The organism is Pseudomonas sp. VMV1 (assembly GCF_056790235.1).
This window is the reverse complement of the sequence record NZ_JBXGSE010000005.1, coordinates 170,274-226,690: the sequence shown is the minus strand read 5'-3', so window position 1 is coordinate 226,690 and position 56,417 is coordinate 170,274. Positions and strand designations below refer to the sequence as shown.

The window sequence follows — 56,417 nt, the reverse complement described above, 5'->3', positions numbered from 1 at the left end:
GGCGAGTTGCTCAAGCGAGCCCGTGCCGGCCAGACCCTGCCAGTGGAGGCGTGGGACCGCGGCGGTGCACGCAAGGTCGCGGACGGTACCCTGCAGAGCTTCGACAACCAGATCGATACTGCCACCGGTACGCTCAAGTTCCGGGCCCGTTTCGCCAATGGCGACGAGGCACTGTTCCCCAATCAGTTCGTGACCGTCCGGGTGCGCGAGCAGGTGCTGGACCAGGCGCTGGTGGTGCCTTCGGCAGCCATCCAGTTCGGCTCCAATGGCACCTTCGCCTATGTGGTGGGGCCCGACAACAAGATCCAGGTCCGTAGCCTCAAGCTGGGTCCGGATGACGGTAGCCTCACCGTGGTCACCGAAGGCCTGGCCGCCGGCGACCGCGTGGTGACCGAAGGCACCGACCGGTTGCGCGAGGGCAACGAGGTGGAAGTGGTCACCGGGGCTTCGGCGGCGCCCAGCGAACCGGCCAAGCCGGCGGTACGCAAGCCCGGCAAGACCCAGGGCTGATCGGCCGCGATGGATATCTCGCGCCCCTTCATCCTGCGCCCGGTCGCCACCACCCTGTTGATGGTGGCACTGCTCATCGCCGGTCTGCTGGCCTATCGCCTGCTGCCGGTCGCGGCCTTGCCGCAGGTGGACTATCCCACTATCCGGGTGCTCACCCTCTATCCCGGCGCCAGTCCCGATGTCATGACCAGTGCCGTCACCGCGCCGCTGGAGCGTCAGTTCGGGCAGATGCCAGGCCTGTCGCAGATGGCCTCGACCAGCTCCGGCGGCGCCTCGGTCATCACCCTCAGGTTCAACCTGGAACTGGACCTGTCGGTCGCCGAGCAGGAAGTCCAGGCCGCGATCAACGCGGCCAACAACCTGCTGCCCAACGATCTGCCGGCGCCACCGGTGTACAACAAGGTCAATCCGGCCGATACGCCCATCGTCACCCTGGCGATCAGCTCCAGGACGCTGCCGCTGCCCACGCTCTATGACCTGGTCGACACCCGCATGGCGCAGAAGCTCGCCCAGGTGACCGGGGTCGGCATGGTCAGCCTCGCCGGTGGCCAGCGCCCGGCGGTGCGCATCCAGGTCGATCCGGACAAGCTCGCGGCCCATAACCTGACCCTGGCCGATGTGCGCAGCCTAGTCACCAGCGAGAACACCAACCAGCCCAAGGGCAGCTTCGACGGCCCCACCCGGGTGGCTACCCTGGACGCCAACGACCAGTTGCGCGATCCCAAGGCCTATGGCGATCTGATCCTCAACTACGCCGACAACGGCGCCCTGCGTCTCGGGGATGTGGCCACCATCGCCCAGGGCGCGGAAAACGACCGCCTGGCCGCCTGGGCCAATCGCAGCGGTGCCATCCTGGTCAACGTCCAGCGTCAGCCTGGCGCCAATGTCATCCAGACCGTCGACCGCATCCAGGCGCTGCTGCCGAGCCTCAAGGAAAGCCTGCCGGCCGGCCTCGACATCGCCGTGCTCAGTGACCGTACCGAGACCATTCGCGCCGCTGTCACCGACGTCCAGCACGAGATGCTGCTGGCGGTAGGGCTGGTGGTGATGGTCACCTTCGTTTTCCTGCGCCGGTTCAGCGCCACCCTGATTCCCTCGGTCACGGTGCCGCTGTCGCTGATCGGCACCTTCGGCGCCATGTACCTGGCCGGCTTCTCGCTGAACAACCTGTCGCTGATGGCCCTGACCATCGCCACCGGCTTCGTCGTCGACGACGCCATCGTCATGCTGGAAAACATCTCCCGGCATCTGGAAGAGGGCGCCACGCCAATGGAGGCGGCGCTCAAGGGCGCCCGGCAGATCGGCTTTACCCTGGTGTCCCTGACCGTTTCGCTGATCGCCGTTCTCATCCCGCTGCTGTTCATGCAGGACGTGGTGGGCCGACTGTTCCGCGAATTTGCCATCACCCTGGCGGTGGCCATCCTTATCTCCCTGGTGATCTCCCTGACGCTCACGCCGATGATGTGCGCGCGGCTGCTCAAGCGCGAGGAAGCCGCCGAGCACCAGCTGGTCTGGCTGGAGCGGCTGATTGCCGGCTACGGCCGCGCGCTGCGCTGGTCGCTGGCGCACCGGGCACTGATGCTGCTGCTGGCCGTGGCGACCTTCGTACTGACAGCCGTGCTCTACCTGCTGGTGCCTAAGGGGTTCTTTCCGGCCCAGGATACCGGCTCGATCCAGGGCATCACCGAGGCGCCCCAGTCCATTTCCTTCCGCGGCATGAGCGAACGCCAGCAGGCCCTGGCCGCGGTGGTGCTCCAGGATCCGGCGGTGGCGAGCCTGTCTTCCTATATCGGCGTCGATGGTGACAACGTCACTCTCAACAGCGGTCGCATGCAGATCAACCTCAAGCCGCAGAGCGAGCGCGACGTCACCGCCCAGGAGGTGATCGACCGCCTGCGGCCCGAGGTCGCCAAGGTAGTGGGTATCACCCTCTACATGCAGCCGGTGCAGGACCTCAGCGTCGAGGACCGGGTCAGCCGCACCCAGTACCAGCTGAGCCTGGACTCGCCGGATGCCAACCTGCTCGACACCTGGGTGCCGCGCCTGACCGAGGCCCTGCGGGAGCGTCCGGAACTCACCGATGTCACCAGCGACTTGCAGAACAAGGGGCTGCAGCTGTACCTGACCATTGATCGCGACGCTGCGGCGCGTCTGGGTGTGCAGGTCTCGGCCATCACCGACGCCCTCTACGACGCCCTGGGTCAGCGGCAGATCTCGACCATCTACACCCAGGCCAACCAGTACCGGGTGGTGCTGGCCAGTGCCGCTGCCGACAGCCTCGGACTGGATGCCCTGAGCCAGGTCTGGGTAAAGGCGGGCAGTGGTACCTCTTCCAGCGGCAGCAGTGGTACCGGCACGGCCAGCACTACCGAAACCACCACGGACACCAGTCGCGCCCCGGTGCGGCTGTCCAGCCTGGTGAAGATGGAGCAGCGACCGACCCGCCTGGTGATCAATCACCTGAGCCAGTTCCCGGCGGTGACCCTGTCCTTCAACTTGGCGAACGGTGTTTCCCTGGGTGCCGCGGTGGCGGCCATCGACGCGGCCAAGCAGGAGATCGGCCTGCCGGTGGGCATCAACACCCACTATCAGGGCGCGGCAGCGGCCTTCCAGGCTTCGCTGTCCAGCACCCTGCTGCTGATCCTGGCGGCGGTGGTGGTCATGTACATCGTGCTGGGGGTGCTCTACGAGAGCTTCATCCACCCCCTGACCATCCTCTCGACGCTGCCGTCGGCGGCCATCGGCGCCTTGCTGGCACTGTTGCTGACCGGCAACGACCTCGGCCTGATCGCGGTGATTGGCATCATCCTGCTGATCGGTATCGTCAAGAAGAACGCCATCATGATGATCGACTTCGCCCTCGACGCCGAACGGCACCAGGGCCTGAAACCGGAGGAGGCCATCTATCAGGCCGCGCTGCTGAGATTCCGGCCGATTCTCATGACCACCCTGGCCGCGCTGTTCGGCGCGGTGCCGCTGATGCTGGCGACTGGCGCTGGCGCCGAACTGCGCCAGCCGCTCGGCCTGGTGATGGTGGGTGGCCTGCTGGTCAGCCAGGTACTGACGCTGTTCACCACCCCGGTGATCTACCTGGCTTTCGACCGCCTGGGCGAGCGCCTGGGTCGGCGCAGGGCGGCCTGACGTGAATCTTTCGGCGCCTTTCATCGCCCGGCCGGTGGCGACCCTGCTGCTGAGCCTGGCCTTGCTGCTGCTCGGTGCCATCGCCTTCCGGCTACTGCCGGTCGCGCCCCTGCCGCAAATGGATTTCCCGACCATCACGGTGTCGGCGACGCTGTCTGGTGCCAGTCCTCAGGTGATGGCTTCCAGCGTGGCGACGCCCCTGGAGCGCTCGCTGGGCACCATAGCCGGCATCAGCTCCATGACCAGCCGGAGCAGCCAGGGCTCGACCCAGATCATCATCCAGTTCGATCTGGACAAGAACGTCAACACCGCTGCCCGCGAGGTGCAGGCGGCCATCAATGCCTCGCGCAACCTGCTGCCCAGCGGCATGCGCCAGATGCCGCGCTATCGCAAGGTCAATCCGTCCCAGGCACCCATCATGGTGTTCTCCCTGACCTCCAAGACCCTGAGCAAGGGCGAGCTCTATGACCTTGCTTCGACGGTCCTGGCCCAGAGCCTGTCCCAGGTCAACGGGGTCGGCGAGGTACAGATCGGCGGTAGCTCCCTGCCGGCGGTACGCATCGAGCTGGAGCCGCGACAGCTGGAGCACTATGGGCTGGCGCTGGACGACGTCCGTACCGCGATCAACAGCGCCAACCAGCGTCGGCCCAAGGGGGCGGTGGCCAATGACGAGCACAACTGGCAGATCCAGGCCAACGATCAGCTGTTCAAGGCTGCCGACTATGCGCCGCTGATCATCCGCTACCAGGATGGCGCGGCGCTGCGCCTGCGCGATGTCGCCAAGGTCAGCGACGCTGTGGAGGACCGCTACAACGCCGGCTTCTACAACGACCAGAGCGCGGTATTGCTGGTGGTCAACCGGCAGGCCAACGCCAACATCATCGAGACCATCGCTGCGCTCAAGGCGCGCCTGCCGGCGCTGGAGGCCATCGTCCCGGCCAGTGCCCGGATGGAAGTGGCCATGGACAGGTCGGGGGTGATCAAGGCCACCCTGCACGAAGCCGAGCTGACCCTGGTCATCGCCGTCTTCCTGGTGATCGGCGTGGTCTGGCTGTTTCTCGGTCGCCTGCGCAGCGCGGTGATCCCGGCCCTGGCGGTGCCCATCTCGCTGGTAGGCACCTTCGCCGTCATGTACGTCCTCGGCTTCTCGCTCAACACCCTGTCGCTGATGGCGCTGATCCTGGCGGCGGGGCTGGTGGTGGACGATGCCATCGTGGTGCTGGAAAACATCGCCCGGCACATCGACAACGGCATGGCGCCGCTTAAGGCCGCCTACCAGGGCACCCGCGAGGTGGGCTTCACCCTGTTGTCGATGAACGTTTCCCTGGTGGCCGTCTTCGTCGCCATTCTCTTCATCGGCGGCATCGTCGAGAAGCTGTTCCGTGAATTCTCCCTGACCCTGGCCGCCGCCATCCTGGTCTCCCTGGTGGTGTCCCTGACGCTGACGCCCATGCTGTGCGCCCGTTGGCTCAGGCCCCATGATCCCGCGAACGAGAGCCGGCTGCAGCGCTTCAGCGAGCGTGCCCATCGGCGCCTGGTGGCCGGCTACGACCGGACCCTCGGCTGGGCATTGCGCCATCGCCGGCTGACCCTGCTGAGCCTGATCGCCACCATAGCGCTCAACGTGGTGCTCTATGTGGTGGTGCCCAAGACCTTCATGCCGCAGCAGGACACCGGGCAACTGATCGGTTTCATCCGTGGCGACAACGCCCTGTCGTTCCAGGTCATGCAGCCCAAGATCGAGATCCTGCGCAAGTCGCTGCTGGCTGATCCGGCGGTGGACAGCGCCTCCGGCTTCGTCGGCAGCTCCGGTTCCGGCAGCGGGGTGAACAACGCGGTGATGCTGATCCGCCTCAAGCCCATCGCCGAGCGCAAGCTAGATGCGCAAAAGGTCATCGAGCGCATCCGCGCCAATGCGCCCAAGGTGCCGGGCGCCCAACTCTTCCTCATGGCCGACCAGGACCTCAGGTTTGGCGGTCGCCAGCAGAGCACCTCGTCCTACGAGTACAACCTGCTCTCCGGCGATGTCCAGCTGCTGCAGGTCTGGCAACCCAAGGTGCTGGCCGCGCTCAAGGCACTGCCGGAGCTGACCGCGGTGGATGGACGCGAGGGCAGTACCCAGCAGATCACCCTGCAGATCGACCGGGAGAAGGCCAAGCGGCTGGGCGTGGACATGGAGACCGTCGCCGCGGTGCTCAACAACTCCTTTGCCCAGCGGCAGATCTCGACCATCTACGAGCCGCTCAACCAGTACAAGGTGGTGATGGAGATCAACCCGCGCTATGCCCAGGACCCGACCGTCCTGGACCAGATCCGCGTCATCACCAGTCGCGGCGCCCAGGTGCCGCTGTCGGCTTTCGCCCATTACACCAACAGCCTAGCCGAGGACCGCGTCACCCACGACGGCCAGTTCGCCTCGGAAAGCATCAACTTCGATCTGGCGCCGAACGTCAGCCTGGAGCAAGCGACCCGCGCGGTGCAGCGCGCGGTGGCCGCCATCGGATTGCCAACCGATGTCCAGGGTCGCCTGGGCGGATCCGCCAACATCTTCGCCAGTACCGTCTCCGGGCAGCCGCTGATGATCCTCGGCGCCCTGGTGCTGGTCTACATCGTGCTCGGTGTGCTCTACGAGAGCTACGTGCATCCGCTGACCATTCTTTCGACGCTGCCGTCGGCAGGGGTAGGGGCCTTGCTGGCTATCCAGGTCACGGGTGGCCAGTTCAGCCTGATTTCCATGCTTGGCCTGTTCCTGTTGATCGGGGTGGTGAAGAAGAACGCCATCATGATGGTGGACCTGGCGCTACAGTTGGAGCGCCAGCAGGGGCTGACGCCCGAGGAGGGCATCCGCCAGGCCTGCCTGCTGCGTCTGAGGCCGATCCTGATGACCACCATGGCCGCCATCCTGGGCGCCGTGCCGCTGCTGATCGGCAATACCGAAGGCGCCGAGATGCGCCAGCCACTGGGCCTGGTGATCGTCGGGGGCCTGGTCTTGAGCCAGATCCTCACGCTCTACACCACTCCGGTGGTCTATCTCTATTTCGAACGCCTGCGCCGCCGCGTCAATCGCTGGCGCGGCATCCGTACCGACGCTGCCCTGGATACGCCGCTATGACCCCACTCCTGCGCCTGCCGACGCTGACCCTGGCACTGTTGCTGGCCGGCTGTACCCTGGGCCCGGACTACCAGCGACCAACCACCACGGTGCCGGTCGCGTATCGGCATGCCGAGGGCTGGCAGGCTGCCGCGCCCAAGGACCTGGACATCCGCGGGGATTGGTGGCGCCGCTATGATGATCCGACCCTGGATCGCCTGATGGTCCAGCTCAACCAGCGCAACCAGAGTCTGGCCCAGGCCGAAGCCACCTATCGGCAATCCCTCGCGCTGGTGCGCCAGGCACGGGCCTCGCTGTTTCCCACCCTGTCCAGCAGCCTGGGCGCGACCCGCTCCGGTCGCGGCGGCGGTTCGGGCAGCAACACCGTCATCCGCAACTCCAGTGGCACCAGCAGCACCTTCAGCAGTGGAGGCGTCAGTACCATCAACAACTCCTACGACGCCAGCCTCGGCGTGAGCTGGGAAGTCGATCTCTGGGGGCGCGTGCGCCGCCAGGTGGAATCGGATCGGGCCACTGCCCAGGCCAGCGCCGCGGAGCTGGCGGCTACCCGCCTGAGTCTGCAGACGCAATTGGCCACCAACTACCTCCAGCTGCGGGTGCTGGACGCCCAGCAGCGGCTGCTCGACGCCACCGTGGCGGCCTACGAGCGTTCCCTGCGGCTGACCCAGAACCAGTATCGCGCCGGCATCGTCACCCCGGCCGACGTCGCCCAGGCCACTACCCAGCTCAAGAGCACCCAGGCCGACGCCATCGACCTCCGGTACCAGCGCGCCCAACTGGAAAATGCCATCGCGGTGCTGGTGGGTGAGGTACCCGCCAACTTCCAGCTGGCTGCGGTGAAGGCCATTCCCCAACTGCCACCGCTGCCGAGCGCCGTGCCCTCGGCGCTGCTGGAACGGCGGCCGGACATCGCCCAGGCCGAGCGCCAGGTCATGGCCGCCAATGCCGCCATCGGCGTGGCGGAAGCCGCCTACTATCCCGACCTGACCCTGAGCGCCAGCGGCGGCTACAGTGCCAGCCAATGGGGCAGCCTGGTGAGCACACCGAATCGCTTCTGGTCGATCGGGCCGTCCTTTGCCCTGGCGCTGTTCGATGGGGGGCTGCGCCGGGCCCAGGTGGAGTCCGCCGAGGCCAGTTACGATGCCCGCGTGGCCGGCTATCGCCAGACCGTGCTCGACGGTTTCCGCGAGGTGGAAGACTACCTGGTGCAGCTGCGGACCTATGACGACGAGGCCGGCGTGCGCCAGGAGGCCCTGGACGCCGCGCGCCGCGCCCTGCAGCTGGCGGAGAACCAGTACCAGGCCGGGCTGATCGACTACCTCAATGTGGTCACCCTGCAGACCACCGCGCTTAGCAACGAACGCACCAACCTGACCCTGCTGGGCAGTCGCCTCAGCACCAGCGTCCAGCTGATCGCGGCGCTCGGTGGCGGCTGGGACGGCAACCTCACGCCGCCCGAGCCGCCGCGGCGGCCCTGATCCCAGGCACGAAAAAGCCGGGCGATTGCCCGGCTTTTTCTCGACTGACGCTTAGTTGGGGAAAAGTTCGCCCAGCTTCATGCTCAGCATCATGTTGCCTTCGACGCGCAGCTTGCCCGACATGAAGGCCTGCATGCCGTCGGTCTCGCCGCTGACGATGCCGGCCAGGGTGGCCTGGTCCATGATCAGGGTGCAGTCCGGGTCGGTCGCATCGCCCTGCTGGACGTCGCAAGTACCGTCCTTGATGACCACGTAGTAGTTGTCGCCGCCCTCGACGTCGAACTGATAGGTGAGATCCAGGCCGGCCGCGGCGGAGGGATCGAACTTGCTCTTCAGGGTGGCGATGGCATCGGCTGCGCTCATGGCGAGGGTCCTTGTGGTCTTTATCGGTAAGGCCAGGTCATGGCGATCTGGCAGGGGCACGCGACCGAGGGTAGGGGGCGGCAGGAGCCCTGTCAACGGATATTCATACGCTTGTTTGAAAGCCCGGAGGCCGAGCACGTCCTGATCCGGGCGGTCGAGGGTGCGGCCTGGAGAACAGGTTGAAGGTAGCCGAGTTTCTATCGGTCCGACGACTCGGTATGCTGGGCAGGGCACTGCTGCCGCCATCCTAGGAGAGTCCGTGGAGTTTCTTGCCGACTATGCCAGTTTCCTGGCCAAAACCGTCACCGTGGTGGTCGCCATCATCGCCGTGCTGCTGTTCACCGCCGCCGTCCGTGGCCGCAATCGGCGCAGCTCTGCCGGCCAGCTTCAGGTCCAGAAGCTCAACGACTTCTATCGCGATCTACGCCTGAGATTGCAGCAGAGCGTGCTGGGCAAGGAAGCCTTCAAGGCGCTGCGCAAACGTGAGACCAAGGCCGAAAAGACCAAGCGCAAGAGCGAGTCCGGCAAGTCGCGGGTCTATGTGCTCGATTTCCATGGCGACATCAAGGCCACGGCCAACGAACACCTGCGCAACGAGATCACCGCGGTGTTGACCCTCGCCACACCCAAGGATGAGGTGGTGGTACGCCTGGAAAGCGGCGGTGGCCTGGTCCACAGCTATGGCCTGGCTGCCTCGCAGCTGGCGCGCATCCGCCAGGCGGGAATCCCGCTGACCATCTGCGTCGACAAGGTGGCGGCCAGCGGCGGCTACATGATGGCCTGCATCGGCGACCGTATCCTCAGCGCGCCTTTCGCCATCCTCGGCTCCATTGGCGTGGTCGCCCAGCTGCCCAACGTCCATCGCCTGCTGAAGAAGCATGATGTGGACTTCGAGGTATTCACCGCCGGCGAATACAAGCGCACCGTCACCGTGTTCGGCGAGAACGACGAGAAGGGCAAGGAAAAATTCCAGCACGACCTGGACACCACCCATGTCCTGTTCAAGAACTTCGTCGCCCACTATCGGCCGCAACTCAATATCGACGAGGTCGCTACCGGCGAGGTCTGGCTGGGCCAGGCCGCACTCGGCAAGCAACTGGTGGACGAGTTGCGCACCAGCGACGAATACCTGGCCGAGCGGGCCCAGGTGGTCGAGGTCTTCTCCCTGCGTTTCGTCGAGAAGAAGTCGCTGCCCGAACGCCTGGGCATGGCCGCAAGCCTCGGCGTCGATCGCCTGGTGACCACCTGGTGGGAGCGCCTGGCCGAGTCGACCCGCTGGCGCTGAGGTCGATAACTCCATAACAAGATTTCGAGGGAGGATCTGCGATGAGCAATTTTCAGGCGCTCTGGGTGACCGAAGGGGCCCATGGCGCTTTCCGGCAAGAGGTGGTGACGCGCACCCTGGACGACCTGCCCGAGGGCGAGGTGCTGATCCGGGTGCGCTACTCATCCCTCAACTACAAGGATGCGCTGTCGGCCATCGGCAACCGCGGCGTGACCCGGCGTTATCCCCATACCCCCGGCATCGACGCCGCCGGCGTGGTGGAAGCCTCCAGCGCCGCCGAATTCGCCGTGGGCGATGAGGTCATCGTCACCGGCTATGACTTGGGCATGAATACCGCGGGTGGTTTCGGCCAGTACGTCCGCGTTCCGGCGGCCTGGGTGATTCGCCGTCCGCACAACCTCGGCCTGCGGGAAGCCATGGTGCTGGGCACTGCCGGTCTCACTGCGGCCCTGTGCGTCGAGAAGCTCGAACAGATGGGCCTGACTCCCGAGGCGGGCACCGTACTGGTGACCGGTGCCAGCGGTGGCGTCGGCAGCCTGGCGGTCAAGCTGTTGGCCCGGCTCGGCTACCACGTCGCCGCATCGACCGCCAAGCTGGAGCGGGCGGAGTGGCTGCATCGGCTGGGCGCCCGCCAGATCCTCGATCGCGCGACCCTGGCCGACGGCGTCGGCAAGCCGCTGCTGGATCAGCAGTGGGCCGGGGCGGTGGATACCGTGGGTGGTGACATCCTCTTCAACGTCATCAAGTCGCTGGAGTACGGCGGCAGCGTGGCCTGCTGTGGCATGACCGCTGGCACCACATTCGAAGCGGGGGTCTTTCCCTTCATCCTGCGCGGAGTGAATCTGCTGGGCGTCGATTCCGTCGAGTTGCCACTGATGGCCAAGGCCGCGCTCTGGGACAAGCTTTCGGTGCAATGGAAGCTGGACGACCTGGACAGCCTGACCCGGGAGATCGGCCTCGAAGAACTGCCCGATACCATCAGCCAGATCCTGGCGGGAAAGATGGTGGGTCGCGTGGTCGTCGATCTCGGTTGAGCGATTCCAGGCAAAAGAAAACCCGCCGCGGCGGGTTTTGTTTTGCGTCCGAGGCGGTCAGGCCTGACGACGGCGGAACAGCGGTTCTGGCTGATCCACTGCGCTCTGGTAGGTCACGCTGAAGTCGCGCAGACCGGCCAGGGCCGCTTCCGGATCACGATCGGCACGGATCACGTAGGCGTCGAAGCCACAGCGCTTGAGAAAGAACAGCTGGTCCTGCAGGACATCACCAATAGCGCGCAGCTCGCCGGTCCAGCCGAAGCGTTCGCGCAGCAGGCGGGCATAGGAATAGCCGCGCCCATCGACGAACGCCGGGAAGTTGATGGCGATCAGGGCGAAGTGCTCCAGATCGCCAGCGATGCTCTCCGGCTCTTCGTCGCTGTCCAGCCAGATACCCAGGCGGCCGTCGCGGCAGGTGAGGGCATGGCCGTGTTCCAGCCACAGCGCGGCCGGAATGATCACGTCGTCGCTGTTAGGGACGTCTTCGAAGGCGACGTCCTTGGGCAACAGGTGCCAGTTGTCGGTGACCAGCTGGTCGCCCTTAATGATTCTTTGCATAGACGCGCTCCTTGAAGGGGTCGATACCGATACGACGGTAGGTGTCGATGAAGCGCTCGTCTTCGGTGCGTTGCTCGACGTAGACGTTGATGAGCTTGCCGATCACCTCGGGCATCTGGTCCTGGGCGAAGGAGGGGCCGAGGATCTTGGCCAGGGTGGCGTCACGGCCGGCGTCGCCGCCCAGGGATACCTGGTAGAACTCCTCGCCCTTCTTGTCCACGCCGAGGATGCCGATGTGGCCGACGTGGTGGTGGCCGCAGGCGTTCATGCAGCCGGAGATGTTGAGGTCCAGCTCGCCGATGTCGAACAGATAGTCCAGGTCGTCGAAACGGCGCTGGATAGCTTCGGCGATGGGAATCGACTTGGCGTTGGCCAGGGAGCAGAAATCGCCACCGGGGCAGCAGATGATGTCGGTCAAGAGGCCGATATTGGGCGTGGCGAAGCCATGCTCGCGCAACTCGTGCCAGAGCTCCAGCAGCTGGTCCTGACGGACGTCGGCGAAGATGACGTTCTGCTGGTGGGAGGTACGCAGCTCGCCGAAGCTGTAGCGATCGGCAAGGTCGGCCATGGCATCCAGCTGGCGGTCGGTGACGTCACCCGGGGCTACGCCGGTGGGCTTGAGCGACAGGGTCACGGCGACATAGCCCGGACGCTTGTGGCGGAAGGTGTTGCGCTGCCGCCAGCGGGCGAAGCCGGGGTGCTCGGCGCCCAGGCGGGCGAGGGCCTCGTCCTGGTCCTGCAGGTCGGCATAGGCCGGGTCGACGAAGAAGGCCGAGACCCGTGCGACCTCGGCGTCGGTCAGGGTGATGGGGCCGTCCTTGAGGTGGGCCCATTCGGCCTCGACCTTCTCGGCGAAGACCTCGGCGCCCAGTGCCTTGACCAGGATCTTGATGCGCGCCTTGAACTTGTTGTCCCGGCGACCGTAGCGGTTGTAGACCCGCAGGGTGGCTTCCAGGTAGCTGAGCAAGTGCTGCCAGGGCAGGAATTCGCGAATGAACGCACCGGTATGGGGGGTACGGCCCTGACCGCCACCGACCAGGACGCGGAAGCCCAGCTCGCCGGCGTCGTTGCGCACCGCTTCCAGGCCGATGTCGTGCACCTCGATGGCGGCGCGGTCAAGGGCAGCGCCATTGACGGCGATCTTGAACTTGCGCGGCAGGAAGGCGAATTCGGGGTGGAAGGTCGACCACTGGCGGATGATCTCGCACCAGGGGCGCGGATCGACCAGCTCGTCATGGGCGACACCAGCGAATTGGTCGGTGGTGGTGTTGCGGATGCAGTTGCCGCTGGTCTGGATGGCATGCATCTGCACGGTGGCCAGCTCGGCAAGGATCTCGGGGACGTCTTCCAGCTCCGGCCAGTTGAACTGGAAGTTCTGGCGGGTACTGATGTGGGCGTAGCCCTTGTCGTAGTCGCGAGCGATCTGCGCCAGCTTGCGCACCTGTTTGGTGTTCAGCAGGCCATAGGGTACGGCGACGCGCAGCATGGGCGCATAGCGCTGGATATAGAGACCGTTCTGCAGGCGCAAGGGGCGGTATTCTTCACCGCCGAGCTCTCCGGCCAGGAAGCGGCGGGTCTGGTCGCGAAACTGGGCGACACGTTCTTCGACGATCCGCTGATCGTACTGATCGTAAACGTACATGGTCATCCTGCTGTCAGGCGGCGCGCACGGCTGCGCGTGATCGAAGTCTTGGGCACCCGAAGGGTGCTCCGGCGACTTTTCTAGGTCGTGCACGATAGCAACAGGTCTATATGCTTAAAAGCGATGTTTCTTTATATATAAATCTATTCCGGCGATAAGCGAAGATGAGGCGGGCGGCGCCGGATGCCGCCCACCTGGGGCCTTAATTTAGGCCCAGCTTGCCGCGTAGGGTCGAGAGGTCTTCGGCCAGGGTATTGACCGGGCCGACCAGGGCCTTGCGATCACGCTCGCTGACCTTGTCGTAGGTCTCGAAGCCGCCATCCTTGGTCTTGTACTTGGCCAGGATCTTGTCGACGGTGGCGAAGTTCTTGTCGACCTTGGCCACGAAGGCCTTGTCCTGCTTCTCTATCTGCGGGCGGAACAGGTCGACGATCTTCTTGGCGCCGTCGACATTGGCCTGGAAATCGTACAGATCGGTATGGCTGTAGCGTTCTTCCTCGCCCGACACCTTGGTCGCCGCCACTTCCTCCATCAGCGCCGCGGCGCCACCCACGACCTTTTCCGGCGGGAAGGTCAGGCCGTCGACGCGGCTCTGCAGGTCCTTGACGTCCTCCAGCAGCTTGTCGGCGATGGGCCCCTGGCCCTCGGTGGTGTTCTGGGTAAAGAGGGCGTGTTCCAGGCGGTGGAAGCCGGTGAAGTCCTCGGATTTGACGCCTTGTTCATGGTCGTCTTCACGGGAGTCGATGGCGGCGTCCAGATCGCTGAAGAGTTCGGCGATGGGCTCGACCTGCTCGTAGGAGACCCGCGTCGGCGCGTAGAGCTTGCGCGCGGTAGCCAGGTCGCCGCGTTTGACCGCTGCGGTGAAGGCCTGGGTCTGCTCGGTGAGCTTGGCCAGGTTGTCGGTGACATAGATCTTGTAGTCGGATATGGGGCCGACCAGATCCAGCGGCGAGTTGGCGGCGAAGGCCGGCGTGGCCAGGGCCATACCGAGGGCAACGGCGAGGAACGAGCGTTTCATTCGACTTCTCCTGTCGAGGGTTTAAAGCGGTGCGGCTGCCAGCAGGCTGCGGCCGAGATAGTCCTTTGGATCGGTGATGCCTGGCAGCACGAAGAAGTAACCGCCGCCGATGGGCTTGATGTATTCCTCCAGGGGCTCGCCATCCAGGCGTTTCTGCACGGCGATGAAGCCCTGTTCCAGGTCCGCCTGGTAGGCGATGAACAGCAGGCCCATGTCGAGCTGGCCGTTCTTGCGCACACCATTGGAGTAGTTGAAGGGGCGGCGCAGGATCAGGTTGCGCTGGCTCTCCGGGGTGCGGGGATTAGCCAGGCGGATGTGGGCGTCCAGCGGGGTGACCTTGCCCTTGGGGTCGCTCGCGTAGTCCGGCACGTCGGTCTCGTGACCGCCGGCCATGGGGGCGCCACTGGCCTTGCGCCGGCCGAAGATGGCTTCCTGCTCCTGCAGCGGCGTGCGATCCCAGCGCTCGACAAAATTGCGGATGATGCGTACCGCCTGGTAGCTGCCCTGGGCAGCCCAGGCAGGCTCACCGCTGTCGGGCTGGACCCAGACGAGGCGATCCATCGCCTGTCGGTCGGTGGAGTCTGGATTGGCGGAACCGTCGCGAAAGCCCAGGAAGTTGCGCGCGCTTTCCGCCGGTTGTCCGGGCGGCGGATCCTGCACCGGCACGCTGCCTTCCTGCTTCCAGCGGATCACCAGGAGGTCGGGCAGGTTCTTCAGGATGTCGCGCAGGGCGTGGATGTTGGTGTCCGGGGTGTTGGCGCAGAACTGCAGGCAGAGATCGCCATGGCAGCAGTCCGCTTCCAGGGCGTCGTTGGGAAAGCCGGTCATGCGCTGCAGCTGCCGCGGCTTGACCTCGCTCAGGCCGAAACGATCATCGAACAGCGACTCGCCCACCGAGACGGTAACGGTGAGATTGTCCGGCGTCACCACCGGGCCGAGGATGCCCGAATCCAACGGCGGCAGCTTGGGATCCACCTCGGGGACAGGGCCGCCCTGCATCAGGAAGCGAATGCGCTCGTCGAGGGTACGCAGCAGCCGTTCCAGGTCTTCACGGTCATTGGCCAGCACATCGAAGGCCACGATCATTCCGGCGGCCGGGCGCGGGGTGACGATGCCGCTCTGATGCCGGCCGAAGAAGTCCTGGTGTTGATGGGTATTGGCGCTGCCAGGGGCGCGGGTCACCTCGGCGGTGCTGGCCGCCCGGGCATGCATCGGGCAGAGGCCGGCGCCGGCCAGGGCCAGGCCGGTGGCGCCGAGGCCACCCAGCAGGCGGCGACGGTCGATGTTGGGCTGATCGGGGGCGGACTTCTTCATGGCGTGGTCTTGGTCGCGGCAAGGCCCAGGGCCGGGGCGACCTGGTCGAGGGAGTCGGCCAGGGCCTGGGCCGCCGTAGCGATGCGGTGGCGGTCGTCGGTGGACAGGGCGGTGTAGGGGCGCTGGACATCGCCCAGGGCGTCGGCGAAAGCCTGGGCCTGGGTGTCGAGGCGCTGTTGCAGATCCGCATGACCCTTGCTCAGCAGCGGACGCAACAGGTCGATCACCTTGCGCGTACCTTCCAGGTTGGCGGCGAAGCCTGGCAGGACGAGTTGGCTGTAGCGCTCTTCCTCACCCGAAATCCGGGTGCTGGCCAGGTTGTGCAGCAGGCGAGCGGCATTGCCGCTGAGCTGCTCGGGTGGCAGCGACTGGCCGAGGAGCGCATCGCGCAGTGCGGCGGCGTCCTGGTGCAAACGGTCGGCGACCGGCTCTAAGTCCTGGGTGCTGTTGCCAGCGAACAGGCCTTGTTCGAGGCGATGGAAGCCGCCGAAGGCCGGATCCTGTTCACGTTTTTCGTAGTAGTCGGCGCGGGCATTGAGGCGATTGTCCAGCTCGGCGAAGCGCTGCGCGGTCGCCGCCAGGCGCTGATAGGGCAGGCGGGCAGCGGCATAGGCGGCGCGCGCCTGGTTCAGGTCACCCGCGGCCACCGCCTGCTGCAGGGTGGCGATGCCCTGCAGCAACAGCCGGCTCTGCTGATTCAGGTAGACGCGGTATTCCGACAAGGGACCAACGAATTGGGTCAGGGTCGGGCCCGCCTTGCTGGCGGCTTCCGATGCGGCCGTGGGAAGCACCTTCAGCGTCCCGCGCGGATTGCTCAGGAGGCCGCAGGTGATGGCGTAGTCCCCGGGCGCCAGGGTGGCATTGATGACCTGGCTGAGGCCGGGAGCGATGTTCTCGCGCTCCTCGACCACGAGGACGCCATCGAGGATCTCCCACTCCACCGCTCGATCCGAACGGTTGACGATGCGGAAGCGTGCTGGTCCGGCGGGTACTTCGAGTGCATTGGGTTCGCAGCGGTTGGCCAGGATCTCGACCCTGACTTCGCCATCGCCCACCTCGGCATGGCGCTGGCCAGCCGAGCGCGAGGCATAGTAGAAGGCAGCGGCCGCCACGATCAGCAGGGTCGCGGAGCCAATCACGGCCAGGCGCATCGCCAGTGAGCTGCTCTTCGGCGGATGAGGGGTGGGGTTACTCACGACGGGCGCTCCAGCGAGGCGTTGGAAGTAGCGGTGATCGGGCGCTGGGGCGGCGCCGGGGTGCGGAAGAACAGCGGCAGGGTCACGGCCAGGAACAGCAGATAGGCGCCGAGGGTGCTGACGGTGGGAGTGTCCTGGTAGCCGAACATGCCGGACAGCACGGTGCCGATCGGGCCGTCCGCGGGCAGCAGGTGGCTCCAGTCGAAGACCACCTGCTGCAGCGCATTCCACAGCCCGGCCTCATGCAGGGCCTTGATCGAATTGGTGAACAGGCCGGCGGCGACGAAGAGAATGAACAGGCCGGTGAAGCGAAAGAACTTGCCCAGGTTCAGCCTTACACCGCCGGTATAGAGGCCATAGCCCACCGCGATGGCGATGATCAGCCCCAGCAGGGCGCCCAGGGGCGCACCGGGGCCAGCGCTCTGCTGAAAGATGGCGAGCAGGAAGAACACGGTTTCCAGGCCCTCGCGCGCGACGGCCAGGAACACCATGCCGATCAGGGCATAGACCTGGTTGCGTGAGGCGGACAGGGCATTTTCCAGGGAGTCGTGCAGCTCGGTCTTGATCGAGCGCGCCGCCTTGCGCATCCAGAACACCATGGAGGTGAGGATGGCGGTGGCGGCCAGGCCGACGATCGCCTCGAACAGCTCCTGCTGGCGTTGCGGAAATTCGGCACTGGCCAGCTGCAGGCCGGCGCCGACGAACAGCGACAGGGCAGCAGCCAGCATCACGCCGATCCAGACCGCGGGCATCCAGTGTCCGCGACCGGTACGTTGCAGGTAGCTGGCGATGATGCCAACGATAAGCGCCGCTTCGATGCCTTCGCGGAGCATGATCAAAAAGGGAACGAGCATGAAAGCTATCACCGACATAAGCGAAGGGGCGCGAAGGCGCCCGGAGGTCGGTGATTTGTATCACAATGATTCGGATTGTTAAATGAGGATGATTCTCGTGCCGCTAGAATCCGCTTAGTTGCTTGCAGCGGATCACGGTGCTGGCAGGATTCAGGCTTGGAAGACCACCGCGGTATCCGGCGCCTTGCCGGTGGCGAAGCGGCGAATCTCGCGCCAGTTGCGCAGGTCGACCACTGCCAGCTGGTTGTCTTCCAGCGCGGCGAACAGACGTTCACCCCGGGCGTCGAGATTGAGCCCCGGCACGGCGCTACCCATGGGCAGATAGGCGACTTCGGCGAGGGTATCGGGCCGGAGCAGCGAAAGACTCTTGTCCGCCAGATTGGAGACCAGCAGGCGACCATCTGGCAGCGCAGCCACGCGCACGGCTTCGCCACGCAGCTTGATCTGGTGGATGGGGGTCAAGTCGCGGGCGTCCAGCGCATGGAGGATGCCGGCGAACCGATCCAGCACATAGAAGATGCGCTCGTCGGGACTCAGGCAGCAGCCTTCCGGCGCCTGGCCGAGATATTTCTTCACCGGTAGCACGGCCGGATTATGCGCATCCACCAGGATCACCAGGCCGCTGAGGGTATCGGCGACATAGGCGCGACGCCCATCGCGGGTCAGCACGAAGTAGTGGCTGCGGGTACCGCCCACCGGGACGATCTGACTGGGTGATTCGGCGGTGGCGGGCTGGTCGAAGCGAATGAGCAGCGAATCGGTCTCGCTGAGCACATAGAGGCGACCCTGGTCATCCAGGCGCATGCCGTGCAGGCGGTGATAGGGCGACAGGTCGATGGACCGTACCAGTCGGCGCTCGGCCAGATCGATCACGCTGACCTGATGCCCCCCTTCGCCGGGTGCCTGCCAGCTCTTGACGCCATATTGGCCGACATAGGCATAGCGGCCTTGGCGATCGGCGACGATCTCATGGGGCTGCTCGGGTAGCTCAAGGCTGCCGATGCGCTTGCCATCGGCCAGACGATAGAAGCCAAGGCCGGGGGCTTCCTTCTCGACCAGGGCGAGGTATTCATCGCTCGCCGCGAATGCGTGGAGCGGATAGCCGCCCAGCAGGGGCAGGGCGGCGCTGGCAGCCAGCAGGCCGAGGGTCTGACGGCGATTCAGATGGGGCATAGGAAGTCTCCCGATGGGCAAGCCTCCCTGCCAGGGTCAAGCGAATCCGTGCTACTCGAATAGACCCTTGAACCAGGTCCAAACTCCGAAGGAGTAGTCGGGAAAGATGTCGATGCCCAGCGCGGACTTCAGCAGATAGAGCAGCACCAGACCCACGAGACCGCAGGCCAGCAGGATCGCCGCCAGCACCGTGGCCTTGCCGAGCAGGGACAATTCCTGCTCCAGGCGCGAGAGCTGACGGTAGTTGCGACCGGCGAGGAAGACGAAGTAGTAACGCCGGTGCCAGAACTTGACGGTGCCGCGCAGATCGACGCTGTGCTTGCCCCAGCTGCGGGTGCCGAAGGCCAGCTTGAGGGCTTCCAGCTGCTCCTCGGTAAAGGATTCGCGCAGCTCTTCGGGCAGGCGTTCCTTCAGACCGGCGATGAAGGGGTCGTGGCGTTTGATGCGATCCTGCATGGAAAAACTTCCCTCTGAATGGTGCGAGTGCACTCTGAGGGGCCGCCCGGCCTGGCGTTCCGCCACACCTGATGGGCGGGGCCAGTCGCAGGACGATCGGTCAGGCGCTGACGCGTCTTGGCCGCAGCACCTCGGCCCGGGCCCGTAACTGGCCGCAACCGCCATCGACATCCTGGCCGGCGGAATTGCGCACCTTGGTGAGGAGGCCGCGGCTGTGCAGGTAGCGCACGATCTGCACGATGCGCTCGCCAGCGGGGCGCTGGTAGTCATCCACCTCCAGGCTGTTGTAGGGGATCAGATTGAGCACGCCGTATTTGCCCTTCATCAGGCGCAGCAGTTCGTCCATCTCTTCCTGACTGTCGTTGATGCCGGCGAGGAGCGTCCACTGGTACTGGATCGGATAGCCGATCAGTCGGGCATAGGCTTCACCCTGTTCGATCAGCTCGCCCGGTTCGTAGCGCGGCGCCTTGGGCAGCAGGTGGGCCCGGCGCTCGGCATTGGTACTGTGCAGCGACAGCGCCAGTGCCGGCCTGACCGCCTGCTGGGGCAGTCGCTCGAATACCCGTGGATCGCCGACAGTGGAAAACACCAGGTTGCGATGGCCGATACCGCCGGCGGTGCCCAGCAGGTCGATGGCTTCCAGCACGTTGTCCAGGTTGTGCGCAGGCTCGCCCATGCCCATGAAGACGACCTTCTTGACCGCCCTGATCCGTCGCGCCAGGGCGACCTGGGCGACGATCTCGGCACTGCCCACCTGGCGCAGCAGGCCGCTCTTGCCGGTCATGCAGAAGACGCAGCCCACTGCGCAGCCAACCTGGGACGACACACAGAGCCCGTCACGGGGCAACAGCACACTTTCCACCGCCTGACCGTCGCCCAGGGTCACCAGCATCCGTGCCGAACCGTCAGCGCCGGGATGTTCCGACGTGACCCGCGCCAGTCCTTCCAGGCGCTCGGTCAGCGCCGGGATGGCATGGCGCACCTCCAGCGGCAGGAAGTTTTCCGCCTGCTGGCGGCGAGTGCCGGTATCCAGTGGCAGGCCCTGGCACCAGGCGCGCAGGATTCTGGCGCTGTGTTTGGGCTTGGCGCCGGCATCGGCGAGCAACTGGACGACATCGGAAATACGCATGGGAAAAGGGCAGGTCGAGGGCGGGCGGGGATAATAGGACAGGGCAGGGATGCTATCCTAGTCCTTTGCAAGACGAGGACCCGTCATGAAGTTCATCCACCAGCGCGAGCATCTCAACGAGGGCGACCTGGTCGTCATCCAGAGTTCGGGGGTGTGCAACATCCGCCTGATGAACGATGCGAATTTCCGCAGCTTCAAGAACGGCGGCCGCCACACCTATCATGGCGGCGCCTTCGATACCTTTCCGGCGCGCATCACCGTACCCAGCACCGGCTTCTGGAACATCACCCTGGATACCGTCACCAAGCGGCCTATCAGCGTGACCCGCAAGCCCGACATCAAGCACTCGATCAAGATCGTCCGCCGCTCGCCCTCCGAGCTGCGCTGAGGCAGCGGTCACCCTAACCTGGGTGACCCTGACCGTCACTTCGGCTGCAGCTCCAGCAGCCGGGCATTGGCGCCGTCTTCCAGTACCCAGAGACTGCCGTTGGGCCCTTCCTCGACGTCACGGATGCGCGTGCCCATGGCATAGCGCTCTACTTCCCGCGCCTCCTCACCCTTGAGCTCGACCCGCACCAGCGCCTTGGACGACAACCCGCCGATGAAGGCATTGCCCTGCCAGGCCGGGAAGCGTTCGCCGCCATAGATCATCAACCCGGCAGGGGAGATCACCGGTGTCCAGGTCACCTTTGGCGGGATGAATTCCGGGCGGGTGGAATGATCCGGAATCGGCTTGCCGCCATAGTGGTCGCCGTTGGAGACCTCAGGGTAGCCGTAGTTGCCGCCGCGCTGGATCAGGTTGAGTTCGTCGCCACCCTGGGGGCCCATCTCCTGTTCCCACAGCCGACCCTGGGCATCGAAGGCGATACCCAGCGGATTGCGATGACCCAGCGACCAGACCTGGGCCGCCACGCCGCCTTGCTTGGCGAAGGGGTTGTCCGCGGGGACACTGCCATCGTCATTGAGGCGGATGAGCTTGCCCAGGTTGCCGGTCATGTCCTGGGCCGGCGTGAATTTCTGCCGTTCACCCGAAGTGATCCACAGCTTGCCGTCCGGGCCGAATCTCATGCGATGGCCGTAGTGACCGTTACCACTGACCTTGGGCGTCTGCCGCCAGATCACCTCGAGATCGCCGAGCGACCCGCTGCCGTCTTCTTTCAAGGTCAGCTTGGCACGGGCTACGGCAGCACCCTGGGTACCGTCTTTACCGGCTTCGGCATAACTCAGGTAGATCAGCCCGTTGCTGGCGTATTGCGGATGCAGGATGACATCGCCCAGTCCGCCCTGGCCGGCGGCGACCACCTTGGGCACGCCGCTGATGTCCTGGGCCTTGCCGGTCTGCACATTCAGGTGCTTGAGCACACCGCCTTTCTCGGTGACCAGGGCCGTACCATCCGGCAGGAAGGCAATGGCCCAGGGCGCGTCCAGGGTGGCCCTGGGCGTGGCGGTGAAGGGCCACTGCTCCTTCGTCAAAGCCTGGGGCGCGGCCGTGGCTTGCAGGGTGGCGAGACCGAGCAGGAGACTGCCGGCAGCTAGGGTGAGACCTTTCATGGGCACGCTGTCCTCGTCGGTGGAAGTCCCTACACCCTAGTAGGGACGCCAGCGAAAAGGGCCGCGTTTTTGTTACCTGAGGCGTCTGCCAGACTAGTTGTCGTAGCCCAGGTTCGGCGCCAACCACCGCTCCGTTACCGCCAGCTCCTGGCCCTTGCGCTCGGTGTAGCTGCCGACCTGATCCTTGTCGATCTTGCCCACGGCGAAGTACTGGGCTTCGGGATGGGCGAAGTACCAGCCGCTGACCGCTGCTGCCGGGAACATGGCGTAGTGCTCGGTGAGGAAGACGCCGCTACGACCGGCCTCGTTGAAGCTCGCCTCGGGATCCAGCAGCTTGAAGAGGGTGGCCTTCTCGGTGTGATCGGGGCAGGCCGGGTAGCCAGGGGCAGGGCGGATGCCCTTGTACTGCTCGCGGATCAAGGCCTCGTTGTCCAGGGTCTCGTCCGCGGCATAGCCCCAGTGTTCCTTGCGCACCTGCTCGTGCAGCCACTCGGCGCAGGCCTCGGCGAGGCGGTCGGCCAGGGCTTTCACCATGATCGAGTTGTAGTCGTCGCCCTTCCGCTCGTAATCCTTGGCCAGCTCTTCGGCGCCGATGCCCGCGGTGACGATGAAGCCACCCATGTAGTCGGTGACGCCGCTCTCCCTGGGCGCGACGAAGTCGGCCAGGGACAGGTTGGGCTTGCCCTGGGGCTTGATGGTCTGCTGGCGCAGGTGGTGCAGGGTGGCCAGGGGTTGGCCGTCTTCACCATAGACTTCCAGATCGTCGTCGCGCACCTGGTTGGCCGGCCAGAAGCCGAACACGGCGCGCGCCTTGATCAGCCTCTCGTCGATCAGCTTGCTGAGCATGGCCTGGGCGTCGTGGAACAGCGCGGTCGCTGCTTCGCCGACCACTTCATCGGTGAGGATGCGTGGGTACTTGCCGGCCAGGTCCCAGGAGATGAAGAAGGGGGTCCAGTCGATGTACTCGGCCAATACCGCCAGGTCGATGTCTTCCAGCACCCGGGCACCGGTAAAGGTCGGTTTGGGCGCCTTATAGCCGAGCCAGTTGAAGGCCGGCTTGTTGGCCACGGCCTTTTCGTAGGAGAGGCGTTCGGTGCGGGCGCTACGGTTGGCGGTGCGCTCGCGGACCTCGACGTAGTCGGCGCGAGTGCGCTCGACGAAGCCGGCCTTGAGTTCCTTGGACAGCAGCTGGGTAGCCACGCCCACCGCACGGGAAGCGTCGGTGACATAGACCACGGCATCGTTCTTGTACTGCGGCTCGATCTTGACCGCGGTATGGGCCTTGGAGGTGGTGGCGCCGCCGATCATCAGCGGCAGGGTGAAGCCCTGGCGCTGCATTTCCTTGGCGACGTGGACCATCTCGTCCAGCGAGGGGGTGATCAGGCCGGAGAGGCCGATGATGTCGCACTTCTCGGCGATGGCGGTCTGCAGGATCTTTTCCGCCGGGACCATGACACCCAGATCGACGATGTCGTAGCCGTTGCAGCCCAGCACCACGCCGACGATGTTCTTACCGATGTCGTGGACGTCGCCCTTGACCGTGGCCATGAGGATCTTGCCCTTGGCCTCGGGCTTGTCGCCTTTCTCCGCCTCGATGAAGGGGATCAGGTGGGCTACCGCCTGTTTCATCACCCGGGCGGACTTGACTACCTGGGGCAGGAACATCTTGCCCGAACCGAACAGGTCGCCGACCACGTTCATGCCGCTCATCAGCGGGCCTTCGATGACCTCGATAGGGCGCGCGCATTGCTGGCGGCACTCCTCGGTGTCCTCGACGATATGGGTGGTGATGCCCTTGACCAGCGCATGCTCCAGTCGCTTGCCCACCGGCAGGCCGCGCCATTCCTCGGTCTCGGCTTCCTTGACCGCGCCTCCGCCCCGGTAGTCGTCGGCGATGGCCAGCAGGGCGTCGGTGCCTGCCGGGGTGCGGTTGAGCACCACGTCCTCGACCCGCTCGCGCAGGGCGGCCGGAATCTCGTCATAGATCTCCAGCTGGCCGGCGTTGACGATGCCCATGGTCAGGCCGTTCTGGATGGCGTGGTAGAGGAAGACCGAGTGGATGGCCTCGCGCACCGGGTTGTTGCCGCGGAAGGAGAAGGAGACGTTGGACACGCCGCCGGAGGTGAGCGCGTAGGGCAGGTTGTCGCGGATATAGGCGCAGGCGTTGATGAAGTCGACGGCGTAGTTGTTGTGCTCCTCGATCCCGGTCGCCACCGCGAAGATGTTGGGGTCGAAGATGATGTCTTCCGGCGGGAAGCCTACCTGGTTGACCAGGATGTCGTAGGAGCGGGCGCAGATCTCGTTCTTGCGCGCCTCGGTGTCGGCCTGGCCGTCTTCGTCGAAGGCCATGACCACCACCGCAGCGCCATAGCGCTTGCATAGCTTGGCGTGGTGGATGAAGGCCTCGACGCCTTCCTTCATGGAGATGGAGTTGACGATACCCTTGCCCTGGATGCACTTGAGGCCAGCCTCGATCACCTCCCACTTGGAGGAGTCGATCATGATCGGCACGCGGGAGATGTCCGGCTCGGAGGCGATCAGGTTGAGGAAGGTGACCATGGCCGCCTTCGAATCCAGCATGCCCTCGTCCATGTTGATGTCGATGACCTGGGCGCCGGCCTCCACTTGTTGCTGGGCCACTTCCAAGGCCTCGGCATAGTTCTCTTCGCGGATCAGCCGGGCAAACTTGGCCGAGCCGGTGATGTTGGTGCGCTCGCCGACGTTGACGAACAGCGACTCGCGGCTGATGGTGAAGGGTTCCAGGCCCGAGAGGCGGCAGGCCTTGGGAATGTCCGGCAACTGGCGCGACGCATGCCTGCCGACCGCCTCGGCGATGGCCTGGATATGCGCCGGGGTGGTGCCGCAGCAGCCGCCGACGATGTTGAGCAGGCCGCTGGCGGCGAATTCCTCGACCACTGCGGCCATCTGCTCGGGGCTTTCGTCGTATTCACCGAAGGCGTTGGGCAGGCCGGCGTTGGGGTGGGCCGAGACGAAGGTATCGGCCTTGGTTGCCAGTTCCTCGACGTAGGGCCGCAGTTCCTTGGCGCCCAGGGCGCAATTGAGGCCGACCGAAATCGGCTGGGCGTGGCGCACCGAGTTCCAGAAGGCTTCGGTGGTCTGGCCGGACAGGGTGCGGCCGGAGGCATCGGTGATGGTGCCGGAGATCATGATCGGCAGCTCGATGCCGACCTCCTCGAACACGCCCTGGACGGCAAAGATCGCCGCCTTGGCATTCAGGGTATCGAAGATGGTCTCGATCAGGATGAGATCGGCGCCGCCTTCGATCAGGCCGCGGGTGGCCTCGGTGTAGTTCTCCACCAGTTCGTCGAAGGTGACGTTGCGATAGCCGGGGTTGTTGACGTCCGGGGAAATGGAGCAGGTACGACTGGTGGGGCCGAGCACGCCGGCGACGAAGCGCGGACGCTCCGGTGTCTCCAGGGTCTTGGCATCAGCTACCTCACGGGCGACCCGGGCACCGGCCAGGTTCAGCTCATAGGTGATCTCTTCCATACCGTAATCGGCCTGGGAGACCCGAGTGGCATTGAAGGTGTTGGTTTCCAGGATGTCCGCACCGGCATCCAGGTAGGCCTTTTCGATCTCGGCGATGATCTTCGGCTGGGTCAGCAGCAGCAGGTCATTGTTGCCCTTGACGTCGCTCGGCCAGTCGGCGAAGCGTTCGCCCCGGTAGTCCGCTTCCTCCAGCCGATAGCTCTGGATCATGGTACCCATGCCGCCGTCGAGGATGAGAATGCGCTGCGCGAGGGCTTGGCGAAGGGCGGCGAGGCGAGCGGTGCGATCGGTCATGGGCATTCCACACAGATGAAGAGGCAAAGGACAAAGGCCGGCAGCATAGCAAAAGCCAAGGGTGCTCCCGGCATTGGAAGGTCTCTAGGATGAGCAATGCTCATACAGGGTCAGCGGCTCTTTCATGGTCAGCGCCGTCGCGATCCGGCGTGGGCGCCGTGCAAACCGCTGAAGCGCTGCTTTACTGTCTGATGACCGACGTTTACTGTGCGTCAAAACTGCGTCATGGAAGGTGGCCGTGATTCCTCTGGTGATATGCGATGACTCGAACATGGCGCGCAAGCAGCTGGTTCGCTCCTTGCCGGAAGGCTGGGGAGTAGCCATCACCCAGGCCACCAATGGCGAAGAAGCCCTGGCGGCGCTGCGTCAGGGGCTGGGCCAGGTCATGCTGCTGGACCTGACCATGCCGATCCTGGATGGCTATGGCACGTTGGCGGCCATCCGCAACGAAGGCCTGGCCGTCAAGGTGATCGTGGTCTCCGGCGACGTCCAGGAGCAGGCGCTGGCGCGGGTTCGCGAACTGGGTGCCCTGGACTTCATTCGCAAGCCCGCGGATCCCGGTGAACTGGCCGCGGTGCTCCAGCGGCATGGTCTCTACACCCCCAATCCCACGGTTCCAGCGGAGCCGGTCGAGCGCCCTGAACTGCAGGTCAGTTTCCGCGATGCCTTCCGCGAGGTCGTCAACGTCTCCATGGGGCGCGCGGGTGCCCTGCTGGCCAAGGCGCTGGATGTCTTCGTCCAGCTGCCCATTCCGAACGTCAACATCCTGGAAGTCAGCGAGCTGCATATGACGCTGGTGGATGCGCAGCGCGAGGACCGACTCAGTGCGGTGTGCCAGGGCTACATCGGCGAGGGTATCGCCGGCGAGGCGCTGCTGATCTTCCACGACTCCGAGTTCGATGACATGGCGCGCCTGGTGCGCTGGCGCGAGGCGGGCGAGTCCGGCGACATCGAGATGCTGCTGGATCTGTCGAGCATCATCATCGGTGCCTGCCTGGCCGGCATCGCCGAACAGTTCGACATCCGCTTCTCCCAAGGGCACCCCACCATCCTCGGTCATCACGCGTCCATCGACGAACTCATCGTCATCAACAAGACGCGCTGGAAGAAGACCCTGGCCGTCGAGCTCAGCTACAGCCTGGAAGGCCATAACGTCCACTTCGATCTGCTGCTGCTGTTCACCGAGGACTCGGTGAAGCGCATCACGCGCAAGATCGGCTACCTGATGAATTGAACATGGCCGCACAGATCGATATAAACGAACTCCATTGGCTGCTGGACATCGTGCAGAACATCGATGTCGGCGTCGTGGTGCTGGACCTCGACTACCGCATCGAGGTCTGGAACAGCTTCATGGAAAACCATTCCGGTCGGATTCTCAGCGAGGTCAGCCAGCAATCGCTGTTCGCGGTCTTCGCCGAAATCGACGAGGCCTGGTTTCGCGCCAAGGCTGAAAGCGTGGTCCTGCTCGGCACTCGGGCTTTCTCCATCTGGGAGCAGCGGCCTTACCTGGTGCACTTCAAGAGCTACCAGCCGATCACCGGCGTGGAGGCCTTCATGTACCAGAACGTGACGCTGCTGCCATTGCGTGACTCCACCGGCGCCATCGCCCATATCTGTGTGGTGATCTACGACGTCACCGATGTCGCCATCAACAAGCGGCAACTGGAGTTCTCCAACGACAAGCTGCAGGAGCTGTCGCGCACCGACCGTCTCACCGGCCTGGCCAATCGGGGCTATTGGGAAGAACGCCTTACGGAGGAGTTCGCCCGTCACCAGCGCTATGGCGGCCGTCTGGCGCTCATGATGCTCGACATCGATCACTTCAAGCGTATCAACGACACCTATGGCCATGCCGTCGGTGACCAGGCGATCAAGGCCCTGGCCGGGGTGATCAAGACCCACGTGCGCAACGCCGACATCGCCGGGCGCTACGGTGGTGAGGAATTCGGCGTGGTGCTGCTCGATACGGCGGTGGAGGGCGCCCGGCTGCTCGCCGAACGCCTGCGCGAGGCTGTGGAGGCCATGCGTCTCGACGTGCTGGGCACGCCCGTCGCCTTCACCATCAGCATCGGCGTCACGGACCTGTCCGTGCCGTTGGGTAATCATGAACAGATGATCCAGCAGGCGGACAAGGCACTCTATGAATCCAAGCATGGCGGGCGCAATCGGGTGAGCAGCTTCGTTCAGCGGCTGGACTGAGACGATTATCCGACTGTTTCACTAGGGCTTTCGTCGAGGGGTGGGGTGGCGTAAACTTGTGGTACCTGTTGAGGAGTTACCATGAGCGCCATCACCATTACCGACGCGGCTCAGGATTACCTGGCTGATCTGTTGGAAAAGCAGAACACCCCTGGGATCGGTATCCGCATCTTCATTACCCAGCCTGGCACCCAGTACGCCGAGACCTGTATCGCCTACTGCAAGCCTGGTGAAGAGAAGCCCGATGACCAGCCCGTCGGGCTGAAGAGCTTTACCGCCTATATCGACGCCATCAGCCAGCCCTTCCTCGAAGACGCCCTGGTGGATTACGCCTCCGATCGCATGGGCGGCCAGCTGACCATCAAGGCGCCCAACGCCAAGGTGCCCATGGTCAACGAGGACAGCCCGCTCAACGAGCGTGTCGACTACTACCTGCAGACCGAGATCAATCCGGGGCTCGCCAGCCACGGCGGCATGGTCAGCCTGGTCGACATCGTCGACGACAATGTGGCCGTGCTGCGTTTCGGCGGTGGCTGCCAGGGTTGTGGCCAGGTCGACCTCACCCTCAAGGACGGCGTCGAACGCACCTTGCTGGAGCGTATCCCCGAGCTCACCGCCGTACGTGACGTTACCGACCATACCAACCGCGAAAACGCCTACTACTAAGTAGCCTGGCGCCCTTGCAGTCGTGAAGGGCTATCGAGCCGATCGATAGCCCTTCGACATTTCAGTGACGCGCTGCGTCTTCCGGCAGGGCCAGCAGGCGCTGTTCCTGCTCCCAGTCGAAGGCTTCGCCGCGGGATTCCGCCTCGTGGCGACGCTCGTCGAGCCGCTGGTAGAGCGCCAGCTCTTCATCCGGCATGAAGTGCAGGCAATCGCCGCCAAAGAACCACAGCAGGTCGCGCGGTACCCGGTGGGCGATCTGCGGATAGCGGCTGAAGATCTGGCTGAGCAGATCCTGGCCGAGATAGGCGTACTCTTCGGGCGCCTGGGGCAGTCCGGCGACCAGCTCATCGAAGCGGTCGAGGAACAGCGCGTGGTTCTCCGAGGGCACCTGCTCGGCCGCGCCGACGTCGGCCAAGACCGCACGCAGCTGGGCGAGAAGGGCGACGTGGTGGGCGAGATAGGAAGTGGCCATGGGTGTCTCCTGAAAAAGCGGCTGCGCAGTATAGGGGCACTGTCCGACGTTGTCTGGTTCGACTAGGATCGAACCTTTGCCCTTCGCCGGGGTTATAGGAAGTAGCACTTTTCTTTGCGAATCAGTTCTTGCCGGGAGGCACATGAGTCTAGCTCTCTCCATTCGTGGTCTGACCAAGACCTACAACAACGGCTTCACCGCCCTCAAGGGAATCGACCTGGATGTGGTCGAAGGTGATTTCTTCGCGCTGCTCGGTCCGAACGGGGCGGGCAAGTCGACCACCATCGGCATCCTCTCGACCCTGGTCAACAAGTCGGGTGGTGAGGTGTCCGTGTTCGGCAACGACCTGGACAAGGATCCCGCAGGCCTCAAGCGCTGCCTGGGCGTGGTGCCCCAGGAATTCAACTTCAATCAGTTCGAGAAGGCCTTCGACATTGTCGTCACCCAGGCCGGCTACTACGGCATTCCCGCGCGGATCGCCGGTGAACGCGCCGAGGAGTACCTCACCCAGCTCGGGCTGTGGGACAAGCGCGATACGCCCTCGCGCATGCTCTCCGGCGGTATGAAGCGTCGCCTGATGATCGCTCGCGCCCTGATCCACAAACCACGTCTGCTGATCCTCGACGAACCCACCGCCGGGGTCGACATCGAGCTGCGCCGCTCCATGTGGAGTTTCCTCACCGAGCTGAACAGGCAGGGGACCAGCATCATCCTCACCACTCACTACCTCGAAGAAGCCGAGCACCTCTGTCGCAACATCGCCATCATCGACCATGGCGAGCTGGTCGAGCACACCAGCATGCGCAAGCTCCTGCAGAAGCTCAACGTCGAGACGTTCATCGTCGATGTGGTCCAGCCGCTGACAGTGGCGCCGCAGCTGGAAGGCTATCCGGCCAAGCTGTTGGGCGATCACTCCTTCGAGGTGCAGATCGACAAGGCCAGCGGGGTCAATGCCCTGTTCCGTCAGCTGGACGCTGCCGGCATTCAGGTCCAGAGCCTGAGAAACAAAGCCAATCGCCTGGAGGAGCTGTTCGTCTCCCTGGTGGAAAAGAATCTAGCCAAGGTCGCCCGATGAGTACCGAATTCCAAGCCAACATGGTGGCGCTGCGGACCATCGTCCATCGCGAAGTGCGCCGCTTCACCCGCATCTGGGCACAGACGCTGCTGCCTCCGGCGATCACCATGGTCCTGTACTTCGTGATCTTCGGGAACCTGATCGGCAACCGCATTGGTGGCATGGGTGGCTTCACCTACATGCAGTACATCGTGCCGGGCCTGATCATGATGTCGGTGATCACCAACGCCTACAGCAACGTGGTCTCCAGCTTCTTCAGCAGCAAGTTCCAGCGCTCCGTGGAAGAACTGCTGGTCTCGCCGGTGTCGCCCCACGTCATCCTCATCGGCTATGCCATGGGCGGCATCCTGCGCGGCCTTGCCGTGGCGGCCATCGTCAGCCTGCTGTCGCTGTTCTTCACCAACATGCAGGTGCACCACCTGGGTATCATGCTGCTGGTGATTGTCCTTACCGCGGCGATCTTTGCCCTGGGCGGCTTCATCAACGCTGTCTACGCGCGCAACTTCGACGACATCTCCATCGTGCCGACCTTCGTGCTGACGCCCCTGACCTATCTGGGTGGGGTGTTCTACTCCATCGACCTGTTGCCGGCCTTCTGGCAGAAGGTGTCGCTGGTCAATCCGATCCTGCACATGGTCAACGCCTTCCGCTACGGCATCCTCGGGGTGTCCGATATCCGCATCGGGGTGGCGATCGCCTTCATGCTGTTCGCCGTAGTCGTGCTTTATCTGGTCAGCATCCGTCTGCTCGTGAGCGGGCGCGGCATGCGTCACTGAGTGTTTGAGCGTCATGCATAGCGTAGAACAATCGCCCCTGGGCAAAAGCACCGAGTACGTCAGCCAGTACGCGCCGACGCTGCTCTATCCGATTCCGCGCGCGCCCAAGTGGGCGGAGCTGGGCCTGGACGGGGGGAGCCTGCCGTTTCGCGGTGTGGATGTCTGGACCTGTTACGAGCTGTCCTGGCTGCTACCTTCCGGCAAGCCAGTAGTGGCCATCGGCGAATTCGCCATTCCGGCCAATTCGCCGAACATCATTGAATCCAAGTCGTTCAAGCTGTACCTCAACTCCCTGAACCAGTCGGTGTTCGCCAGCATGGCCGAACTGGAAGCCGTACTGGTCAGGGACCTGAGCGCAGCAGCCGGCGGTGCTGTGGGTGTCAGTGTGGTATCGCTGGATGCCTGGACGACCCGGGGTGTGCAGCTCCCGGACGGCCAGTGCGTCGATGATCTGGATGTCAGCGTGGATCGCTACGCCCACCCGCAGGCGGAACTGCTGAGCGTGGGTGAAGCGCGCGATAGTCAGAGGTTCTACAGCCATCTGCTCAAGTCGAATTGCCCGGTTACCGGACAGCCTGACTGGGGCACCGTAGTGGTGGAGTACGCAGAGGGACTGGCGCTGGACCCGGCCAGCTTGCTGCGCTACCTGGTCGCCTTCCGCCAGCATGCGGACTTTCACGAACAGTGCGTCGAGCGCATCTACCTGGACCTGTGGCGGCTACTTAAGCCAGCGAAGCTGACGGTGTTCGCCCGCTATGTGCGGCGCGGCGGGCTGGACATCAATCCCTACCGAAGCAGTGACGCCATCCAGCCCGCTGCCGAGCGCTACGTACGGCAGTGATCAGATGCCCATGCTGCTCAGGCTGTTCATGATCGAGCGCAGCGTCCCGGCCATGGTGGGGTGACTGACCTCGAAACGCTCCACGGCCAGATTGACGCCTTCTACCAGACTGCCATCCCGGGTATGGGTGGCATCTTCGTTGGCCAGCTGGAATTCGATGTCCCGGATCAGCAGTTCCAGTTCTTCCCGATCCTCGGGCGAGGCGGGCGGATCCTGGTCCAGCTGGTGGCGGAGGTGGTCGAGCTGTTCCTGCAGATGAGAGGTGGTCATGGGGCGTTTCTCCTGTGTTCGGATTCTTTGACCGCAACGGCGGGTCAAAGATCGAGTGACAGCGCCTGGCCCTAAGCCAAAGTGGCAAAGCTATGACTATAATCGGCGCCTTTCAGGCGTCTGAGTGTAACGAGGAGAGAAGCGATGATGATCGAGCGACGTGGTTCCAGGGTCTGGGGAGCGCTCCTTGTAACGGCTTTGACGTTTGCCGGTCAGGCGATGGCGGCTGAAACCGAGAATCCCGATCCTTGGGAAGGTTTCAACCGCAAGATCTTCGTGTTCAACGATACCCTGGACACCTATGCCCTCAAGCCGGTCGCCCAGGGCTATCAGCGCTTCACTCCCGGCTTCGTGCAGACCGGTGTAAGCAACTTCTTCAACAACCTGGGTGACGTGCGCAACCTGGCCAACGACCTGCTGCAGGGCAAGGTCGAGCACGCCGGGGTCGATACGGCGCGCCTGCTGATGAATACCACCCTGGGTGGTCTTGGCCTGGTAGACGTGGCGACCAAGGCCGGCCTGCAGCGCAACGACGAAGACTTCGGCCAGACCCTGGGCAAGTGGGGCGCCGGTAGCGGTCCTTACTTGGTCCTGCCGTTCTTTGGCCCCAGCAGCATACGTGATGGCCTGGCCCGGGTACCGGACAGCTACACCAGTGCCTATCCCTATGTCGATGATGTGGCCGTGCGTAACAGCGCCTTCGCCCTCAGCACCGTCGATACCCGTGCCGGTCTGCTGCAGGCCGAGCGCCTGATCACTGGCGACAAGTACGTGTTCATTCGCAACGCCTATCTGCAGACCCGCGAATTCAAGGTCAAGGATGGTCACGTGGTCGACGACTTCTAGTCCCGGACCATAAAAAAAGGCAGCCCGTGGGCTGCCTTTTTTATGGTCTTTGCGCCTAGCGCATGTCGAGCACGGACAGGCCAAGCAGCTGCTTGCCCGAATCGCTAGCCTGGATGCGCAGGACCTCGGCATCCGCTTCCAGTCCGGGGAGTTCGGCATGGCTGGAGGGAATCACGACAGTCACCTTGTCACCGACCTGCAGGCTGGTGGCGGCCTCGATCTGGAAACCGGTGCTGGACAAATCGACGCAGCGCGCCTCGAAGGAGGCATCGCCCACCTTCAGTACGGCCTTGGAGTCGATGTGCATGCGAATGAAATCGCGCTTTTCACTGTAAGAGCGGTCAATGGTACTCATGGCAATCCTACTGCTTGGGAGGATGGATGGCGGTGTGCTGGAGGTATAAACTCATGAACGGCACCCTGTAAAGAAATTCCATCCGGTTGGCAAGCTTGAACGCCCCGGTGGATGGGAGTAGTGTCTCCGCCGTGTCGTAATCACCGTGGCCCGTGTCGGATCGTGTCCGCCGGTTTGCCGTTCGGGTGCATGCCTGGATCCTCTATGTCTAATTCGCCTGCCACGCTCTTGATCATTGACGATGACGAGGTGGTTCGCCTCAGTCTCGCCGACTATCTCGAAGACAGTGGCTTCAATGTCCTGCAAGCCAGCAATGGTCAGCAGGGCCTAGAGATGTTCGAGCGCGAACAGCCTGACCTCATTATCTGCGACCTGCGCATGCCGCAGGTCGACGGGCTGACGCTGCTGCGCCGCATCAGTGAGCTGTCCATCGATACGCCCGTGCTGGTGCTGTCCGGCGCCGGCGTCATGAGCGACGTCGTGGAAGCCCTGCGGCTAGGCGCGGCCGATTACCTGATCAAGCCACTTGAAGACCTGATGGTGCTCGAGCACTCGGTCAATCGGGCCCTGGATCGCGCCCGCCTGCGCCTGGAAAACGATCGCTATCGGGTCAAGCTGGAAAACACCAATCGCGAGCTGCAGGCCAGCCTGAGCCTGTTGCAGGAAGACCAGAACGCCGGGCGCCACGTGCAGATGAACATGCTGCCAGTGACGCCTTGGGAGACCGAGGGGCTGAACTTCGCCCACGAAATCATCCCCTCGCTCTATCTGTCCGGCGATTTCGTCGACTACTTTCGCATCGACGAACACCGGGTCGCTTTCTACCTGGCCGACGTCTCCGGTCATGGCGCCTCGTCGGCCTTCGTGACCGTGTTGCTCAAGTTCATGACCACGCGCCTGCTCTATGAGTCCAAGCGCAACGGCACGCTGCCCGAATTCAAGCCGTCGGATGTGCTCGGTCACATCAACAGGGGTCTACTGGATTGCAAATTGGGCAAGCACGTGACCATGCTGGGTGGCGTCATCGACGAAACCACGGGTACCCTGGCGTACAGCATCGGTGGCCATCTGCCTTTGCCTGTCCTGCACACGCCGGAAGAAACCCGCTTCCTGCTGGGCAAGGGGCTGCCGGTCGGCCTGTTCCAGGAGGCCACCTACAATGACCACCAGATGGCCTTGCCCGAGCGTTTCAGCCTGACCCTCTTTTCGGATGGCATCTTCGATCTGCTGCCGGGAGACAATTTGAAAGAGAAAGAACACAGCTTGCCCGACTACGTCCGCCGTGCTGGCGGTACACTGGCAGGCCTTAGCGAAGCCCTGGATCTGGCATCCGTTACCGAGATGCCTGACGATATCGCTTTGCTGGTGTTGAGCAGGAACCTGGCATGAGCACCGGAAAAATCCAATTTGCCGAGCAGGACGGTACCTTCGTCCTGAAGTTTACCGGCGAGGTGCGTCTGACCCTCTGCTCGGCGTTGGACGCGACCATCGAGCACATCTTCTCGTCGTTGAATTTCTCGTCCATCGTCATCGACCTGACGGAGACGCAGAGCATCGACAGCACCACCCTGGGCCTGCTGGCCAAGCTGTCGATCCTGTCACGGCAGCGCATCGGGCTATTGCCCATGCTGACCACGAACAACCCGGACATCCTGCGGCTGCTGGATTCCATGGGCTTCGATCAGGTGTTCAATATCGTCGAAACCGTGGTGCCTTGCCCGGACTGCCTGACCGATCTGCCACCGCAGGATCAGTCAGAAGCCGAGGTACGCAGTCGTGTGCTTGAAGCCCACCGGGTGTTGATGGGCCTCAATGAATCCAACCGCAACGCCTTTCGCGATCTGGTCAGTGCCCTCGAAAGGCACTGACCGCGCTATCACTCAGCGCTTGCCGGGCAGCAACACTTCCAGCTTTTCCTGATCCCGCGCGAACTGGCGAATGCCTTCGGCCAGCTTTTCGGTGGCCATGGCGTCTTCGTTGTGTGCCCAGCGGAAGGCAGGTTCGTTCAGCTGCTGCTTGGGCTCACCACCACTGGTGTCGGTGGTTAGCAGGCGGGGCAGGTCGCCCTGGGCGTCCGACAGCTGCTGCAGCAGTTCGGGGCTGATGGTCAGGCGGTCGCAGCCGGCCAGCTGTTCGATCTGGTTCAGGTTGCGGAAGCTGGCACCCATCACCACGGTGTCGTAGCCATTGGCCTTGTAGTATTGGTAGATGCGAGTCACGGACTTCACGCCCGGGTCTTCGGCGCCTTCGTAGTCACGGCCTTCGGCCTTCTTGTACCAGTCGTAGATGCGACCGACGAAGGGCGAGATCAGGAACACGCCGGCATCGGCGCAGGCCGCAGCCTGGGCGAAGGAGAACAGCAGGGTCAGGTTGGTCTGGATGCCTTCCTTCTCCAGTTGCTCGGCGGCGCGGATGCCTTCCCAGGTGGAGGCGATCTTGATCAGTACGCGGTCCTTGCCGATGCCGGCCTTCTCGTACAGCTCGATCAGACGATGGGCACGGTCCAGGGTGGCGCCGGTGTCGAACGACAGGCGTGCGTCCACCTCGGTGGAGATGCGCCCGGGGATCAGCTTGAGGATCTCGCCACCGACGGCCACGGCGAATCGATCGCAGGCGAGGCCGATGTCGCCACCCGCGCCACTGAAGGCAGCCTGCAGATGTTCTTCATAGCGGGGCAGGGCAGCAGCCTTGAGCAGCAGCGAGGGGTTGGTCGTGGCGTCGTAGGGCTTGAGACGGGCGATGGCGTCCAGATCGCCGGTATCGGCGACGACCGTGGTGTATTGCTTGAGTTGTTCCAGCTTGCTCATGGCAGGTCTTTCCTTCGGTTAGCGAATGGACATCGTGGAGACGTGACTCAGTGACCTCTGAGAAGTTCAGTGGCCTCGTCATACAGGCGCAGCGGTTCAGGGCTGCGATGCAGATCGGTTGACAGCAATTGGCGGAAGCGCCGCGCGCCGGGAAACCCCTGCGCCAGACCCAGGACGTGGCGAGTGACGTGATGAATGACGCCCCCCTGTTGCAGGTGCGCCTCGACATAGGGCCGCAGTTGCAGCATCACTTCATGACGGGTGAGTTGCGGACGATCGCAGCCGTAGAGCGCCACATCCACTTCGGCCAACAGATAGGGGTTCTGATAGGCCTCGCGACCCAGCATCACCCCATCGAAGACCTCCAACTGCTCCCGGCAGGTATCCAGGGTCTTGATGCCGCCATTGAGAATGAACTCGAGATCCGGAAAATCCTGCACCAGCTGTGCTGCCACGTCGTAGCGCAGCGGCGGAATCTCGCGATTCTGCTTGGGCGACAGGCCCTCCAGGATGGCGATGCGCGCATGCACGGTAAAGCTGCGGCAACCGGCCTCCGCGACCTGGCCGACGAAGTCCCGCAGGGCCTCGTAGCTGTCTCGCCCGGAGATGCCGATGCGGTGCTTGACCGTCACCGGAATGGCCACGGCATCGCGCATCGCCTTGACGCTGTCAGCCACTCGCTCGGGATAGGCCATCAGGCAGGCGCCGATCATGTTGTTCTGCACGCGATCACTGGGGCAGCCAACGTTCAGGTTGATCTCGTCATAACCCACCTGCTCACCCAGCCGCGCTGCGGCGGCCAGTTCAGCCGGCACGCTGCCACCCAGCTGTAGCGCCAGGGGATGCTCGGTCTCGTCATGGCGCAGAAACCGCTGGGCATCGCCATGCAGCAAGGCACCGGTAGTGACCATTTCGGTATAGAGCAGGGCGTGCTGGGACAGCAGGCGATGGAAATAACGGCAGTGACGGTCCGTCCAGTCCATCATGGGCGCCACGGAAAAGCGGCGGGACGGCTCAGGGCGCGTGGTTGCTGGGTTTGAGGCGGTTTCGGCAAGCATTGGGAGACTTCGTTTGTAGCAATGTGCTGCACCTGTGGGCGTGTCTTCCTGGCTCAGTGCTAAATCTAAGCACTCGGAAAAAACGTCTAGCACTCGGCAGCAGAAGAAAGGATGACACGGCGAGAAAGAGATAAGGGCGTGAATGACTATGCCCAGATCAGGCTGCGCCGCAAGAGGGCTACAGTCTATCAAGATTCCCCGGTCTCTGAGCGGACCCTGTGTGTTCAGGCCTGAGCGGGACGCAGGCGGAGCAAGGGATGCGGCGGGCTTAGCGCTGCAAGTCTGTACGCCGCCTTGGCGGTTCGTGGGATAGGCCGATGCCAGCAACGACCGCGCCCTCGATGACGGCTACCTCACCAGTGACACGCTAGTTGCCTGTCAGGACGGCGCCTAGCTGTAGTACGCCATCTTCAGCACATGAACGTACCGGCCTTTCTTCCTGCACGGGCCTACATCAGTGAATCGTCCAGGGCTACCAGAGCGCAAGTCCGCTGCTATTAGGCGACGACAGCCAGATCTCCATCGCGTGATTTTAGCTAGCTGTTTCAAGATGTTGCCATCAAGGGATGTCTTTGGATTCCCGTGAAAACGTTATGATATAACGTGCGCCTTCATTGGCTTGGCCGATGCTCTGGCGTCAGCGGTGGGTATCGGCGTTTTCGCTTTGCTAAGGACTGTCATGCTTTTATCCCGCACCTTCCGTACAGCCCTGACGGCTTCGGCCTTGGCGACCCTGGTCGCTTTCGTGCCCACGCTTTCCAATGCCCAGGACCGCGTCTTCGACGTGGTCGGCCCCTTCGAGATTGGCGGGCTGGATCCGTCCATCTCGGGCTTTGTCTTCCAGCGCATGCAGATCACCGAAACGCTGCTGGAAGCCGACGCCAAAGGCAAGCCGCTTCCCGGATTGGCAGAGCGTTGGACGGAGTCGGCAGACGGCCTGACCTGGCGCCTGGCCATTCGGCAGGGCGTGAAATTCCATGACGGCAGCGATCTCACGGCTGGGGCTGCGGCGGCCGCGCTGAACGCGGCACGGGGCAAGCCTGGGGTGCTCAAGCAGGCCGGCATGGAGTCGGTCACCGCGGAAGGCAATGAGGTAGTGATCCGCCTGGCGAAGCCCTTCAAACCGCTGCTGGCACTGTTGGCGCATTCCTCCACCAATATCCTGGCACCAGCCGCCTATGACGCTGAGGGCAAGGTGCAGAAGATCATCGGCACGGGGCCGTACCAGCTGACGCTGCTGGAACCGCCGCAGCGCCTGGCCGCGGAGCGCTTCACGGGTTACTGGGGCATTAAGCCGGAAATCGCCCGAACGACCTACCTGGCCGCCGGCCGGGGCGAGACGCGTACCCTGATGGCGGAGAGTGGCGATGCGGAGCTGGTGTTCCAGCTCGATCCGCCGAGCATCGCCCGGCTCAAGCGCTCGAGCAGCCTCAAGGTGCTGATCGAGCCGGTCCCGCGGGTGGTGCTGCTGACCCCCAACTCCGGCACTGGCGCCACCGCGCCGGTCGAGGTCCGCCAGGCGCTCAGTCTGGCCATCCAGCGCGAGGGAGTCGCCGCCGCCGTATTGCGAGCGCCGGGTACCGGGGCGACCCAGCTGTTCGCCAAGAACGTGCCTGCCTGGCATGACCCCGGGCTGGCGCCACTCGCCTACGATCCGGGCGCTTCGCGCACGCTACTGGCCGGGCAGGGGTGGGCACCTGGAGCCGATGGCATCCTGCAGAAGGACGGCAAGCCTCTCAAGCTCAAGCTGCTGACCTATTCCGATCGTCCTGAGCTGCCGTTGATCGCTACCGCGTTGCAGGCGCAGCTGCGGGAGGTTGGCGTGGATGTCGAGGTCGCGGTGCAGAACTCCAGCGCCATTCCGGCAGCCCACAATGACGGCTCACTGCAGCTGGCGCTCTATGGCCGCAACTTCGCGCTGGTGCCCGATCCTCTGGTCACCCTCTTAAATGATTTCAGCCACGGCGGCGCTGAATGGGGGCCGCTGGGTTGGAAGAATCCTGCCTTCGACCAGGCCTTGGCCGCGCTGCTGGCCAGCGATGATCCAGCCGAGCAACAGCGCCAGCGCTATGCCGCCATGGCCCAGGTGCAAAAGGACCTGCCGGTGATTCCCGTGGCCTGGTACCGCCAGACCATGGCTGTCTCCAATGCCGTCGAAGGCGCCGCCATCGATCCCTTCGAGCGCACCTTCGGTCTGAGCAAGATGCGGTGGACCCAATGACCCGATTGCTCGCCTTTCGCCTGCTGCAGGCGGGCCTGGTCGCCCTGGTGGTCGGAGGCCTTACCTTCCTGTTCATGAATCTGCTGCCGGGTGACGCCGCCTACCGCATCGCGGCAGGACGTTACGGCTACGACCTGGTGGATACCGCCGCCGCCGAGGCGGTGCGGGCCGAACTTAATCTCGATCAGCCGCTGCTCTGGCGCTTTTTTACCTGGATCGGCGATCTGCTGACCCTGGATCTCGGGCATTCGCTGGTGTCCGGTAAGCCGGTGATGGACGTCGTTGCCCATGAGCTAGGTAGCTCCATCCGCCTGGCCATTGGCGCCGTCTGCCTGTCGCTACTGATCGGGCCGCCGCTGGGCGTGGTGGCGGGTCTGCGTCCGGGCAGTGTGCTGGATCGCGGCCTGCTGGTGCTGACCACCGCCATCCGGGCGCTGCCGCAATTCGTTCTGGGCGTGATCTTCGTGCTGCTGTTCGCCATCTCCTGGAAGCTGTTTCCGGCGGCTGGGCACGGCACCTTCTGGCACAGCGTGTTGCCCACGTTGACCCTGGCACTGGGCCTGGCGGCCGTGTCTTCCCGGGTTGCCCGGGATGCCACCGTGGAGGTGGCGGCATCCGCCTACTACAGCTTTGGCCGACTCAAGGGGCTGAGAGGCGCCAGCGTGTTCCTGCGCCATGGCCTGCGCAACATCGGGGTGCCGGTGGTGACCTACCTCGGGGTACAGCTGGTGTATCTCATCGAGGGCGTGGTGGTGGTAGAGACGCTGTTCGCCTGGCCGGGCATTGGCCACGGCCTGGTCCATGCCATCGTCCAGCGCGACGTGCCCATGGTGCAGGGGACCGCCCTGGCGATGGGCCTGCTGTTCGTCATCCTCAATACCCTCGTCGATCTCGCCAACCACCTGATCGATCCGCGCGGGAGAAACGCATGAATCTGGACGCTACCGCCGCCCTGGCGGCGCCACCGGTAAAATCCTCCGCCCGCTGGCTGGGTCTGAGCCTGCTGGGAGCCCTGGTCGCCTTCGCGGTGCTGACCCCGCTGCTCTGGCAAGGCGACATCGCCCGCCAGGACTATATGGCGATCCTCGCGGCACCCAGCAGCGCCTATCCCTTCGGTACCGACCACCTGGGGCGCGACATGCTGGCCCGGTTGTCGGTGGCCATCCGCTTCTCCCTGGGGCTGGCCTTCATCAGTGTCTGTACCGCCGCCATCCCTGGTGTGCTGTTAGGGATCCTCGCCGCCTGGAAGGGCGGTCTGGTCGACAAGCTGCTGGGTGGGCTGGCCGAGCTGTTCCTGGCCTTGCCGGGGTTGCTGCTGGTACTGCTGATCGTCGCGGTATTTCCCGGGTCTTTCGTCGCGCTCTATAGCGCCGTGGCCCTGGTGCTGTGGGTGGAATACTTCCGCATGACCCGCGCCCTGTCGCGCACCGTGCTGGCCTCGCCGGCGGTGTTCGCCAGCCAGCTGCTGGGCTTCGGTCCCGTCTACATCGTACGCCGTCACCTCTGGCCACAGCTGGCACCGGTGCTGCTGACCATCGCAGCCTTCGGCGCCGCCTCGACCATCATGGCCATTGCCGCTCTGGGCTTCGTCAGTATCGGCGTGCGGCCACCCACGGCGGAGCTGGGGCTGATGATCACCGAGTTGCTGCCCTATTACGCGGAGGCGCCTTACGTCATCGCCCTGCCGATCATCGCGATCTTTCTGACCGTGCTGTCATTGATGCTCATCACTGGAGGACGCAAGCCATGACCTCGTCGCTCATGACCACGGCGCTTGAGATCCGCACGGCAGAGGCGCAGTTGGTGGCACCGCTGTCCATCAGCCTGGCACCGGGTCAGGTGCTGTCCATCATCGGGGAAACCGGCTCCGGCAAGAGTCTCTTCGCCCAGGGCGTCGTCGGCAATCTGCCGGCGGGGCTGCAGGCGCACGGGCAGGTCGGCTTGCCGGACGGCTTCAGCGAGGAGGGGCGTCAGTCCGGCCGCCGCCAGCATTGGGGCAGGGGGCTGGCCGTGCTGCCCCAGGAGCCCTGGCTGAGCCTGGACCCGACCATGAAGGCGCTGTCCCAGGTGACTGAGACCTATACCCAGGTGGTCGGGCTCAAGACTGCGGAGGCCCGCCAGAAGGCTACCGCGGATCTGGCGCGACTGGGCCTGACCGGCGCCGAGCGCAAGTATCCCTTCCAGTTGTCCGGCGGCATGGCGCAACGCCTGGCCTTCGCCGCCACCCATGCCGGTGGCTCGCCGGTGCTGATCGCCGACGAGCCCACCAAGGGCCTGGATCGGGATCGTATCGACGAGGTCATCGACCTGCTCAAGGCCATGTTGGCCGATGGCGGCAGTCTGCTCATCATCACCCACGATCTTGAAGTGGCGCGCCGACTGGGCGGCGAGGTGATGATCATGCTCAAGGGGAGGGTGGTCGAGTCCGGTAGCGCTGAACAGGTCCTTGGTCAGCCGCAGCACGCCTATACCCGCCAGTTGCTGGCCGCCGATCCTGCGCATTGGCCCAGACGGGTGCCGCGACCGCTCACGGGCGACCCCGTGGTGGCGGTCGAGGGTCTGGCGGTCCAGCGCGGCGGTCGGCAGCTGTTCGAAGACCTCTCCTTCGCGGTCAGGCCAGGCGAGATTCTCGGAGTGACCGGACCATCCGGTTGTGGCAAGTCGACCCTGGGCGACCTCATCCTGGGGCTTGCCGCTCCCAGCGCGGGCGCGATCCGGCGTCAGCCGGGTCTGAGCCGCTTCGCCTTCCAGAAGCTGCACCAGGATCCGGTCGCCGCCTTTGCGCCTTCGGTGACCCTTCGCCAGCTGCTGGCGGATCTGGTTCAGCTGCACCGGCTGGACACCTCCAGAATCGGCCGACTGATGCAGCGCCTGCGCCTCGACGAAGGCTTGCTGGATCGACTGCCCGGCAACATCTCGGGTGGCGAGCTGCAGCGTTTTTCCCTGCTGCGCGTACTGCTGCTCGATCCGGTGCTGATCTTTGCCGACGAACCCAGCTCGCGGCTGGATCTCATCACCCAGAAGGAGATGATCGAGCTGCTGGCCGAGACTGCCGAAGCCTTCGGGACGGCCATACTGCTGGTCAGTCACGACGAAGACCTCGTGGACGCCGTGTCGGACCGGCGCCTGCATCTGGCCGGCGGCACGAGGACGCTGCAGGAGCCGGCAGCTGTAGCAGGACGGGGCAGCCGATTGGCTGAGTCCCTGACCTGACGTAACGGCCCGCGCTGGGGAGGGCGGGCCTCACCCACCGGACGTCGCCACCGCCGCGGAAGGAATCCGCTGCTTTCGCGCGCGCGCCTTTCACATAACTAGATCGCCAACAGTATCCCGAGGACTTCATGGAACTCTCGCTATATCGGAAAGGAACATCCCCTCGCGCTCACGGGCTGAAGGGGCGCAGTCTGGCCGCACCTCTCGCGCTCGGCGTGCTGGGTAGCTGCGTACTACTCCTGAATGGGCAGGACGCCAGGGCTGACGGCTTCTTGGACGACAGCAAGCTCACGCTGACCCTGCGCAACTATTACTTCGGCAGTGATCGCCGCAACGGGCGTGCTGACCAGAAGGACTGGACCCAGGGCTTCCTGTTGGACTACCAGTCCGGCTTCACCCAGGGCACCGTTGGCCTGGGTGTCGATGCCTTCGGCTATCTGGGCATGAAGCTCGATGCCGGTCCTGGGCGGCGGGGTACCGGCAACCTGCCAATCCATGCCGCCAACGAGCCGGCAGACGAATACTCCCGGGCCGGCGCGGCAGCCAAGCTGCGGCTGGGGCAGACGGTTGTTCGCTATGGCCAGCAACTGCCCACGGCGCCGGTGTTCGCCATCAGCACCAGCCGCCTGGTGCCCCAGAGTGCCACCGGCTGGAGCCTCTTGAGCACCGATATCCCCGACCTGACCCTGGAAGCCGGGCATTTCACCTCGGGTACTGATCAGGTCAGTACCAACAGGGACGGCGATCTTTGGGCGGGCTACGCCCGCCGCCGCGCCGATCACGTCGACTTCGCCGGTGGCAAGTACAAGCTGGCCGAGGGTGTCAGTCTGTCGCTCTATGCCGCCCAGCTCGATGACATCTGGAACCAGTATTACGGCAACTTCAATCTGGTACGGCCACTGTCGGCCACCCAATCCCTGACCTTCGACGGCAACCTCTATCGCACCCGGGATACCGGCGCCGCCAATGCTGGCCCTATCGACAATACGTCATACAGCCTGGCTGCCGCTTACAGCCACGGCCCCCAGACCTTCACCCTCGGCTGGCAGCGGATCGATGGCGATACACCGTTCGACTACATCGGCATGGGTGACAACGGCCGTACCGGCGGTGGTCTGTTCCTGGGCAACGCTTCGATGTTTTCCGACTTCAACGCACCCGGAGAGCGCTCCTGGCAGGCGCGCTACGACCTCAACTTCAAGACGCTGGGCGTGCCGGGTCTCAGTCTCATGACCCGCTATATCAAGGGTACCGACATCGATGGCAGCCACCTGCCCGTGGGTAGCGCCTACCGAGGGATGTACGGAGCCGATGACCAGGAGCGCGAGCTGAATCTGGAAGGACGCTATGTCGTGCAGGCCGGTTCGGCCAAGGGACTGTCCATCAGGGTGCGCCAGGCCTGGCACCGCGGCTCGCTCTCCACCGGTGGTTCGGTGGATCAGCTGCGGGTGATCGTCGACTATCCGTTGCGACTGCTCTGACGCTCGGCCGGTACTGCTGGCACGATTGTGGCGGTGGGTCTGGTGTGGATGTCCAAGCCAGGCCTGGCGCCAGCCGATTGAGCGCGAGCAGGTGAGAGGGCGCTAACGCCCTACAGAAATGAGCGGCGCTCATGGGGTTCGCATCCGGTTACAGCCCTCGCATGCAGAGATGGAGAACGAATTGGCGCTTGGCCTGCCTAAACAGTGTCCAATCAAACCGGAGTCCTACCATGAACGCAAAGAAAACCGCCGCCTTGATGTTTGCTGGTCTGATCGCCGTCAGTGGCGCTGCCTTCGCAGCCGAGAGCGCGGGTAACCCGCCTAAGGCCAACAGTGCTGGTATGGGTACCCCGGCTGGTCAGAAGACCGGTGAGGGCGCTGGCGCCGCCACCGGTGCTGGCAAGACCACCATCAACGAGCAAGGCCAGAAAAAACAGCAGTGAGGCAAGGGGCTGCCGGTACGCTCGGCGGCCCTTACCTTTCGATAGTTTGAACTTTATCGGCCCTTTCTGTCGAAGGGAGCCGAACGTTTGCGTACAGGGGTTAGATGGTGAGTGGGGAAACTGGCAAGGTCGTCCTGGTGGTCGAGGATGAGCCGCAGATTTTGATGATCCTTGCGGACTATCTTTCCGAACTGGGTTACACCGTCTTGCAGGCCCCGTCTTCGCTCGAAGCCTTCCGCATCCTCGCGGGCAGGCCACATCTCGATCTCCTCATCACCGATTTTCGTCTGCCCGATGACGTTTCCGGCGTGATGATCGCCGAGCCGGCACTCAAGCTGCGCCCCGACCTCAAGGTCCTCTTCATCAGCGGCTATCCTGCCGAAATCATCGATACCGGCTCCCCGCTACTGGGCAAGGTTCCTCTGCTGACCAAGCCGTTCTCCCTCGAACGTCTGCACCTGCAGGTGCAGAAGCTGCTCGGCGCCTGATCGACACCCGCCGCACAGATCGTTTTCCCGCCAGGACAGTCTATTGATCAGGCGCGACCAGTCCGGTCGCCTCAGGTTGGGAGACATTGGCGTCCATGGCTATCAAGCATTTCACTCATCACGAAGCGATCTCGTCTGCCGTTCCGGCTGAGCAGGGATTCGAAGCGGTCATCGCCGTCAAGGCGCGGCGGGAGGATGCGCATCCGACCTTTCACAAGGTCGCGACCGAGCGGCATTTCGACCTGGCCTCCGAAGCGGAGGAAGCCGCCGATGCGGCCCTCAATCGCGTGACGGAAATCGGTGAGAACGATGAACTTCTCTGGGACGAGCAGGCCGTCTGATGAAGCGAGACCAGGAGCGTGACGAAGAACCTCGACAGAGCGGGGAGTCCACTCCGGAAGATCCGGAGCTGAGTCGCGAAGAAGAGGAGGATGTCGACGAAAACCAGTTGCCACGTGCCGTGGTGCTGCACGAGATCATTCGTACCCAGGGTGATCACGAGCTGGAACGGACCCTCGCTGCGCTGTTCTGGTCGGCGCTGGCCGCGGGTTTGACCATGGGCCTGTCGCTGATGGCCATGGGCTTGCTCAATGCGAATCTGCCCGAGGGGGGCTACACCAAGATCATCGCCAGCTTCGGCTATTCGGCAGGCTTTCTGGCGGTGATCCTCGCGCGCCAGCAGCTGTTCACCGAGAATACCCTCACGGCGGTGTTACCCGTGATGAGCGAGCCCACGTTACACAACTTCGGCCGACTGGCGCGGCTGTGGAGCGTAGTGCTGGTCGGTAACCTGCTGGGTACCATCCTGGTGGCCTACGTGGTCCTGCACCTGCCACTGTTCGACGCCAAGACCGATGCGAAATTTCTGCAGATCGGCACCCATGTGATGGAGAACGATGTCTCGGCAATGTTCGCCAAGGGCATAGTCTCGGGCTGGATGATCGCCACCATGGTCTGGATGCTGCCGGCAGCGGAGAACGCCAGGATCTGGATCATCGTGCTCATCACCTATCTGATGGCACTGGGCGACTTCACCCATATCGTGGTGGGCAGTGTGGAGGTGGCGTATCTGGTGTTCGCCGGAGAGGCGAGCTGGGGGGACTTCTGGCTGACCTTCGCCGGGCCGACCTTGGCAGGCAATATCGTCGGGGGCAGCCTGATCTTCGCGCTGATCAGCCACGCTCAGGTACGCAGCGAAACCTGAAAGCAGAAGGGCCGGCAAATAGCCGGCCCTTCGCGCTGATCAGGCAGCTGCCACGATCACTCGTCGTCGTTGAGCTGGCCCATGGCGGTGGTGTTGAAGCCGCCGTCGACGTAGAGGATTTCGCCACTGATGCCCGAGGCCAGATCCGAGCACAGGAAGGCGCCGGCATTACCCACTTCATCGATGGTCACGTTGCGACGCAGGGGGGTCTGGCGCTCGTTGGCAGCCAGCATCTTGCGGAAGCTCTTGATGCCCGAGGCCGCCAGGGTACGGATGGGGCCGGCGGACACGGCGTTGACGCGAGTACCCTCCGGGCCCAGGCTGCCGGCCAGGTAGCGTACACCGGCTTCCAGACTAGCCTTGGCCATGCCCATGACGTTGTAGTTGGGCATGGTGCGCTCGGCACCCAGGTAGGACAGGGTCAGCAGGCTGCCGTTGCGGCCACGCATCATCTCGCGACCGGCCTTGGCCAGGGCGACGAAGCTGTAGGCGCTGATGTCGTGGGCAATCTTGAAGCCGTCACGGGTGGTCACAGCGGTGAAGTCGCCATCCAGTTGATCGCCAGGAGCGAAGCCGACGGAATGGACGATACAGTCCAGGCCATCCCACTTCTTCGCCAGTGCGGCGAACACGGCTTCGATCTGGGCGTCGTCAGCGACGTCGCACGGGAAGCACAGCTCGGGGTTCGAGCCCCAGCCTGCGGCGAATTCTTCGACGCGACCCTTGAGCTTCTCGTTCTGGTAGGTGAAGGCCAGCTCGGCGCCCTCGCGGTGCATGGCCGCGGCGATGCCGGAGGCAATGGACAGCTTGCTGGCGACGCCGACGATGAGAACGCGCTTACCGGCGAGAAATCCCATGGTTTTTTCCTCTTCTGTGTTGAATCCCAGGCAGCAGCCAGAGGGCTGAGGTCCGGGTTGGGCAGGGCTCTGCGCAGGTCAGAGCGAGATCTGGTCCGGGCACCTGGAGGTACCCGACACGGGTGGGGCGGTAAGGTAGCAGGTCGATACCCGCGACAAAAGCGCTGGATGACCGCTGCGGTGCGGGTCGCGGCTCAGTTGAGGAACAGCGTCAGTGTCTGACCAGGCGTCAGGGCCGACGCGATGCGCGGATTCCAATCCTGCAGGGCCTGCACGCCGATGTTGTAGCGCTTGGCGATCTGGTACAGCGAATCACCGGCCTTGACCCGGTAGTAGGTCGGGGCAGCCTTGGCGGTCTTGGTCGTCTTGGCTGCCGCCTTGGCGGTCTTGACGGTATAGGACGCCGGCATCGCCACGGCCGTGGCAGTGCTGCTGCCAGTGCCATGCAGCTTCAAGGTTTCACCGACCTTGAGACCACGCTTGCCCAGGTCGTTCCAGCGCTTGAGATCGCCCAGTTCCACCTCGTTGGCGCGGGCGATGGACCAGAGGCTGTCGCCGGTCCGCACCTTGTAGGTCCGTACCACGGGCTCTTCGGCCACGGCGATGGTTTCGAGAGGGGTAGTGGTCTTGCCGGTCTCGCGACGCGGAATCATCAATTCCCGGCCAGCGGACAGGCGGCTGCTGCTACTGAGTTTGTTGAGTGCTACGAGTTGCTCGACGCTCACGCGATTGCGCTTGGCGATGCTGCGCACGGTATCGCCCTTACGTATCCGGTATTCCTGCCAGCGCACCACGGCTTCGGGGGCGATATTGGGCAGGGTCGCGACCAGACGCTTGGCCTTTTCCGCCGGCACCAGCAGATGCTTGGGGCCGTCCATGGTCACGCGCTGGGTGTAGGCGGGATTGAGGCGATAGAGTTCGTTGGCATCCAGGTCGGCCAGCTCTGCGACCCGCGCCAGGTCCAGGTGCTGCTTGATGTCCACCACCTCGAAGTAGGGCTCGTCCGGAATGGATTCCAGGGCCAGGCCATAGGCGTCCGGATTGCGTACGATCTGGGAAACGGCGAGCAGCTTGGGCACGTAATCCTGGGTTTCTGCCGGTAGTGAGGACAGATTCCAGTAATCGGTGGGTAGGCCGAGCGACTGGTTGCGCTCGATGGCGCGGCTCACCGTTCCCTCGCCAGCATTGTAGGCGGCCAGGGCCAGCAGCCAGTCGCCACCGAACATGTCGTGCAGCTTGGTCAGATAGTCCAGCGCGGCATTGGTGGAGGCGGTGATGTCGCGGCGACCGTCGTAGAAGCGGGTCTGGCGCAGGTTGAAGTACTTGCCCGTGGTCGGGATGAATTGCCAGAGACCGGAGGCAGCGCTACGCGAGAGGGCATTGGGATTGAAGGAGCTTTCCACCACCGGGAGCAGGGCCAGTTCCAGCGGCATGTTGCGCTCTTTGAGGCGCTCGACGATGTAGTGCAGATAGGGGGCGCCGCGGCTGCAGGATTGGGCGAGCGCCGCCTCGTGGCTCGCGTACCAGAGTCGCTGGCGTTCGATGCGTGGGTTGGTCCCGTTGTCGCCCGCGCCCTGTAGTTGATAGCCGTCCCTCACTCTGTCCCAGATATCGCCGCTGGTGGCCGCCGCCGCCGGGGCTTTGCGCAACCACTCGGGAGGCCGCTGCATCTTGTTGGGCGTCATTTCCAGATCGGCCTGGTAGGGCTGATCCGCCGACTGCGGGGTGCTCTGGCAACCTGCGAGGAAGACGGCAAGGCATAGCGCCGAGACTTTGAAAGAGGTGGCCAGCACGTCTATTTCGCGGGTTTTCGGCGTCGCTGGCGGCATTGGTCTGGGCTTTCCGGGAACTGGAGGATGGGCGATTCTAGGAACCGCATCCCGGGGGGTCAAGGAACAACCCGTCAGCCTGTGACCTGTACGACGACCGAAAACCCGCTGTTCCAGCGCTGCCAGAGGGGCCGATCAATGAGTGTCAGAACGTGTCCTTCCAGGCTCGCAGGGCCGCGAAAAAGGTATCCTCCGAGGCATCCGCGGCCACCTCGCGCTGCTCTTGCAAACGTTGCCGAACGCTGCGCTCGGTCGTCCGCAGGAAGGGATTGATGTGGCGTTCACGACCTAGTGTAGAGGGTAGGGTGGGGCGTTGGGCGTCACGTAGACGCTCGGTCTCGGCCAGGGCTTCCTGGACGGCGGGGCTATCCGGTTCCACGGCCTGGGCGAAGCGCAGGTTGCTCAGGGTGTATTCGTGGCCGCAGTAGATCTCGGTGGCGTCCGGCAGGCTGGCCAGTCGGCGTAGGGAGGCCAGCATCTGGCTAGGCGTCCCCTCGAAGAGGCGACCGCAGCCTGCGGAAAAGAGGGTGTCGCCGCTGAACAGCAGCGGTCGCTCGCCGGCGAGATAGAAGGCGATATGGCCGGCGGTATGTCCAGGGACTCGCAGGACTTCGAAGGTAGCGCCCAGGACTTCCAGACGATCGTTGTCCGCCAACGGCAGGTCGACCTCGGCGATACGCTCGTCGGCTGGCGCCGCCACTCGGGCACCGCAGCGCTGCTTGAGTGCGGCGATACCGCCGGTGTGGTCGTTGTGGTGATGGGTGATGAGGATGTCGGTCAGCCGCCAGTCGGGGTGGTCATCGAGCCAGGTCAGCACCGGTGCGGCGTCGCCGGGATCGACCACGACCGCCTGTCTCTTCTCGATGTCGGTGATCAGCCAGATGTAGTTGTCGTTGAAAGCGCGCAGCGGAAGGATGTCGAACATGAGGTTACTCTCTGATCGCTAGGGTAGCAGTCGGTAGCACGGTAACAGCAGAGGCTTCAGTATCAGAGGACCAGACGATGCACGATGAATTCTCCGCCCAGGTCGATCCGCGCTGGCTGAAGCTGATGAGCTCGGCCCGGGAGTGGTTGTCAGGGCCCCTGGGGCAGTTGCTGCTCGAACAGGAGCGGCTGCTGATCGATGAAGAGCTCAAGCGGCATTTCGGCAGCTACCTGGTCCACTATGGCCCTCATCCCGAGTCGCCCGCCAACTGTGGCCAACTCCGGCATCGTGTTCGTATCGGTCCGCCGCTTGGCGATGTCGATATCGTTTGCGAGGAGGGGGCCTGGCCCCTGGGCGAACACGCGGCGGATGTCGTGCTGCTGCAGCATGGTCTGGATTTCTCCCTGGCCCCCCATCGACTGCTACGTGAGGCGGCGCTCAGTGTCAGGCCCGGCGGGCATCTGGTGGTGGTCGGGATCAATCCCTGGAGTCTATGGGGGGTGCGTCATTACCTGGCCCGCGATGCGCTGCGCAAGGCGCGCTGTTTCGGTGCTCATCGGGTCGCGGACTGGCTGTCGGTGCTGGGGTTCGCGCTGGAGAAACGGCGCTTCGGGTGTTATCGTCCGCCGCTTTCATCCCCCAAGTGGCAACAGCGTCTGGCCTGGATGGAGCAAGGCGAAGCCGAACCCAACCGCGAACAGGCGGCGGGTGCGGGCTTCTATCTGCTATCGGCGCGCAAGCTGATGTTTGGCATGCGCCCCGCACCCCAGGCGCGCAGGGAACCGCGCGGCAAGCTGCTGCCCATGCCGGTGGCCAAGATCAGCCGGCGCGAATCGAGTGAATCCAATGAGTGACGACATCGTCGAGGTCTTTACCGACGGCGCCTGCAAGGGTAATCCCGGGCCGGGTGGCTGGGGTGCCTTGCTGAAATTCAAGGGTGCGGAGCGCGAGCTCTGGGGCGGAGAAGCCAACACCACCAACAATCGCATGGAATTGATGGCGGCCATCCAGGCCCTGGCAGCGCTCAAGCGCCCCTGCCAGATCCGCCTGACCACTGATTCCGAGTACGTAATGAAGGGCATCACCCAGTGGCTGGTTAACTGGAAGAAGCGCGGCTGGCAGACCGCTGCGAAGCAGCCGGTGAAAAATGCCGAGTTGTGGCAAGCCCTGGATGCCCAGGTCCAGCGCCACCAGGTCGAGTGGCGCTGGGTGCGCGGCCATACCGGTCACCCGGAGAACGAGCGGGCCGACCAGTTGGCCAATCGAGGCGTGGACGAAGTCAGACAGGCCAGGCAGGCCGCCAAGGTCTAGCAGGGCGAGAGGTAGCGATGAGATACGTAGTGCTGGATACCGAAACCACCGGCATGCCGGTGACCGATGGGCATAGGGTCATCGAGATCGGGGGAGTGGAAGTCATCGGCCGGCGTCTGACCGGGCGGCATTTCCATGTCTATCTCAATCCGGATCGACAGATCGACGAGGGTGCCATCGCGGTCCACGGCATCACCGACGAGTTCGTCGCCGACAAGCCACGCTTCGCCGAGATTGCCGACAGCTTCTTCGAATTCATCGAAGGCGCGGAACTGGTCATCCATAACGCGCCCTTCGACGTGGGCTTCATCAATATGGAGTTCGCGCGCCTGGGAGTTCACCCCGAGCGGGCCGATATCACCCAGCATTGCTCGGTGCTCGATACCCTGGTCATGGCGCGCGGTCGCCATCCCGGTCAGCGCAACAGCCTGGACGCCCTCTGCAAGCGCTATGGCGTAGACAATTCCAACCGCGAACTGCACGGCGCGCTGCTCGACGCCGAGATTCTCGCCGACGTCTACCTGGCCATGACTGGTGGCCAGACCAGCCTGTCGTTGGCCGCGCATGGGCAGGAGGGCAATGGCGATGGCAACTACGTCATGCCGATCAAGCGCCTACCGGCCGATCGCCAGCGGACTCGGGTCATCAGCGCCACCGCGGAGGATCTCGACGCCCATGCCGCCCGTATGGCGGCGATCGAAAAAAGCTGTGGCAGGGTACCGCTCTGGCTATCCGCGCCTGGCGCCGAGTGATGGCTCCTCTGAACGGCTGACCGCCTGGCCTATCATTGGTCAGGCGTTAGCGTTCGTCTGAATAAGCTGAAAGACTTCACAATTTTCAGCTACCGTTCAACAAAGATGCTGCAGGCTAAGCAATTGAGCCCGCATGAAGCATCATATTTCGAGTCTCGCGGAACTTTCTTCGTTCCTTTGATTCATAAAACGATTCGGAATAATCGCTTCGCTGTTGTGGATTTACAGGTCTGGTGTTTCGGAGCAGTGATCCCGGCAACCATGCATGGGATGATTAGCGTGGCTCGGTCAGGAAGACGCGGGCACCTAGGCTTCATCGGAAACAGCAAATCTTTCTTCCCGTTTTAGAGTGGCGTTTGCGAGGTTGTATTGGCGCAGGAGGCGTAAGGCACCATGGTGACCGGAGTGAGAGCTTTGAGCTTGGTCCGCGAACAGCTGTTCGCGACCATCGAGGAAGCTGAGTCTCATCTTGAACGTTTCATTGTCGAGCGGCACTGCAGCAGTCTGTTGCAGCGCGCGGTCGAGAGTATCGGCCAGATTCGAGGCGCCTTGACGCTCATCGAACTGGCGGGTGCCCAACTGCTCGCCCACGAAACGCTGCAGATCGCCAATGACATCCCCGCCGGCGCTGGTCCCGAACACGACGAACACCTGATGTCGATCTGTCGGGGGCTGCATGTACTGCGCCGGTACCTGGAACAGTTGCGCAGCGGCCAGGACGAGATGCCCGAACTGCTGCTGCCCGCGATCAACGCCCTGCGCCTTGCCGGGGGCGAGCCCGAGCTTTCGGAAAGCTATTTTTTCAGCGTTCGTCTCGATCAGCGCCCGCTGATCAGCGAGACCACCCGACTCGGCATGCGTGAACGCCAGGCCCAGGCTCGCCGGATGCGGCAGATGTACCAGATCGGCCTGCTGGGATTCCTTCGTGACGTCAATGCCGTGGCCAGTCTCAGACTCATGGCGCGCGCCCTGGAACGATCCGCTGCACTGCTGCACGATCATGTTGGCGGCTATCTGCCCTGGGTCGCGGCCGCCACGGTCGAGGGGTTCGCCCAAGGTCGCCTGACCGCCACCCGCGAACGCAAGCAGCTGTTCGCCCGTGTCGACCGCGAGTTGCGCCAGATGCTGGGCAATGATCTGCATGAGCCTGCGCGCAGCACCCTCAAGGAACTTCTCTACCTGCTGGCGCTGGCAGGGGCCGATAGCGCCCACCAGCAGGAAGTCATGAACGCCTACAGCATAGAGCGTCTCGGTTTCACCGATAGCCAGCTCGAAGCGGGCAAGAAGCGTCTGGCCGGTCCCGGTCATGCGGTCATGCATTCGCTGTCCGCAGCCATTCGCGAAGAGCTGGAGACGGTCAAGGACCTGATCGATCTCATCGAGAGCGAGGTGCGCAACGCCGCCGCGCAGCATCGTGCGCCGCTGTCCGACAATGTCTCCCGGCTGTATGTCCAGGTCGGCCTGCTTGGCAAGACGCTGGAGATGGTTGGCCAGGAGAATGCCGGGCAGGTGTTGCAGCAGTGCCTGCCGAGCATCTCCCAGCTCCGGGAAAAGACCTTCGTACTCGAAGATCTCAGCCCCCTGGCCGACGCCTTGCTGCTCGTGGAAAGCCTGGTGGCTCATCCCGAAGGGCAGGGTTCCCTGATCGACGTTCCCCTGGAAGCCGACGATGTCCAGGTCAGTGTCGCCCACTATCAGCTCGGCGAAGCCCAGGCGTTGCTGCACCGTGAAGCCTACAAGGGCCTGACAGATGCCAAGCGCGCGATCGGCGCCTTCCTCGACTCCCGTGGCGATGCTCTGCACCTGGCCACGGTCCCCGCGCTGCTCGATACCGTACGGGGGGCGTTGTTCTTCCTGGGCAATCCACGTGCCGCTGAACTGGTACGGGCCTGTACCGGCTATATCCAGCGCTGCCTGATCGAAGGCGGCCAGGCCTGTGAGCCGGCCACCCTGGAAGTATTGGCCGACGCTCTCAGCAGCATCGAGTTCTTTGTCGAGAGTGGCGGTACCGAGGGCCAGGACGGTACGCCGGAAATCCTCGACATCGCGGCACAGAGCATTCGCGCCCTGGGTTGGACCTCGGCTGCCGCATGATGGCCTGGCAGCCCGGTTGGTTCCAGACCGCCCAGCCCGCGACCGGCTGGGTGGTCGTCCATAGCGGTCAGTCCTTTCTCTCCCAGGGCACGGACGTGCTCTTCGCCACGGACGATCCGCACGTCCAGGGCCTTGCTGGTGATCGTCATGGCTTGGGGCTCTGGCAGGATCAGCCCGTCACCTTGCTCGAACTGGATTCGCCACCGGACATCGAGGGCTGTGCCTGGCAGCCCCTGCGGCCCCTGATGCTGCAATCGCCCCATGCGCTGTTCAAGCTCCTGGGCTATGCCAATCAGATCGGTACCTGGGCACGCCAGCACCGCTTTTGCGGTCAGTGCGGCGCAGGCACCTTCGCGCTGGATGGGCAGCGTGGCTTGAAATGCCCGAATTGCCAGCTGACTCAGTATCCGCGGTTATCCCCGAGCATGATCGCCCTGATCACCCGGGGTGACGAGGTCCTGCTGGCACGATCGCCGCGCTTCGCGCCAGGGGTCTTCAGTACCCTGGCGGGTTTCGTCGAGCCGGGGGAGTCCGCGGAAGCCTGCGTGCACCGGGAGATCATGGAAGAGGTGGGTGTCACGGTAGGCAACCTGCGCTACCAAGGTAGTCAGAACTGGCCCTATCCGCACTCGCTGATGCTGGGGTACCACGTCGATTACCTGGATGGTGATATCCGCTGCCAGCCGGAAGAGATCGAAGATGCCCGCTGGTTCCACCTGAACGAGCTGCCGACGCTACCGCCGCCGTTCTCAATCTCCCGCTATCTGATCGATCTCTATCGGGTCGAACGCCTAGGCGGGACCAAACCAGTGCTGCCAGATTAGCTTGACGGTCAGCGCCAGCACCACGCAGATGAATACCGGGCGAATGAACTTGGCACCGCCAGCGATGGCGCTGCGTGCGCCCAGATAGGCACCCAGGGTCAGCGATAATCCCATGGTCAGCCCCAGTACCCAGATCACCTGACCGAGAGCGATGAACATCACCAGCGCCACGCCGTTGCTGACGAAATTCATGGTGCGTGCCACGCCGCTGGCCTTGAGTAGATCCAGGGGATACAGCAACAGGCTGCTGACGGTCCAGAAGGCGCCGGTCCCGGGACCGAACATGCCATCGTATGCCCCGAGCGTCAGGCCCTGGGGCCACTGCCGCCGTTGCGGCACGGGCGCATCGCTCAGCACTGGCGCCTTGGGCGTGCCGCCAAACAGCAGATAGAGCGCGCAGCTGAAAACCACCACCGGCAGCAGCTGATTGAGGAATTCCGCGGACAAATGGTGAGCCACCAACGCTCCGATGCCCGCGCCCACTGCGGTTGCCACCAGCGCATGTCGCCACTGGCGGGGCTGGAACAGCTTGCGGCGATAGAAGGTATAGGCGGCGGTGGCGCTGCCAAAGGTGGAGCTGAGCTTGTTGGTGCCGATGGCCAGATGGGGCGGGATGCCTGCCATCAGCAGCGCAGGAACCGTAAGCAAACCTCCACCGCCGGCGATGGCATCGATGTAACCAGCCAGGAAGGCGACCCCGGCAAGCAGCGTCAGGGTCATGGGGTCCAGGGCGAATTCGAACATGGGAGCGGGCGCCAGGTGGAACGGGGGCGCCATCATGCATCAGACGGGCGCCGCTCACCACCTGTCTGCCCGCTCGATCAATCCAAGTCCGGAAAGGGCAGGCCGACGTAGTTCTCCGCGAGGGTAGTGCGACCGGCTCTGGAGTCCAGCAGCGCACGCACCTCGGCATCCTGCACCCGCTGGGTGAAGGCATCGGTATCGGGAAAGCGATGCAGCGCCGTGGTCATCCACCAGGAAAAACGGACCGCGGCCCAGACGCGCTTGAGACAAAGTTCGGAGTAGCGCTCGAGAAAGCTGGCGTCGCCGTGGTGATAGGCCCGCTCCAGCAGCAGATGCAGATTGCGCACGTCGCCCAGGGCCAGGTTGAGTCCCTTGGCGCCGGTGGGCGGCACGATATGAGCCGCGTCGCCGACCAGGAACAGCCGGCCATACTGCATCGGTTCGACCACGTAGCTGCGGAGCGGGGCGATGCTCTTTTCCAGGGAGGGTCCGGTCACCAGTTGAGCGGCCGTCTCGGCGGGAAGCCGTGCCTTGAGTTCTGTCCAGAAGCGCTCGTCCGACCAGTTCTCCACCGAATCGCTGGCATCCACCTGCAGATAATAGCGACTGCGCGTTGCGGATCTCATGCTGCAGAGGGCAAAGCCGCGGGGATGATTGACGTAGATGAGTTCCTCGCTGGCCGGCGGGGTATCGCTCAGCAGCCCCAGCCAGCCGAAGGGGTAGACCCGCTCGTACTCGGTGAGCACACCTTCTGGAATGGTGCGGCGCGAGACGCCGTGGAAGCCGTCGCAGCCGGCGATGTAGTCGCAGTCGATCCTCAGGGCGTCGCCCGCGACCTGGCAGGTAACAGAGGGCCGTTGACCCTTGACCTCGTGGAGTTGAACCTCGCTGGCCTGGTAGAGGGTAGGAGCGCCGCTGGCCACCCGGGCGGCCATCAGGTCACGGGTCACCTCCGTCTGGCCATAGACGGTGACGCAGCGACCGCCGAGCAGATCGTTTAGGTCCAGTCGCTCGCGCTGGCCATGGATGGCGAATTCCACCCCCT

General features: G+C 64.1%; 52 protein-coding genes (2 of these 52 cut by a window edge). 30 read left to right on the top strand and 22 right to left on the bottom strand.

The window, feature by feature from the left end; genetic code table 11:
* The 4 genes in view from ACUCV0_RS17245 to ACUCV0_RS17230 are tightly spaced (at most 9 nt apart) and all read left to right on the top strand, a layout consistent with a single transcriptional unit that may run on beyond the window.
* A protein-coding gene (locus ACUCV0_RS17245; RefSeq protein WP_059314938.1) for an MdtA/MuxA family multidrug efflux RND transporter periplasmic adaptor subunit crosses the window boundary here: on the top strand, positions 1-510 show its end. 726 nt of this gene lie to the left of the window's left edge; the window shows 510 of its 1,236 coding nt (coding positions 727-1,236); its start codon lies beyond the left edge, outside the window; it ends in the stop codon at positions 508-510.
* A 9-nt stretch (positions 511-519) separates the two neighbouring features.
* The gene (locus ACUCV0_RS17240) at positions 520-3,651 is read left to right on the top strand and encodes a multidrug efflux RND transporter permease subunit (protein ID WP_482213241.1); all 3,132 of its coding nucleotides are present in this window, start codon (positions 520-522) and stop codon (positions 3,649-3,651) included.
* Between the two features lies 1 nt (position 3,652).
* Positions 3,653-6,763, top strand: coding sequence for an efflux RND transporter permease subunit (locus ACUCV0_RS17235; RefSeq protein WP_271654918.1), 3,111 nt, complete (start codon positions 3,653-3,655; stop codon positions 6,761-6,763).
* On the top strand, positions 6,760-8,241 hold the full coding sequence (locus ACUCV0_RS17230) for an efflux transporter outer membrane subunit (protein WP_323148498.1): 1,482 nt from the start codon (positions 6,760-6,762) through the stop codon (positions 8,239-8,241). Before ACUCV0_RS17235 ends, ACUCV0_RS17230 begins: the two co-directional genes overlap by 4 nt.
* Before the next feature lie 51 nt (positions 8,242-8,292).
* On the opposite strand, the gene ACUCV0_RS17225 is transcribed toward ACUCV0_RS17230, so the two are convergent.
* Positions 8,293-8,604 (bottom strand): SCP2 sterol-binding domain-containing protein, encoded by a 312-nt coding sequence (locus ACUCV0_RS17225; RefSeq protein WP_140216302.1) that lies wholly within the window; start codon positions 8,602-8,604, stop codon positions 8,293-8,295.
* Positions 8,605-8,863: 259 nt separating this feature from the next.
* Between ACUCV0_RS17225 and sohB the strand changes: the two genes are divergently transcribed.
* On the top strand, positions 8,864-9,889 hold the full coding sequence (gene sohB, locus ACUCV0_RS17220; protein ID WP_271654916.1) for a protease SohB: 1,026 nt from the start codon (positions 8,864-8,866) through the stop codon (positions 9,887-9,889).
* A gap of 41 nt (positions 9,890-9,930) precedes the next feature.
* Positions 9,931-10,923: a YhdH/YhfP family quinone oxidoreductase gene (locus tag ACUCV0_RS17215; protein ID WP_059314934.1), complete on the top strand. Its 993-nt coding sequence runs from the start codon at positions 9,931-9,933 to the stop codon at positions 10,921-10,923.
* Between the two features lie 57 nt (positions 10,924-10,980).
* Here the strand turns inward: ACUCV0_RS17215 and ACUCV0_RS17210 are convergent, their stop codons facing one another.
* The 9 genes from ACUCV0_RS17210 to ACUCV0_RS17170 form a co-directional block, all read right to left on the bottom strand.
* Positions 10,981-11,481, bottom strand: coding sequence for a DUF934 domain-containing protein (locus ACUCV0_RS17210; RefSeq protein WP_059314933.1), 501 nt, complete (start codon positions 11,479-11,481; stop codon positions 10,981-10,983).
* A complete protein-coding gene (locus ACUCV0_RS17205; protein WP_482213240.1) occupies positions 11,465-13,123 on the bottom strand; it encodes a nitrite/sulfite reductase in 1,659 nt (552 codons plus the stop codon). The genes ACUCV0_RS17210 and ACUCV0_RS17205 overlap by 17 nt, the downstream gene beginning before the upstream one ends.
* 202 nt (positions 13,124-13,325) lie before the next feature.
* A complete protein-coding gene (gene efeO, locus ACUCV0_RS17200) occupies positions 13,326-14,141 on the bottom strand; it encodes an iron uptake system protein EfeO (RefSeq protein WP_482213239.1) in 816 nt (271 codons plus the stop codon).
* Between the two features lie 21 nt (positions 14,142-14,162).
* Positions 14,163-15,455, bottom strand: coding sequence for an iron uptake transporter deferrochelatase/peroxidase subunit (efeB, locus tag ACUCV0_RS17195; protein WP_482213238.1), 1,293 nt, complete (start codon positions 15,453-15,455; stop codon positions 14,163-14,165).
* A complete protein-coding gene (efeO, locus tag ACUCV0_RS17190; RefSeq protein ID WP_482213237.1) occupies positions 15,452-16,651 on the bottom strand; it encodes an iron uptake system protein EfeO in 1,200 nt (399 codons plus the stop codon). Before efeO (ACUCV0_RS17190) ends, efeB begins: the two co-directional genes overlap by 4 nt.
* Entirely contained in the window at positions 16,648-17,505 is an 858-nt protein-coding gene (gene efeU / locus ACUCV0_RS17185) for an iron uptake transporter permease EfeU (protein ID WP_059314928.1), read from the bottom strand. Before efeU ends, efeO (ACUCV0_RS17190) begins: the two co-directional genes overlap by 4 nt.
* Positions 17,506-17,655: 150 nt before the next feature.
* Positions 17,656-18,678, bottom strand: coding sequence for a YncE family protein (locus ACUCV0_RS17180; protein WP_454252995.1), 1,023 nt, complete (start codon positions 18,676-18,678; stop codon positions 17,656-17,658).
* 51 nt (positions 18,679-18,729) lie between these two features.
* Positions 18,730-19,134, bottom strand: coding sequence for a hypothetical protein (locus ACUCV0_RS17175; RefSeq protein WP_059314926.1), 405 nt, complete (start codon positions 19,132-19,134; stop codon positions 18,730-18,732).
* Positions 19,135-19,234: 100 nt separating this feature from the next.
* Positions 19,235-20,263 carry an RNA methyltransferase gene (locus tag ACUCV0_RS17170; RefSeq protein WP_059314925.1) on the bottom strand — a complete coding sequence of 343 codons (1,029 nt, stop codon included), beginning with the start codon at positions 20,261-20,263 and terminating at the stop codon, positions 19,235-19,237.
* An 85-nt stretch (positions 20,264-20,348) separates the two neighbouring features.
* Here ACUCV0_RS17170 and ACUCV0_RS17165 point away from each other — a divergent pair, with 85 nt between their 5' ends.
* Positions 20,349-20,651 carry a DUF1883 domain-containing protein gene (locus ACUCV0_RS17165; RefSeq protein ID WP_007158402.1) on the top strand — a complete coding sequence of 101 codons (303 nt, stop codon included), beginning with the start codon at positions 20,349-20,351 and terminating at the stop codon, positions 20,649-20,651.
* Positions 20,652-20,686: 35 nt separating this feature from the next.
* Here ACUCV0_RS17165 and ACUCV0_RS17160 read toward each other — a convergent pair whose 3' ends face one another.
* Together ACUCV0_RS17160 and metH are read right to left on the bottom strand one after the other, a co-directional pair.
* Positions 20,687-21,814 (bottom strand): PQQ-dependent sugar dehydrogenase, encoded by a 1,128-nt coding sequence (locus ACUCV0_RS17160; RefSeq protein ID WP_482213236.1) that lies wholly within the window; start codon positions 21,812-21,814, stop codon positions 20,687-20,689.
* Between the two features lie 93 nt (positions 21,815-21,907).
* Positions 21,908-25,624, bottom strand: a complete 3,717-nt coding sequence (gene metH / locus ACUCV0_RS17155; RefSeq protein ID WP_482213235.1) for a methionine synthase — start codon at positions 25,622-25,624, stop codon at positions 21,908-21,910.
* Between the two features lie 226 nt (positions 25,625-25,850).
* On the opposite strand from metH, the gene ACUCV0_RS17150 reads away from it, so the two are divergent.
* From ACUCV0_RS17150 to nfuA, 3 genes are all read left to right on the top strand, one after another.
* Positions 25,851-26,852: a response regulator gene (locus ACUCV0_RS17150; RefSeq protein WP_482213234.1), complete on the top strand. Its 1,002-nt coding sequence runs from the start codon at positions 25,851-25,853 to the stop codon at positions 26,850-26,852.
* 2 nt (positions 26,853-26,854) lie between these two features.
* Entirely contained in the window at positions 26,855-27,820 is a 966-nt protein-coding gene (locus ACUCV0_RS17145) for a sensor domain-containing diguanylate cyclase (RefSeq protein WP_434774218.1), read from the top strand.
* An 81-nt stretch (positions 27,821-27,901) separates the two neighbouring features.
* The gene (nfuA, locus tag ACUCV0_RS17140) at positions 27,902-28,486 is read left to right on the top strand and encodes a Fe-S biogenesis protein NfuA (RefSeq protein WP_482213233.1); all 585 of its coding nucleotides are present in this window, start codon (positions 27,902-27,904) and stop codon (positions 28,484-28,486) included.
* Between the two features lie 61 nt (positions 28,487-28,547).
* Here the strand turns inward: nfuA and ACUCV0_RS17135 are convergent, their stop codons facing one another.
* Positions 28,548-28,958, bottom strand: a complete 411-nt coding sequence (locus ACUCV0_RS17135; protein ID WP_482213232.1) for a PA2817 family protein — start codon at positions 28,956-28,958, stop codon at positions 28,548-28,550.
* A gap of 142 nt (positions 28,959-29,100) precedes the next feature.
* On the opposite strand from ACUCV0_RS17135, the gene ACUCV0_RS17130 reads away from it, so the two are divergent.
* Genes ACUCV0_RS17130 through queF form a run of 3 tightly spaced genes read left to right on the top strand, consistent with a single transcriptional unit; the run spans position 29,101 to position 31,650 of the window.
* Positions 29,101-30,033, top strand: coding sequence for an ABC transporter ATP-binding protein (locus ACUCV0_RS17130; protein ID WP_059314918.1), 933 nt, complete (start codon positions 29,101-29,103; stop codon positions 30,031-30,033).
* A complete protein-coding gene (locus ACUCV0_RS17125) occupies positions 30,030-30,809 on the top strand; it encodes an ABC transporter permease (protein WP_017640581.1) in 780 nt (259 codons plus the stop codon). The genes ACUCV0_RS17130 and ACUCV0_RS17125 overlap by 4 nt, the downstream gene beginning before the upstream one ends.
* A gap of 13 nt (positions 30,810-30,822) precedes the next feature.
* Positions 30,823-31,650, top strand: a complete 828-nt coding sequence (gene queF, locus ACUCV0_RS17120; protein ID WP_482213231.1) for an NADPH-dependent 7-cyano-7-deazaguanine reductase QueF — start codon at positions 30,823-30,825, stop codon at positions 31,648-31,650.
* Here queF and ACUCV0_RS17115 read toward each other — a convergent pair whose 3' ends face one another.
* Positions 31,651-31,920, bottom strand: coding sequence for a DUF4404 family protein (locus ACUCV0_RS17115; protein ID WP_007158392.1), 270 nt, complete (start codon positions 31,918-31,920; stop codon positions 31,651-31,653). It abuts the gene before it with no gap.
* 219 nt (positions 31,921-32,139) lie between these two features.
* On the opposite strand from ACUCV0_RS17115, the gene ACUCV0_RS17110 reads away from it, so the two are divergent.
* Positions 32,140-32,766 (top strand): MlaA family lipoprotein, encoded by a 627-nt coding sequence (locus ACUCV0_RS17110; protein WP_482213230.1) that lies wholly within the window; start codon positions 32,140-32,142, stop codon positions 32,764-32,766.
* 55 nt (positions 32,767-32,821) lie between these two features.
* On the opposite strand, the gene ACUCV0_RS17105 is transcribed toward ACUCV0_RS17110, so the two are convergent.
* Positions 32,822-33,121: a PilZ domain-containing protein gene (locus tag ACUCV0_RS17105; RefSeq protein WP_059314915.1), complete on the bottom strand. Its 300-nt coding sequence runs from the start codon at positions 33,119-33,121 to the stop codon at positions 32,822-32,824.
* A gap of 204 nt (positions 33,122-33,325) precedes the next feature.
* On the opposite strand from ACUCV0_RS17105, the gene rssB reads away from it, so the two are divergent.
* Entirely contained in the window at positions 33,326-34,510 is a 1,185-nt protein-coding gene (gene rssB, locus ACUCV0_RS17100; RefSeq protein WP_059314914.1) for a two-component system response regulator RssB, read from the top strand.
* Positions 34,507-34,989, top strand: coding sequence for an anti-sigma factor antagonist RssC (rssC, locus tag ACUCV0_RS17095; RefSeq protein WP_059314913.1), 483 nt, complete (start codon positions 34,507-34,509; stop codon positions 34,987-34,989). The genes rssB and rssC overlap by 4 nt, the downstream gene beginning before the upstream one ends.
* A 12-nt stretch (positions 34,990-35,001) precedes the next feature.
* Here rssC and tal read toward each other — a convergent pair whose 3' ends face one another.
* Both tal and dusA read right to left on the bottom strand, forming a co-directional pair.
* The gene (tal, locus tag ACUCV0_RS17090) at positions 35,002-35,928 is read right to left on the bottom strand and encodes a transaldolase (protein ID WP_059314912.1); all 927 of its coding nucleotides are present in this window, start codon (positions 35,926-35,928) and stop codon (positions 35,002-35,004) included.
* Positions 35,929-35,975: 47 nt separating this feature from the next.
* A complete protein-coding gene (gene dusA / locus ACUCV0_RS17085) occupies positions 35,976-36,986 on the bottom strand; it encodes a tRNA dihydrouridine(20/20a) synthase DusA (protein ID WP_482213229.1) in 1,011 nt (336 codons plus the stop codon).
* Positions 36,987-37,665: 679 nt separating this feature from the next.
* Here dusA and ACUCV0_RS17080 point away from each other — a divergent pair.
* From ACUCV0_RS17080 to ACUCV0_RS17040, 9 genes are all read left to right on the top strand, one after another.
* Positions 37,666-39,207, top strand: a complete 1,542-nt coding sequence (locus ACUCV0_RS17080; RefSeq protein ID WP_482213228.1) for an ABC transporter substrate-binding protein — start codon at positions 37,666-37,668, stop codon at positions 39,205-39,207.
* The gene (locus ACUCV0_RS17075) at positions 39,204-40,139 is read left to right on the top strand and encodes an ABC transporter permease (protein ID WP_059314880.1); all 936 of its coding nucleotides are present in this window, start codon (positions 39,204-39,206) and stop codon (positions 40,137-40,139) included. The genes ACUCV0_RS17080 and ACUCV0_RS17075 overlap by 4 nt, the downstream gene beginning before the upstream one ends.
* Complete coding sequence (locus tag ACUCV0_RS17070; protein WP_059314879.1) at positions 40,136-40,957, top strand: ABC transporter permease; 822 nt, start codon at positions 40,136-40,138, stop codon at positions 40,955-40,957. The genes ACUCV0_RS17075 and ACUCV0_RS17070 overlap by 4 nt, the downstream gene beginning before the upstream one ends.
* Positions 40,954-42,420 (top strand): ABC transporter ATP-binding protein, encoded by a 1,467-nt coding sequence (locus tag ACUCV0_RS17065; RefSeq protein WP_059314878.1) that lies wholly within the window; start codon positions 40,954-40,956, stop codon positions 42,418-42,420. The genes ACUCV0_RS17070 and ACUCV0_RS17065 overlap by 4 nt, the downstream gene beginning before the upstream one ends.
* A gap of 128 nt (positions 42,421-42,548) precedes the next feature.
* A complete protein-coding gene (locus ACUCV0_RS17060; RefSeq protein ID WP_059314877.1) occupies positions 42,549-43,901 on the top strand; it encodes an OprD family porin in 1,353 nt (450 codons plus the stop codon).
* Between the two features lie 230 nt (positions 43,902-44,131).
* Positions 44,132-44,344 carry a hypothetical protein gene (locus tag ACUCV0_RS17055; RefSeq protein WP_059314876.1) on the top strand — a complete coding sequence of 71 codons (213 nt, stop codon included), beginning with the start codon at positions 44,132-44,134 and terminating at the stop codon, positions 44,342-44,344.
* A 104-nt stretch (positions 44,345-44,448) separates the two neighbouring features.
* Positions 44,449-44,832: a response regulator gene (locus ACUCV0_RS17050; RefSeq protein ID WP_156428945.1), complete on the top strand. Its 384-nt coding sequence runs from the start codon at positions 44,449-44,451 to the stop codon at positions 44,830-44,832.
* A gap of 95 nt (positions 44,833-44,927) precedes the next feature.
* Complete coding sequence (locus ACUCV0_RS17045) at positions 44,928-45,173, top strand: hypothetical protein (protein ID WP_059314875.1); 246 nt, start codon at positions 44,928-44,930, stop codon at positions 45,171-45,173.
* Positions 45,173-46,036 carry a formate/nitrite transporter family protein gene (locus ACUCV0_RS17040; RefSeq protein ID WP_059314874.1) on the top strand — a complete coding sequence of 288 codons (864 nt, stop codon included), beginning with the start codon at positions 45,173-45,175 and terminating at the stop codon, positions 46,034-46,036. The genes ACUCV0_RS17045 and ACUCV0_RS17040 overlap by 1 nt, the downstream gene beginning before the upstream one ends.
* Positions 46,037-46,092: 56 nt before the next feature.
* Here the strand turns inward: ACUCV0_RS17040 and fabI are convergent, their stop codons facing one another.
* The 3 genes from fabI to gloB all read right to left on the bottom strand — a co-directional run bounded on the left by fabI (position 46,093) and on the right by gloB (position 49,647).
* Positions 46,093-46,893 (bottom strand): enoyl-ACP reductase FabI, encoded by an 801-nt coding sequence (gene fabI, locus ACUCV0_RS17035; protein ID WP_042134086.1) that lies wholly within the window; start codon positions 46,891-46,893, stop codon positions 46,093-46,095.
* A 194-nt stretch (positions 46,894-47,087) separates the two neighbouring features.
* Positions 47,088-48,722 (bottom strand): lytic transglycosylase domain-containing protein, encoded by a 1,635-nt coding sequence (locus tag ACUCV0_RS17030; protein WP_156428944.1) that lies wholly within the window; start codon positions 48,720-48,722, stop codon positions 47,088-47,090.
* Positions 48,723-48,867: 145 nt separating this feature from the next.
* The gene (gene gloB, locus ACUCV0_RS17025; protein WP_482213227.1) at positions 48,868-49,647 is read right to left on the bottom strand and encodes a hydroxyacylglutathione hydrolase; all 780 of its coding nucleotides are present in this window, start codon (positions 49,645-49,647) and stop codon (positions 48,868-48,870) included.
* Between the two features lie 77 nt (positions 49,648-49,724).
* Here gloB and ACUCV0_RS17020 point away from each other — a divergent pair, with 77 nt between their 5' ends.
* From ACUCV0_RS17020 to nudC, 5 genes are all read left to right on the top strand, one after another.
* Complete coding sequence (locus ACUCV0_RS17020) at positions 49,725-50,501, top strand: methyltransferase domain-containing protein (RefSeq protein ID WP_482213226.1); 777 nt, start codon at positions 49,725-49,727, stop codon at positions 50,499-50,501.
* On the top strand, positions 50,494-50,958 hold the full coding sequence (gene rnhA / locus ACUCV0_RS17015; protein WP_271654839.1) for a ribonuclease HI: 465 nt from the start codon (positions 50,494-50,496) through the stop codon (positions 50,956-50,958). The genes ACUCV0_RS17020 and rnhA overlap by 8 nt, the downstream gene beginning before the upstream one ends.
* 17 nt (positions 50,959-50,975) lie before the next feature.
* Complete coding sequence (dnaQ, locus tag ACUCV0_RS17010; protein ID WP_482213225.1) at positions 50,976-51,710, top strand: DNA polymerase III subunit epsilon; 735 nt, start codon at positions 50,976-50,978, stop codon at positions 51,708-51,710.
* A 405-nt stretch (positions 51,711-52,115) separates the two neighbouring features.
* The gene (locus tag ACUCV0_RS17005) at positions 52,116-53,804 is read left to right on the top strand and encodes a FimL-related protein (protein ID WP_482213224.1); all 1,689 of its coding nucleotides are present in this window, start codon (positions 52,116-52,118) and stop codon (positions 53,802-53,804) included.
* Positions 53,801-54,628 carry an NAD(+) diphosphatase gene (gene nudC, locus ACUCV0_RS17000; protein ID WP_482213223.1) on the top strand — a complete coding sequence of 276 codons (828 nt, stop codon included), beginning with the start codon at positions 53,801-53,803 and terminating at the stop codon, positions 54,626-54,628. Before ACUCV0_RS17005 ends, nudC begins: the two co-directional genes overlap by 4 nt.
* Here the strand turns inward: nudC and ACUCV0_RS16995 are convergent.
* On the bottom strand, positions 54,596-55,372 hold the full coding sequence (locus ACUCV0_RS16995) for a TSUP family transporter (protein WP_271654835.1): 777 nt from the start codon (positions 55,370-55,372) through the stop codon (positions 54,596-54,598). The genes nudC and ACUCV0_RS16995 overlap by 33 nt on opposite strands.
* Before the next feature lie 77 nt (positions 55,373-55,449).
* Positions 55,450-56,417, bottom strand: the 3' portion of a protein-coding gene (pobA, locus tag ACUCV0_RS16990; RefSeq protein WP_482213222.1) for a 4-hydroxybenzoate 3-monooxygenase. Its footprint extends 217 nt past the window's final position; 968 of the gene's 1,185 nt are visible here — the last part of the coding sequence; its start codon lies beyond the right edge, outside the window — the gene reads right to left on this strand; its stop codon occupies positions 55,450-55,452.

Bases quoted from the DNA above. Each gene is read 5' to 3' on its own strand.
- ACUCV0_RS17240 (WP_482213241.1), top strand. From the start codon at position 520: ATGGATATCTCGCGCCCCTTCATCCTGCGCCCGGTCGCCACCACCCTG.
- ACUCV0_RS17230 (WP_323148498.1), top strand. From the start codon at position 6,760: ATGACCCCACTCCTGCGCCTGCCGACGCTGACCCTGGCACTGTTGCTG.
- ACUCV0_RS17225 (WP_140216302.1), bottom strand. From the start codon at position 8,604: ATGAGCGCAGCCGATGCCATCGCCACCCTGAAGAGCAAGTTCGATCCC.
- ACUCV0_RS17215 (WP_059314934.1), top strand. From the start codon at position 9,931: ATGAGCAATTTTCAGGCGCTCTGGGTGACCGAAGGGGCCCATGGCGCT.
- ACUCV0_RS17210 (WP_059314933.1), bottom strand. From the start codon at position 11,481: ATGCAAAGAATCATTAAGGGCGACCAGCTGGTCACCGACAACTGGCAC.
- ACUCV0_RS17205 (WP_482213240.1), bottom strand. From the start codon at position 13,123: ATGTACGTTTACGATCAGTACGATCAGCGGATCGTCGAAGAACGTGTC.
- efeO (WP_482213239.1), bottom strand. From the start codon at position 14,141: ATGAAACGCTCGTTCCTCGCCGTTGCCCTCGGTATGGCCCTGGCCACG.
- efeB (WP_482213238.1), bottom strand. From the start codon at position 15,455: ATGAAGAAGTCCGCCCCCGATCAGCCCAACATCGACCGTCGCCGCCTG.
- efeU (WP_059314928.1), bottom strand. From the start codon at position 17,505: ATGCTCGTTCCCTTTTTGATCATGCTCCGCGAAGGCATCGAAGCGGCG.
- ACUCV0_RS17180 (WP_454252995.1), bottom strand. From the start codon at position 18,678: ATGCCCCATCTGAATCGCCGTCAGACCCTCGGCCTGCTGGCTGCCAGC.
- ACUCV0_RS17175 (WP_059314926.1), bottom strand. From the start codon at position 19,134: ATGCAGGATCGCATCAAACGCCACGACCCCTTCATCGCCGGTCTGAAG.
- ACUCV0_RS17170 (WP_059314925.1), bottom strand. From the start codon at position 20,263: ATGCGTATTTCCGATGTCGTCCAGTTGCTCGCCGATGCCGGCGCCAAG.
- ACUCV0_RS17165 (WP_007158402.1), top strand. From the start codon at position 20,349: ATGAAGTTCATCCACCAGCGCGAGCATCTCAACGAGGGCGACCTGGTC.
- ACUCV0_RS17160 (WP_482213236.1), bottom strand. From the start codon at position 21,814: ATGAAAGGTCTCACCCTAGCTGCCGGCAGTCTCCTGCTCGGTCTCGCC.
- metH (WP_482213235.1), bottom strand. From the start codon at position 25,624: ATGCCCATGACCGATCGCACCGCTCGCCTCGCCGCCCTTCGCCAAGCC.
- ACUCV0_RS17145 (WP_434774218.1), top strand. From the start codon at position 26,855: ATGGCCGCACAGATCGATATAAACGAACTCCATTGGCTGCTGGACATC.
- nfuA (WP_482213233.1), top strand. From the start codon at position 27,902: ATGAGCGCCATCACCATTACCGACGCGGCTCAGGATTACCTGGCTGAT.
- ACUCV0_RS17135 (WP_482213232.1), bottom strand. From the start codon at position 28,958: ATGGCCACTTCCTATCTCGCCCACCACGTCGCCCTTCTCGCCCAGCTG.
- ACUCV0_RS17130 (WP_059314918.1), top strand. From the start codon at position 29,101: ATGAGTCTAGCTCTCTCCATTCGTGGTCTGACCAAGACCTACAACAAC.
- ACUCV0_RS17125 (WP_017640581.1), top strand. From the start codon at position 30,030: ATGAGTACCGAATTCCAAGCCAACATGGTGGCGCTGCGGACCATCGTC.
- queF (WP_482213231.1), top strand. From the start codon at position 30,823: ATGCATAGCGTAGAACAATCGCCCCTGGGCAAAAGCACCGAGTACGTC.
- ACUCV0_RS17115 (WP_007158392.1), bottom strand. From the start codon at position 31,920: ATGACCACCTCTCATCTGCAGGAACAGCTCGACCACCTCCGCCACCAG.
- ACUCV0_RS17110 (WP_482213230.1), top strand. From the start codon at position 32,140: ATGGCGGCTGAAACCGAGAATCCCGATCCTTGGGAAGGTTTCAACCGC.
- ACUCV0_RS17105 (WP_059314915.1), bottom strand. From the start codon at position 33,121: ATGAGTACCATTGACCGCTCTTACAGTGAAAAGCGCGATTTCATTCGC.
- rssB (WP_059314914.1), top strand. From the start codon at position 33,326: ATGTCTAATTCGCCTGCCACGCTCTTGATCATTGACGATGACGAGGTG.
- rssC (WP_059314913.1), top strand. From the start codon at position 34,507: ATGAGCACCGGAAAAATCCAATTTGCCGAGCAGGACGGTACCTTCGTC.
- tal (WP_059314912.1), bottom strand. From the start codon at position 35,928: ATGAGCAAGCTGGAACAACTCAAGCAATACACCACGGTCGTCGCCGAT.
- dusA (WP_482213229.1), bottom strand. From the start codon at position 36,986: ATGCTTGCCGAAACCGCCTCAAACCCAGCAACCACGCGCCCTGAGCCG.
- ACUCV0_RS17080 (WP_482213228.1), top strand. From the start codon at position 37,666: ATGCTTTTATCCCGCACCTTCCGTACAGCCCTGACGGCTTCGGCCTTG.
- ACUCV0_RS17075 (WP_059314880.1), top strand. From the start codon at position 39,204: ATGACCCGATTGCTCGCCTTTCGCCTGCTGCAGGCGGGCCTGGTCGCC.
- ACUCV0_RS17070 (WP_059314879.1), top strand. From the start codon at position 40,136: ATGAATCTGGACGCTACCGCCGCCCTGGCGGCGCCACCGGTAAAATCC.
- ACUCV0_RS17065 (WP_059314878.1), top strand. From the start codon at position 40,954: ATGACCTCGTCGCTCATGACCACGGCGCTTGAGATCCGCACGGCAGAG.
- ACUCV0_RS17060 (WP_059314877.1), top strand. From the start codon at position 42,549: ATGGAACTCTCGCTATATCGGAAAGGAACATCCCCTCGCGCTCACGGG.
- ACUCV0_RS17055 (WP_059314876.1), top strand. From the start codon at position 44,132: ATGAACGCAAAGAAAACCGCCGCCTTGATGTTTGCTGGTCTGATCGCC.
- ACUCV0_RS17050 (WP_156428945.1), top strand. From the start codon at position 44,449: ATGGTGAGTGGGGAAACTGGCAAGGTCGTCCTGGTGGTCGAGGATGAG.
- ACUCV0_RS17045 (WP_059314875.1), top strand. From the start codon at position 44,928: ATGGCTATCAAGCATTTCACTCATCACGAAGCGATCTCGTCTGCCGTT.
- ACUCV0_RS17040 (WP_059314874.1), top strand. From the start codon at position 45,173: ATGAAGCGAGACCAGGAGCGTGACGAAGAACCTCGACAGAGCGGGGAG.
- fabI (WP_042134086.1), bottom strand. From the start codon at position 46,893: ATGGGATTTCTCGCCGGTAAGCGCGTTCTCATCGTCGGCGTCGCCAGC.
- ACUCV0_RS17030 (WP_156428944.1), bottom strand. From the start codon at position 48,722: ATGCCGCCAGCGACGCCGAAAACCCGCGAAATAGACGTGCTGGCCACC.
- gloB (WP_482213227.1), bottom strand. From the start codon at position 49,647: ATGTTCGACATCCTTCCGCTGCGCGCTTTCAACGACAACTACATCTGG.
- ACUCV0_RS17020 (WP_482213226.1), top strand. From the start codon at position 49,725: ATGCACGATGAATTCTCCGCCCAGGTCGATCCGCGCTGGCTGAAGCTG.
- rnhA (WP_271654839.1), top strand. From the start codon at position 50,494: ATGAGTGACGACATCGTCGAGGTCTTTACCGACGGCGCCTGCAAGGGT.
- dnaQ (WP_482213225.1), top strand. From the start codon at position 50,976: ATGAGATACGTAGTGCTGGATACCGAAACCACCGGCATGCCGGTGACC.
- nudC (WP_482213223.1), top strand. From the start codon at position 53,801: ATGATGGCCTGGCAGCCCGGTTGGTTCCAGACCGCCCAGCCCGCGACC.
- ACUCV0_RS16995 (WP_271654835.1), bottom strand. From the start codon at position 55,372: ATGTTCGAATTCGCCCTGGACCCCATGACCCTGACGCTGCTTGCCGGG.